This window comes from Bradyrhizobium sp. 199, assembly GCF_023073355.1.
GTDB lineage: Bacteria > Pseudomonadota > Alphaproteobacteria > Rhizobiales > Xanthobacteraceae > Bradyrhizobium.
The window spans coordinates 1-56,734 of record NZ_JADPJI010000009.1; the positions used below are offsets into that span (position 1 = coordinate 1).

Consider the following 56,734-nt stretch of genomic DNA (forward strand, 5'->3'; position numbering starts at 1 on the left):
CTGCCCGTCCCATCTCGTGCCGACGCTGCCGCGTCCACCGCAAGCCCGGCTCGCGATCAAGACGACCTCGAGATCGCCCCTCTTGGTGAGCCGGGATAGGCGACACATACGTCAAAACCGAATTTCGGTAAAGTGGAATATCTTTGCGCGGGTGGATTGACAGCGGGCGACACAGCCACGAGCGCGTAGCCCGGAGGGTGCGCCAGCGTCATCCGGGCGGAAGCTCCGTCCGGGCTACGGAAGCGGCCGCTTCGCTCCAAAACGCCCTAGTCGGCGGCAGCCTGTGCCGGGAGGATTTTCCCGATCATCGTCTCGATCTCCGCTTTCACGCGCTCCGGCACGGCGTTCTGCACCATGTGGCCGAGATCGGGCAGCACGATCAGCTTTGCATGCGGCACCATGGCCGCGAAGGGGCGGGCGTGGATGCCGGTCTTTACGGTCTTGTCGGGCTCGCCGGCGATGATCGTGACCGGAGCTTTGATCTCGCCGTAGCGTTCGACCTGCGCGGCGACCGCTTGCTTCAGCGTCACCAGATCATAGGCATTGGCGATGAATTCGCGCGGACGCAGCAGCAGCGGCGTCGCAGAGTCCTGCACGAAACCGTCCGGCATCGTCTGCGGCAGGAACACGTTCCGTGCGCCGGCTTCGGCGACGAAATAACCGAGCGGCAGCGTGATGGTGTAGGCGAGCAGCGGGCCGATCACCGGCGTTGCAATAATCTCGTTGTAGCGGCCAACCCCGCCAGGCCAGGGATGGGTGACGGGCGCGAGCATGACGAGGCCGGCGACGCGGTGGGGATGATCGATCGCAATCCGGGCGCCGAGCGCGCCGCTCCAGGAATGAACGACGAAGACCGCACGCTCGATCCCGAGCTTATGAAGCGCCTCGTCGATCATCCGAGCCTGGATCTGCGGTGTGGAATCCTGGCGCCGCGCGCGCGTGCTCCAGCCATGGCCGGGACGGTCGACCAGGATGACGCGATGGTCTTTGGCGAGGAGGTCGCCGAGCGGGCGCCGCATCGCTTCGAGATTGGAGCTCGCGCCGTGCAACATCACGATCGGCAACCCTGCATCGCGCGGGCCGATATCGACGACGTGAAGCGTCGCCCCATCAACTTTGACCATCCTGCCCTGCGGCGGAAAGGCGCGCTGCACGGCGACGATACCGGCCTGCGTGACCAGCGCCAGCAGAACCAGCGCCGTCACGACTGACATCACGATCATAAAGAGAATCCGGGAGATCCTGGGCACAGGGCAGTTACGGGTCTGATCGGCGGCGGTTTCGCTCCAACGGCTTGCCATGCTTCCACCGAGAACGCTGGGGCTGTGGATATGTGCATAATTCGGGAACGTAAAAACTCAATGGAATCAACAGTATTCGGAGAGGACACGCAAGCCTCGAAACAGCTTCATGCAGCCGTCATCGCGCTTCCATATTATCGCCATGGTCGGTTTGGCCATCTAGGCGCGGGTGGGCGCCGATCCTCCTCGCAGGCCTCAGGGGAGGTGGGAAAGACCGGCAGAATTGTCCTGGTTTGAACCGGAGGATTTTCAATGAGCTTCAGATCGAACGACACTGCGATCGACGAGATCGTCGCGAGCTGCAACGGCGACCTGCGCGGTGCCGTGCGGGCGCTGCTCCTGATCAACGAGCATCTCGAGACGGAGCTTGCAAAGGCGTACGCCGCAGCCGCCAATCACGGCCTGGTCGAGCGCGGCGGCAGCGTCCTGCACTAAAGCGCGATGCGATCAGGATGAGTCGCCATCGCGCTTCACGTTGTTGTTTAAGCATGTTCTTTTCGGAAAACCGCTGCGCACTCCGGATCATGCACTGGGTGCAAGCGAGTTAGTTCGACCCGTCCTCACCCTTTTCCTCGTCGGGCGTGGGCGCGGGACAGGCGCGGATCGTCGAACGGGCAAGCCTGGCATCGGCCATGGACTTGTAGGGACCGTCGCCGAACCAGATGTCGCCGATGATGACCGGATTGCTGGTCACGATATTGCATTTTCCGGTGGCGCGGTTGCCGACCACCCAGAACAGCCCGTCGGCGAAGCTCGACGTTCCCGACGCGAGCAGCAATACAGCTACAAAGATCAAACGCTTCATGGCTTTCGCTCCTGCCATGCAGGTAGGCCTGCGGCGGCATCGGCAACAGGACGCAAGACGCCGCGCTTCCGATCGTGGTTAATCCGCGTAGGTCCGCATCGCTCGGAAGATGATCAAACTATCCGCTAGATGTCGCGGCCTTCGACCTTCTCGGTCAGCGCCTTGACTTGATCGGGGATCTTGTCGAGGTGCGGATTGACGGCGAGCGCCTTGCGATAGGCCTCGAGCGCGCGCTTCTCGTCACCGACCTCCTGCATGATCATGCCGAGGCCCGCGAGCGCGCCGAAATGGCGCGGCTCCCGCATCAGCACCTGCTGGATATCGGCGAGGGAACGGCCGTAGTCGTTCTGCATGTAATAAAGCGTCGCGCGCCGGTTCCAGGCTTCGATGTAGTCAGGCCTGAGCTTGATGACCGAATCCAGCAGCTTGATCGCCACTTCGATCTTCTTCGCGTCGACCGCGGTCTTGGCGCGCGCCATCAGCAGCGCCGCGGTGTCGCTCGGGGTCTGGAGCCAGACCGCCCAGATCCGCGCCTCGACATGCTTGGCGCTCACCTCGTCGGGCGCGGCCTTCAACGCGCCGAACAGGAAGTCGAGATTCTTGGTGCGATCGACCTTCGGCAGCTTGGACGGCGCCTCGGGGAGCTTCTTCTGTTTGCCGGGTGGATCAACCTGCTGGGCCAGAGCTGGAGCGAGGCCAGCACTTCCCAGCACAACGGCCAGACACAGGGTGCGCGCAAAAGAGAATCTCAAAGCCATGGCCAAGTGTAAACGCGCAAAGCCGCCCTTGCAAAGCAGGGCGGCGTCAAACTCGTGTGAGACCGTGGTCTTTCGGGAACGCGCGAGGCGACCGCGAGGGCGAGATCAGCCCCTCAGATCAGCCCTGGCGAGCCTTGAAGCGGCGCTGCACCTTGTTGATCACATAGACCCGGCCCTTGCGGCGGACCAGGCGGTTGGCGCGATGGCGACCGCGCAGTGATTTCAGCGAGTTACGGACCTTCATGGCAGAATCCTGAACGTTCGAAAGGCCGTGTTCGGCACTACCGTTTCGGCACGCGCGAATGTGGCAAAATGATATTTTTCCCGCTGGCGGACGACCGCCCGGGACGGGGCGGTTCTTAAGGCATGGCGGGAGGGGCTGTCAATGTTAACTGCCGCCTTCCGAACCCGCAATTTGCGAAAACAACCCCATGCACAGTAGAACCGGCCGGATCGGCCTGATTTATTCGCGGGGGTTCAAGGCGGTCAACGACGCCTTGCCAAATTCGTTATATCATATAATCAATTCGGCAACCCGTCGGGAGGACACCCATGCCGAAGCTGAAGCTGCCCAATATCGACGATGTCGTCGCCATCGACATCCACACCCATGCCGAGGAGCCCTGCGGCACCCATCCCGACGACGGCTATGACGATTTTCAGGCGCAGATGGCCGACTATTTCAAGTCGCCGCACAAGCATCCGCCGACCGTGCCGGAGACTGCGGCCTACTATCGCTCCAAGAACATCGCGGCCGTAATCTTCCCGGTCGACGCCGAGCGCGAGACCGGCTTCCGCCGCTACAAGAATGAAGAGATGCTGGAGATCGCCTCCGACCATCTCGACGTCCTGATCCCCTTCGTCTCGATCGACCCGCACAAGGGCAAGCTCGGCGTGCGCGAGGCGCGCAAGCTGATCGAGGAATACGGGGTGCGCGGCTTCAAATTCCACCCGACCATGCAGGGCTTTTACGCCAACGACCGCATGGCCTATCCGCTCTATGAAGAGATCAACAATGGCGGCGCGATCGCGCTGTTTCACACCGGCCAGACCGGCGTCGGCTCCGGCATGCCCGGCGGCATGGGCATGCGGCTGAAATACTCCAACCCGATGTACATGGACGATGTCGCGGCCGACTTCCCCGACCTCAAGATCATCCTCGCCCACCCCTCCTTCCCCTGGCAGGAGGAAGCGCTGTCGGTCGCGACCCACAAGCCGAACGTCTATATCGACCTCTCGGGCTGGTCGCCAAAGTACTTCCCGCCGATCCTGGTGCGCTACATCAACTCGATTCTTCAGGACAAGATGCTGTTCGGATCGGACTGGCCGGTGATCACCCCCGACCGCTGGCTGTCGGACTTTGCCAAAATCGAGATCCGCGACGAGATCCGGCCGAAGGTGCTCAAGGCCAACGCACGCAAGCTGCTGGGAATCTAGTCGCGTATTTGTCAGCGCATCGAGGGCTTCGGATTGCCGAAGCCCTCATGCTCAAAGCCTCAGACTTGCGCGAGACCTCCATCGACGAAGACCTCGCCGCCGGTCATGAAGCTGCTGTCCGAGGACGCCAGGAACGCGGCCACCGCACCGGTCTCAGCGGGGTCGCCGACGCGCCCTATGGGCGTCATGCTCCCAAGCGCATCAAATGCCTTCTCGCCGACGATCTCCAGCGCCAGCTCGGTTTTGGTCGGTCCCGGCGACAGCACATTGACGCGGATGCCGGTGCCGCGCAGGTCCTGCGCCCAGCTGCGCGCCAGATTGCGGATCGCGGCCTTGGTCGCGCTGTAGATGCTGAATTGCGGCGTCCCCATTACCCCCGTGCTCGAACCCGTCAGGATGATCGACGAGCCTTCTCTCATCAGAGGCAGGGCCTTCTGCACTGAAAACACCAGTCCTTTCACATTGACGTCGAAGATATGATCGTAATGCTCGACCGTGATCTCGCCGAGCGGCGCGAACAATCCGGTGCCGGCATTGGCGAACAGAATGTCGAGTCCGCCACGTTCGGCTTTCACCGCGGCATACAGCCGATCGAGGTCGGACAATTCCGTCACCGAGCCCCTGACTGCGCGCGCCGAGGGACCCAGTTTCGCAACGGCGGCGTCGAGCGGCTCCTGCCGCCTCCCGAAGAGATAGACGAATGCGCCTTCGTCGACGAACCGTTTTGCGGCTCCAAATCCGATGCCGGTTCCGCCGCCGGTCACCACTGCCGTCTTGCCTTGTAGTCTGCTCATGATGTGCTCCTTCACTGAGGTTGCACACAGCTGGCGGCGTACCCACCTATCGACAAGTATGCACCTTTTGGTAAGTGCCTAAAAATGTCAGATCCAGCCTATCCGCCGACGCAGTCTCCACCGAATGTCCAGCGTTGCACGCCGACTTTGCCCGGCTTCACCTGCGGCTTAGATGCCACCTTGCGGGTCATCGCCGGCAAGTGGAAGCCGCTGATCCTGTACTTCCTCGCCCAGGACGGCCCGAGCCGCTACGGCGAACTCCGGCGCGCCATGCGCGACGTCAGCGACAAGATGCTGATCCAGCAACTCAAGGAATTGGAGGCCGACGGTCTCGTGAAGCGGACCGATTACAAGGAGGTGCCGCCGCGGGTGGATTATAGCCTCACGCCTTTGGGCCACAGCCTGGGCGAAGCGCTGGTGCCACTGTGCACGTGGGGCACGGAGCACATGGCTGAGGTCACTCGGGTGTTCGCCGAGCGGGCGACCTGGGCGCGGCGAGAACGTCGGCCGACTGTCTGACTTGCGCTGCTCTTCGTCTGGAATATCCGGCGGAGCACATCAATCATTTCGCTGCCTCACAAGCAGCGTCGCTCAGGGACGCTCGCTGTTCGCGCAGGCTCTTAGCGACGCGATCCATAGGAACGATCACGGCGATAAAGCGCTAGTCCTCGATCAGATAGGAGGCAGCCTTGGATCGTAAGGAACATTCCGCAGCTGGATCGCAATACGCTAACACCGCCGAGGTGCGGGGATCAGATGAAGTATTGCTTCCCGGGATCGCAGGTCGAGAAGATGATCTTGGCGCTGATCCGGCTTCGCCCTCCGCCGCAGACGTGGACAAACCTGTCGGCGCGCGGCCGAGGAGCGAGGTGACCGGGCGGCATCAGCCGGGCATGGGAGCAAACGAGACGACCGACGGACTGAGCGAGACGGAAGAAGACGTTCGCGCGGCGGCCGAGGACGAGACTGATGTCGACGACTCGGACGATCCAGTGTTCGACCGGGCCGAATCGATGCCCAAAATCATCTGAAGCGGACGCCGCATGACTGATCTGGAGCAGAGAATACGCGAGCGGGCCCATCGTATGTGGCTGGACGAGGGGCAACCGGAAGGAAAGGCCGAAGCGCATTGGGAACTGGCGCGGTTGGCAATCGCATTCGAGGACGCGAAGCCGCAGATGCAGAAACCGGTCACAAACGAAACCACCGAGCCGGTGGAGGCCTTGGTGAACCAAGGTGAGTTTCCAACTCTCACCGACCAGGGGGAGCAGCATATTCCCGGCGAAATCGCGCGCGAGTAGCGCCGGGTGACGGGCGCCCTGCGCCGGCAGGCCCTGCTTGCACTTCAGCGCATGCAGACTCGCCTCTCCTCAAATCTTTGGAATGAAGACCAAACGGCTCCAAGACAATGGCCCGCTTCGGATATCACGTTTCGCACGAGCAATTTGCGCCGGCTGATCTGCTCCGGTGGACCAAGCTGGCTGAGGAGGCAGGCTTCGAGTGTGCCATGTCATCCGACCATTTTCATCCGTGGAGCGAGCGACAGGGGCAATCGGGATTTGCATGGTCTTGGCTCGGTGCTGCAATGGAAGCAACCAGCCTGGACTTCGGGATCATTACGGCACCTGGTTATCGTTATCATCCTGCTGTGATCGCACAGGGTGCGGCGACACTCGGGCAGATGTATCCGGGGCGCCTTTGGTTAGCCCTCGGCAGCGGCGAGGCAATCAACGAATCCATCACCGGCATGCCGTGGCCCGAGAAGCAGGAGCGCAATGCACGCCTTCTCGAGTGTGTAGAGATCATCAGGGAGCTCCTCGCAGGCGAGACTGTCACACATCGCGGCCGGGTGAACGTCGTCGAGGCAAAGCTCTACACCCGCCCGGAGGAGCCGGTCATGCTGGTCGGCGCGGCCGTGACCGAGAAGACAGCAGAGTGGCTCGGCGGCTGGGCCGACGCTCTCATCACCGTTCAGGCGGAGCCAGAGCAACTTACCAGGATCATAGAGGCTTTCTGTCGAGGAGGCGGGGCCGGTAAGCCCATCATCCTGCAAATGGCACTGTCCTGGGCTCCGACCGAAGAGGAGGCTGAAGCCGAGGCCTTACACCAATGGGCTTCAAATGCCGTCGGCGGAGAGGTGAATTGGGACCTTCGTCGACCACAGGATTTCGACAAGGTAGCCCGCCTGCTCAAGGGCGAGGACATCCGTCAATCAGTCCTGGTGTCCGCAGACCTGGGACGCCACCGAGCTTGGCTTGCCCAGTACGCAGAAATGGGATTCGCCGAGATCCATCTCCACCAAGTGGGGCGACGGCAATTGAGCTTCATTGAGGCCTTCGCCGAGCAGGTTCTCCCAGCCGTCAGGGAGAAATGACGAAGTGCTGAAGAGGGTGGCCGCGGCCGCGAGGCGAACGTTCCAATCCGACAATAGGAGCTGCTCAGCAAAGCTCGGGGTCACTGTGCGAGTCTCAGAGCAGCGACTTAGGAAACGGCGGATCGATGCTCAGGTGGGGAAGGAAATCGGAGGCGCTTCCCTTGGTCGCAAATCTTTCCCGTAACCAAGAACGTTTTCGGGGAGACCAGTATCTGATCGCGGGCAAAGGTCTCGTCATCGTGGATCAGCACGCCCAGCGCGTGGCCGCCATCATCGCCAACGTGCGCTGAGAGCCCTTTTGTTGCATCCGGCAGACCATCCTCAGGCAGATAGCTTGCGGATCGACTTCTCTATCGCGGCACCTAGCGCCCATCCAGCAAGGACGTCCGTGGGCCAATGTGCCAGGACGGCTATTCTGGTCGCAGCGAGCGCTCCCCCGGCCGCATAGACGTACCGACTTTTGTTGGGGTAAGCCCAAGCCAAGGCTCCGACGACAGCTCCAAGATGCACGCTGTGGCCGGAGGGAAAGGAATCGTACGGCTGCCCAGAGATACCAACACCTCGCCGATCGGAACCCACCACGCAACGGTCAGGTCGTTGCCGGTCGACCAGGTTCTTGATGACTTTCGGAACAGCGATGGCTGCCGCCACCGTCACCGCCACATGGCTCGCGGTCGCGCGATGACGCCGCCCACCGGCCCATGAGGCAAGCCATATTGCTGCCGCGGCGGGACCAAGTACGTGGCCATCGGCCGCCCACGTTGCTGTCCGGAGGCATTTCTGAATGATTGGATTTGTCTTCGTTGCCGCTTGAGTTGCAATGAAACGATCCACCTCGGTCGGCGGAATGGATTTTTTTCTGATCATCTTCCTCGATCTTTGAATGGCTGTGAGGCATCGACTCTAGCGCCAAGCCAGTCGCTCGCCCTATCATTTGATGCCCCCGGCAAAAAAACTTCGTATGCACGATTAACTTATGTGCCTGCAGCTTGCATCTTGCTGAGGATATAACTCCCGAACGTTCAAAGGGAGTGTCACCGTTGATCAAGCGCAGGAGGAGATTCAAGCAAACAGCCTCTCTCGAAATGCGGCTGGCGCAGTTCGCGACGAATTTGCGAGAGCAGGCGGACCAACGACCTGCAGGCGAGGAACGCAACTCGTTGCTGAAGCGCGCCTACAATGCAGATCGAGCGATTGACCTCGAACGGCATCTACGCGAACCGCGTTAGCAACCAACCGCGCGCCAAGTGACTTGGCCGAGAGTCTCGATCTCGGAAGTGAAGGGCATTCGCGGGCTTTCCCGGCAGCGAGGACACGGCACGTTAGGGCGGATGTACCCCTAGTGCCAGTAAAGGCTCTCGGTCCAAGACCGGGAGCCTTTTTACTTCGGAGCATAGGAACGGCGGTACGCGCAAAGATGTTGGAGGCATAACGGAGATTCGAAAGATGCGGAAAGCTTATTCCCAGTTGAGTGACAACCAGAGGGACGTCGCCATGTACTTTGCGTTCCTAGGCTCTTCGCTGCCGGTCATGCTGGCGCTCAGTGCTTGGCACTTCTGACGAGTAATCGGCACAAGCGCTTTGATCCGTCGCAGCCGACGGCCGGACCCGCTACGGCGAACGCCGGCGCGCCGTGTGCGATGTCGGCGACCTGCAAGACACCACAGCAGGAAGCTGACGTGGGCGCTGCGTCGGTCTAGCCCACCAGAATGGTCCGGCTTTGGCTGAGCGTCTCGATGCGCTCACTGATCAGATCGACTTGCTCAGCAAGTATTCTACGTAGCTCGTTACACGGCGTGAACGCCGGATCGTTGTTCTGCACGCATGGCAGCAAGCGCTGGATGGTTTCGAGCGTCATGCCGGACATCATCGGAGTGACAGTCGGATCGGTCGAACATTTCACGGCGCTGAACCGGCTTTTGACCGAACATGCGATCCCCCCATCGTCGATCGGGTCTATGCATTCGACAAGGTCCCCGAAGCCTATGCGCATCTCCGGAGCGGCTCACATTTCGGCAAGATCGTCGTGAGGTTCTAGACGGCACTCAATTCGACTTTCCTGCTTGGATCGACATCGCGACGCCGGATATAATGCCGTCACCTGCAGCGATCCCGGAGGGCCTGTCCATTGAATCTCAAAGCCGTGGTCTTCGACGCCTATGGAACGCTCTACGACATCCAATCGGTCGCGGAGATCACCGAGGATGCGTTTCCGGGCTATGGCGAGATCATCACGCAGGTCTGGCGGATCAAGCAGCTCGAATACACCTGGCTGCGCTCGCTGATGCGGCGCTACCAGGATTTTGCAGCCGTCACCCGCGACTCGCTCGCCTATACGCTACGCGTTCTCGGCCTTGCCTATGAAAGCGAGGCGTTCGAGCGCGTGATCGAGAAATATCTGCAGCTCGACCTCTATCCGGACGCGACAAGCGCGCTTGCAGCCTTGAAGCCGCGAAAGCTTGCGATCCTTTCCAACGGCAGCCCGGACATGCTGAATGCGCTGGTGCGCAATTCCGGCCTCGATGCCCTGCTTGATGCCACCATCAGCGTCGATGAGAAGAAGATCTTCAAGCCGAGCCCGGAAGCTTATGCGCTGATCGGCGAGGTGCTCGGCACCGCACCGAACGAGGTTATGTTCGTCTCGTCCAATCCCTGGGACGTGGCCGGGGCGAAGTCGTTCGGGCTGAACGTCGCCTGGATCGAACGCGTGACGCCGGAGGCGATGGCGCTGGCTTGCGTCGAGAACGAACTCGTGGCACCGCTGACGATGTTCAAGGCGATCCGCACGCAGATGGACGAGCTTGGCCTTGCGCCGGACCACCGCGTCCGTTCGCTGTCCGAGCTGCCGGGGATCGCGTAAGTATCGCCACCCACCCATAAGCCCGCAATGAGCCGTTTGGAATGAGCCTTCAATCCGTTCGCGCCTTCTTCGCCGAGAAAGCCCCCGAAATCACAGTGATGGAATCGCCGATCAGCTCGGCGACGGTGCCGCTTGCCGCCGAAGCCTACGGGGTCGAGCGCGGCCGTATCGCCAAGACGCTGTCCTTGCGCATCGGCGAGCGCGTGATCCTGATCGTGGCCGCGGGCACATCACGGATGGACAACAAGAAGATCAGGGCGCAATTCGGCGGCAAGCCGAAGATGCTGGGGCTGGAAGAGGTCGCCGAGATCACCGGCCACGAGGTCGGCGGCGTCTGCCCGTTCGGCCTGAAGTCGCCGCTTCCGGTCTATTGCGACATCTCGCTGAGGGCATTCGACGTCGTGGTGCCGGCCGCCGGGTCGACCCACAGCGCGGTACGCATCACGCCAGAGCGGATGGCCGAGCTCACCGGAGCCGAATGGGTCGATGTCTGCGAGGTCAGGCCGTAAGGTGGCATCGGATACGATGCCTGATGCATTTTCCGGTCAGGGAGGCTAGCATAGCGACCATGACCGACGACAAGGTGAAACGACGACTGACCACCGTGCTGTGCGCTGACGTGTACGGCTATTCTCGTCTCATGGAAGCAGACGAGACCGGAACGTTGGAGACGCTCCGCCGCTACCGCACGGCAATTGCGCGCTTGGTCGAGCGTCATGACGGCCGCATCGTGAATACCTGGGGCGATGCCGTGATCGCCGAGTTCGCCAGCGTCGTCGAGGCCGTACAATGCGCGGTCGAGATTCAGCAGGAAATCTCCGACCAAGCTCCGGACGCGTCGCAGGCAAGCCCCATGCAGTTTCGCATCGGCATCAACCTCGGCGACGTGATGGTGGACGGCTCCGACATCTATGGCGACGGAGTCAATATCGCATCACGCCTGCAAGAGCTTGCTGAGCCCGGCGGCGTCGTGATCTCGAGCTCCGTCTACGATCAGGTGCACAACAAATTGTCCGTCGGCTTCGACTGCCTCGGCCAGCGCCCGATGAAGAACATCGCCCCCCTGACCAGTTATCGGTTGACCCTGGCTGGCCAAGCCGCGGGACCAAGGAGCTTCCCGATCGAGGAGAGCGCAGCTCCCTCAGGGAGAGCGCGTGCCCCGCGGCTGGACGACGGGCGCGCGCCAGCTTCCTCAATGAATGCCGTCTCTGATTGGCTGAGAAGGCTGCCCCGCCATGTTGCAGCGGCCCTCTCCGTCTCGGCCTTCCTGATTGTGATTAATCTGCTCACCAGCCACAGGATCTGGTTCCATTGGCCAGTCGCAGCCATTCTTTTCGGTGTGATTATGCGGATGGTGCTCGGAAACCGACCTGAATCGGACAGCAGAAGCGAGCGCTGAACGAGGCAGCACCACCGCGTCGCGCCTGCGCATCCTTCCGGATCACGCGCTCAACAGTGCCTAATCGTCGTTATCGTCATAGGGACGCGGCTGCGCCTGCGGAGGCGGCGGCGGCGCATTGTTGTAGCGCGGCGGCGGGGCGGCGCGATTGCGTGGGACCTGCTGCTGCGGCGGCATCTGGTTGTTGGACTGGAACACGGCGCGGCAGCCGCTCGATAGCTGCGGTGTGTTCTGCTGCAAACATGCCGTGATGCGGCTCACATCCGGGATCTGGTCGCTGCAGAGGCGCCACACATCCGGCGTGCAGGCCATCTGCTGTTGCATGGTTCCGCGATATTCTTCGGCGCGTGCTGCGCCCTGCGCGACGATGCCGCCGATTGCGAGCGCCACACCTAGCGCAATCCGCCCTGTTCGCATGTCCGGTCCTTCTCGCTTCCTGCGAATTCTCATCAATTAATGAGGCGGGAGCCGGTTCTGGACCAACAACAAAATGTGAATTCAGGACCGGAACCTACTCCACCTTGCCGATCTTCTTCACCGCCGTAATCAGCCGCGTGCTGTCCACCGCGACGAATTCGGCGAAGGCCGGCGCGTCCTGGTAGGCGACGAGACTGCCGGAGGTCTCAAAAGCCTTGAGCACGTCCGGGCTCGTCATCACCTGTGCCATCGCCTCGCGCAGGCGTGTCGCGATCGGCGCCGGAAGAGAGCTCTGTGCGAACAGCCCGGCCCAGATGTACATCTCGACATCCTTGTAGCCGAGCTCCTGGAAGGTCGGCACGTCAGGAAAGCTCGCGATACGCCGGGCCCCGCAATTGCCGAGCACGCGCAACTTGCCGTCGTCGACCTGCGGCTTCAACGTGCCGGGTGCGGCTGCGATCGCCTGCACGGTACCACTGAGGATCGCGGTGAGCGCGGGACCTGCGCCGCGGAACGGCACGTGCAGCAGCTTGATGCCGGCACTGCTTGCGAACATCTCCATCGCCACATGCAGCGTGCCGTAGGGCCCAGACGAGCCGTAGGTGATCTGACCCGGGCGCTTCTTCGCATCCTCGACGAAATCCTGCGCCGTTTTCCACGGCGCCGAGGCCGGGACCGCCAACAGGGTGGGATCGGCGAGCACGCGCGCGATCGGCATGAACTGCGACACCTCGTAGGCGGCCGGGCGTTCGAACAGGCGATCGGCCTCGGGGAGCACCGCGAGCGAGGACAGCGTCATCAGCAGCGTGTAGCCGTCGGGCTCGGCGCGTGCCGCCGCGGCATTGCCGACCGAGCCGCCGCCGCCTCCGGCCCTGTTGTCGACGATGACAGGCTTGCCGAGGATCCGCTCCAGCGCCATGGCGACGGGCCGTGCCGCGAGATCGGCCTGGCCTCCGGCCGGAAACGGCACGATGAGGGTGATGTTGCGTACCGGATAGGTTTGGGCGAAGGCCGGGCCCGGTGCTGCAATCCGGAACAACGGCAATGTCGCAGCGGCGCGCAGAAGATCGCGGCGATCCATGATGGTGCCCTCCCCTGATTTTTCTTGTTTCGCTGCCAGCCTAACGCGCCAGGCGGCAAGAACAAGACGTTTACGAAGCGTTAGCCATGTCCGGCTCCGCCAGGAACGCATGTCTGGACCCGCTGTTGCCCTCCCAGGGAGAGTGGATGATGCGGAATCTGGCGACCATCGACGTTGCGCTGGACGAGATGCTGGTGAATCTCGCGGCGATCGTGTTGCGGCTTTCAAAGCCCGAATTGACGCAGACGCCGGAAGCGCGGCGCGCCCTGGCGCAATCGGTCCATCAATATGCAGTCTGTGCGAAGCGGTCGAGCGACCCTCGCGTTCACGAATTGAAGACGCAGCTGGAGGGGACGCTGAAGCCAAGCCTGCGCATCGTCGCGATCGACGGCGTGAAAGTGGCTTAGTCCAACACCGTCATTGAGGCGCTCGCTCCGACGCCTTCGCTTTCCCGCGCGTCCGCCGCTTGCACGTGCCCGGCAGCTTGGCCGCGAGAAAATCGCCGAGCGCTTCGACGCGGGCGGGGCGCGGGCCGCCGGGCGGCGTCACCAGGTGCACGGCGCCTTCGGCCTGCTTCCAGTCCTTCAGGATGACTTCGACCTCGCCCGACGAGATCGCTTCGCCGACGATGAACTCGGGCAACTCGGCGATGCCGAGGCCTGCGATGAGCGCGGGCATCAACGCCTCGCCATTATTGACGCGAAGCGGACCGCCCGGGCGCACGCTGGCCTGCTCGCCGGCCGAATTGGTGTAGTGCCAGACGTTGGGCGTGGAGAGATAGGCGTAGCTGAAGCATTTATGCTCGGCCAAATGCATCGGATGCGTCGGCCGCCCGTATTGCTTCAGGTAGGACGGCGCGGCCACGGTGTAGCGCGGCATGGTGAAGAGCTGCCGCGCGATCAGCGAAGAATCCGGCAGCCGCGCGATCCGCACCGCCATGTCAAATCCCTCGCCAATCAAATCCACCGTCGCATCGCTCAAATGCAGATCGACCGAGACGTCCGGATAGGCCTCGAAGAACTCGGGCAACAGCGGCGCCACCGCCTTGATGCCGAACGTCATGGGCACCGCGAGCCGCACCAGGCCGCGCGGCGCCACCGACTGCGCCAGCGCCTCGTTCTCCGCGGCCTCGCCGTCGGCCAGAAGGCGCGTCGCGCGGTCGGCGAGCTTGTGGCCGGCATCGGTCAGCGCCAGGCGGCGCGAGGTACGGTTGAACAGGCGGGCGCCTAACCGCTCCTCCAATCGAGTCACCGCCTTCGAGACCGTCGCCTTGGACATCGCGAGCTCGCCCGCCGCCCCCGCAAATGAACGTAATTCCACGACTTTTGCGAAAATCGCGAGCGCCTCGAAATCAGGGAGTTTTGCCATGGGAGCAGGTCCGAACTTACTTTTTGGGAAACAATGCGTTTCGATAGTTTCTATTTATATACCACAGAAGGAGGCTTATCCAAGGGTCATCAGGAATTCAGGAATGGAGAAATCCCATGACCAAGAAGCTCTCAGGCAAGGTTGCCCTGGTCACCGGCGGCTCGCGCGGCATCGGCGCGGCCTCTGCCCGCGCACTCGCCGATGAAGGCGCAGATGTCGCCATCAGCTATGTCGCCTCGCCGGAAAAGGCGGAAGCGGTCGTCACTGAATTGCAAGCCAAGGGCGTCAGGGCCCGCGCTTTCAAGGCCGACCAGGCTTCCGCGAAGGACGTCACGCAATTGGTCAATGACGTCGCCACGGAATTCGGCCATCTCGACATCCTCGTCAACAATGCCGGCGTCGCCGCCGGAGGTGCGATCGACGATGCCAATGCCGACATCGAAGCGCTTGCACGACAGGACCAGGTCAATGTGCATGGCGTCATCGCGGCGATCCGCGCCGCTTCGCAATTGATGGGTGAAGGCGGCCGCATCGTCACCGTCGGCTCCATGCTCGCCGATCGCGCCTCGTTCCCGGGCCTCGCCGACTACGTCGCCACCAAGGCGGCCGTGGTTGGCTACACCAAGGGCGCGGCACGCGATCTTGGCCCGCGCGGCATCACGGTGAACGTGGTGCAGCCCGGCTCGATCGACACCGACATGAATCCGAAGGATGGCGGCGAGTTCGCCGAGACCCAGCGCAAGCAGCACGCGCTGCAACGCTTCGGCCGTCCCGAGGAAGTCGCCGCCGGCGTCGTTTTCCTCGCGAGCCCGGACGCCTCCTTCGTCACCGGCACCGTGCTCAATGTCGACGGCGGGTTTGGCGCGTAAGCCAAACCCTGCCCTCCAATCAGGAACCACTTCCATGATCGAACTCAGACCTTTCGCAAAGCTCGGCGGCGCCGACCACGGCTGGCTCAAGGCCAAGCATCATTTCTCCTTCGGCAGCCATTACGACGCCAACAACATGGGGCACGGCGCCCTGCGGGTGTGGAACGACGACGAGATCGCGCCGAACACCGGCTTTCCCGCCCATCCTCACGCCAACATGGAAATCATCACCTATGTGCGTGAGGGCGCGATCACCCACCAGGACAGCCTCGGCAACGAGGGTCGTACCGAGGCCGGCGACGTGCAGGTGATGAGCGCCGGCAGCGGCATCCGCCACGCCGAGTATAATCTCGAGCCGGCGCAGACGCGGATCTTCCAGATCTGGATCGAGCCGACGGCGCGCGGTGGACAGCCGACCTGGGGCTCGAAGCCGTTCCCGAAAGCGGACCGCTCCGGCAAGCTCGTGACCATCGCGAGCGGCTTCGAGCATGACACGGACGCGCTGCCGATCCGCGCCGATGCGCGGGTACTCGCCACGACGCTGAGAGCCGGCGAGAGCGCGGAGTACGAACCGCAGACGTCGCGGCATCTCTACCTCGTGCCCGCGGCAGGCACCGTCGAGATCAACGGCGTCCGCGTCAACGCCCGCGACGGCGCTGCGATCCGCGACGAGGCCAGGCTGAAGATCACCGCGCTGGAAGATTCGGAGATCGTGCTCGTCGACGCGGCGTAAGCGCGGCGCAACCAGATCATCTCCCGTCATTTACGGGATGGCGCGAAGCGCCAGACCGGAGTCTCGAGGTTCTCAGGTGCGCAATTGCGCACCGTAGTTCGATGCTTTGCATCGCCCCGGAAAGACGGCGACCCAAAATACCACTGATCAGACAATGGAGACCACCATGACCAAAGTTCTCGTCCTGTATTATTCCGCCTATGGCCACATCGAGGCCATGGCCAACGCCGTCGCCGAGGGCGCACGCGAGGCCGGCGCCACGGTCGACATCAAGCGCGTGCCGGAGCTGGTGCCGGCCGAGGTCGCCAAAGCCTCCTATTACAAGGTTGATCAGGCCGCTCCCGTCGCTGAGGTCGAGGAGCTCGCCAACTACGACGCGATCATCGTCGGCACCGGCACCCGCTTTGGCCGCATGGCCTCGCAGATGGCGAACTTTCTCGACCAGGCGGGCGGCCTCTGGGCCAGGGGCGCGCTGCACGGCAAGGTCGGCGGCGCCTTCACTTCGACTGCGACCCAGCATGGCGGCCAGGAGACGACGCTGTTCTCGATCATCACCAACCTGCTGCATTTCGGCATGGTCGTCGTCGGCATGAACTACGGCTTTGCCGGTCAGATGAAGCTCGACGAGGTCACCGGCGGCGCGCCCTACGGCGCCACCACGATCACGGGCGGCGACGGCAGCCGCCAGCCCAGCGCCAACGAGCTCGCCGGCGCGCGCTATCAGGGCCGCCAGATCGCGGAGACCGCAAGGAAACTACATGGCTGAGCTGCACGGCTGAGCCTCGCAGTTGAACTTACAACGGCCGCATGGCTGATGCGACGCGGGCGGCGTTCTTTTCGGGAATGCCGCCCATTTTTGTGGACTGGTTATTTCACCAAAGCGATACGAATGGCTTTCGAACTCTTGCTGATCGCACAGATGATCCGCAGGCCCGCCGGGTGCTGGCGCGGCACTGGTATTGCCGCAGCCTGTTCCGAGCGTCGCGCGGCCGTTTCAATGCGCCGGCTGCACGAAGGCGTGATGCGCTGGTCAGCCGCTAAGCCTGCGTGATGTCCGCGTGAGACTTAATGGGTGCAGTCACGACAGGCGCCGCTGCCGTCGAAAGCCACCAGCTTTCACCGGCGAACCAGCAGGTCTCGTCGGGAACACCCTCTCTCCGCAACGACTGCACGTTTTCCCACCCCTTTGCGAACGCCTCGGCCAGTCGCCTGGCGGCATCCGCATCCTGCAATCCGGCGCAGCCGATGAATTGGGCACGCCCCAGGAATTTGGCGGGCCAGACTGCACCCTCGTCCGGGCGCGTGACCATAAGCATGCCGCCGAGCATGCCTTCAGGGGCGAGCGGAAACACCAGCCGCCCACCGGGCCGCAGCGCATCGAGCCATTCGGTAGCCGGCTGGGCCGCACCCGCGCAGACATAGATCACGTCAGCCTTGGGCAGATCGGAAACGATGCCCGAACGGTCGCGCACATCCGCATGGGCAACACCCCTCAGATTTTCGCGCGCCAACCCTGCCAGACGTTCATCGATCTCATAGGCATGAACACGGCCGGCGGGTCCCGCGAGATGCGCGAGTATCGCGGTGTAATAGCCGCTACCCGCACCGATCTGGATCACGGTCTCGCCTTCCTTCACAGCGCAGCCACTCAGCCAATAGGCATGCGCACCCGGCATCCCCATATTGAGGCTCCGCGCGCTGTCGAGCGCGAGCAGCGTGTTCTGATATAGGAAGGCGGGATCATCATCGGGCGTCACGACATAGGGATGGCCGCCGAGGGAAATCGACCACGGTCCAGGCCCGACGAAAGGCTCGCGCCTGACTGTTCGAAAGGCTTCCTCGATGCGGGGGTCCGCAGCCCTCGCTGCGGCGCAGATCAACTGCATAGAATGCGCGATATTTTGCCGAACGATCTTCCATGTCGCCTCCGGTAAAACAGAGGCGACAATAATACAACGATTGCGATAATCGAGTGACGCTACAATCCTGGGCAGCGCCCGTGTCAGCGCGTTCCCTTGCCCATCGCCCGCGCCGCGAGAGCGGCGAGCCTGGGGTGGCGGCGCAGGCCCTGCGCGGCGTGGTCGCGCCACGCGTAGGGCAAGCCGCGCCAGGACAGCGCGACGCTCACATCGGTCAGCGGCACCCGCTCGGCGCCGAAGCGCCGCTTATAGTCCTGGTTGCCGATGCTGAGGTCGAAACGGCGCACGCCCTCTGCATGCAGCGCCGCCATGGTGCGCTCGGCGACGAGCAGCCCCGGCGAGCAGCTCGACCATGAATCGCCGCCATGGCTGATGCGGAGCAGGTAATAGGTCGCAGCGTGCCTGACGCCGAGCGCGGTGGCGACGGTGCCCTCGTCGCACACCAGCGCCGAGACCACGGCATAACCCTCCGCGGCGCCCTGGCGAACGACCTCGCGATAAAATCGCGCATGGGTCTTGTCGTTGAGGATGAACGGCGAGCCGAGCTTTCGCATGCGCGCCTGCTGCTGGACATCCATCACGTCCATCAGTTCATGCGCGCGCCCGACATCCGCGGTGATCTCGAACCGCGCGCCGGCATGACGGGTGAAGACGCGCCAGCAGCGCGGCATCTGTATGCGCTTGATCGAAGCCTGGTAGGCTCGATAGTCGTCGCCCGTCAGCACGAGATTGCCGTTGAGCGAGGAGGACCCGATCCGGCCGAGCGACACCAGCGGGTTCGGTTTGCCGCCGACCTGGGCCGGCATCTTCCTGAGGCGCAGCAGATCGAAGCCGTCCGGCAAGGCGCGCAACGCTTCGACCAGCGCCTTGCCCACGGCATTCGTCGCCACCACGTCCGACACGGCATCGTGCGCCAGGATCGGCGCGTTGTTGTCGGAGACGCCGAGATCGGCGAATTCGACGATGCGGATACCGCGCCTGACATGGCTGATCATCGGCACCATCGCGATGTCCTTGCCGGTGGCGGCATCGGAGATCAAGGCAATCAACGGCGCGACGTCGTCGAACGCCTGGTACCAGGCGCCAAGCCAGTGGCCATGTTGGAAAGCGGAGCGATGCCCGGCGTTCAGGCGCGAAGCGGCCGCGCGCCAGTCACGCACGAAATCGATCGCGATTCCCGACGTGCTGGACACAAGACCATCCAATTGCTCGACGCCAAGGAACGTCATCCGCGGGGCATACGATTACTGATTGTTTCTGGATAGATTGTGTTTTGTCGCAGGCCACAGTGATTGGCGCTTATCATTAAGCCATTGCACGGCAGAGAGCGTTGAATGCGATCAGCTGTCACGGCTTCGGTTCCATCTGCGCGACGCATTGGAACCTCGCCAGGAAGTGCAGGCCGGCCACTGCCAGGGCGAACATGAACCAGATCGGATTCTGCCGTTCGAGCAGGAAGGTCTCGGTCGCCCCGTAATACAGGCCAAACAGCCACACGGTCAGGAACAGCTTTGCCAGCGCGCCACTGCGGCTGTGAGCCTGGGCTGACTGGAAATTGCCGAGCGGTGCGAGCACGAAGACCAGGATCACGAGCAGCAGTCCCGGCAGGCCGATGGTGACCGCAAGGTCGAGATAGCTGTTGTGGCTGTGCGCCGCCGACGTCGCCCATTCAGCGCCCTGGGCGGTCTGCCGCGCAGTGACGTCGTCCCAGAAAGCCGCATAGCCGTGACCGGTGATCGGCTTCTCGGCGAGGGCCGCGAGCGCGAACTCCCAGATCGCGGAGCGGCCCGTGAAGGTCGGATCGAGCGGAAGCAGCCGCGTCATGACCACGAGCGAGGTGCTCAAGACGCTCCCGACCGTCAACAGGTTCATCACGATCAGCGGCACGAAGCAGATGATCCGCTTCAGCCACAAGCCGGGCGTGACATAGACCAGCGACGCGAGAACGTAGATCGCAAGGCACAGCACCGACGACGTCTTGCCGCCGGTGAAGATCAGGAAGATGCCGGCGAGCGCCGCGATCGCGGGTCCCATCACGAACGCGCCCACGGCGGACAGATAGATGCCGACATAGACCAGGATCGTCATCACGGGTGAGGCGACGTTCTTGTGGCCAAAACTGCCACGCCAGTCGCCGGCGAGCTGCGGCTCGGCGATATCAAGCGCGGTGTGGATCGAATATTGCGGCGCGAGGAAGACGCCGAGATAGCAGAGCGCGAGCAGGACCAGCGCAGCGGCACCCAGGCATAGATTGAAGCTGCGCTGCGTCGGCGGCAGCAATGGCAGCAGGACGGCGAGCGATGTCACGCTTGCGAGGAGCACAAACCGCTGGATCGAGACGCCGCGGCTCTCGGAGAGGACGATGTTGATGACCAGCCAGCCCACAAGGCAGAGGTGAAGCGGCGGCACCAGGCTCTTCAGGGCCGGCGCATCCGTGGTCGCAACGAACAGCACCGCGACGGCAGCCAACAGCCCCCAGGAAACATAGGCCAGCGCCATCCGTCCGCCGACGACATTGGCGACATCGGCATCGCGCAGGTCCGGGAAAGGATCGAGCGTCACCAGCACCAGCAGCAGCGACGCGACGGCGACGAGACAGCGCGCAGCCTGCACGGCATTCAGCTGCGCCAGGCAATCGCGCAGGACAAGGCCAAGCGATCGGGCCTCGAGCTCAGTCATTTCAGCGGCGCTGCGGTCCATGCTGCGGTTCATGCTGCGATTCATGGCTCAAGACACTTGGTGACGCCGGTGAGGCTCTAAGTCTTGACTCAACCCTGTTGAGCGCCCCTCATGAGGCGTGCCGGAGATCAGTGCCGGCGGCTGCCGCACGATGCTCCGCGCAATCTCGTAATATTGCAGCGCCCGCTGCTCCAGCGTGAGACTGTCCAGGATAAACCCGCGCGGATCGAACATGCCTGCGGCACACCCGGCCCAGAACTCATCCCAACCCGCTTCGAATCCAGCGACGTCGACGAACTTGGCGCCGCAGCGCTCGTCCCAGTACGGCACGGACGACACCGGCGCGAACTGCACGCGGTGCGGATAGTAATCGGGGTCTCGCCATGGGCCACCCGGATCCCAGGCGAACACCGGAACGCCGCAAGACAACGCCTGCTGATAGGCGATGCCCTGGCTTTCGTTCTGGCACAGGAAGATCATCGCGCGCGAGCGCGCCAGCGCTGACTGGTAGTCTTCCTCCTTGTAGCTGCCGTAGCGCAGCTCCGTGAACGAGCGTCCCTCTTTTTGCAGACGGGCGCGGACGGGTTCGATCAGCTCCGGCGCATAGCGCTCGCGGTCCCAATGGACCTTGTCGTAGATCAGCACGTCGACTGTCTTCTGCGTTCGCTCCGATGGTGCCCAGAGGTCGGTGTCGATGCCGACCGGCCATGCCTCGGTCTCAGGCCAGTACGGCCGGTACATGTCGACGTACCAAGGGCCGGGCACCACGACCTTCTTGACCGGCAGCCGCTTGAACAGATCAGGATCGTCGAGCGGATGATTGTGAGCGGCGACCCCGAGCAGGATCGGGTTCTTCCACGCGAACTTGTCCAGCAGGAAGGTGCGGCCGATGATGCAGGCGAGTTCGTCGGGGTGCCGCGCGATATAGCCGTAGTCGTTGACGCGGTAGCGGATACCGAGCCGATCGAGCCCCGCACAGAGATTGAGGAACACACGAAGCTGGCCGCTCATGCGCGGTTCACCGAACAGCAAGCGGCGAGCCATGCGACGCAGATGGCGGTCGCCGGGCAACCAGCGGTCGTCCTTGTCCTCATAAAAGAGATTGAGGATCATCGCATCGGGGTCGTGTTCGAATGTCTTTGCGGGCACTGGGTCCATCCGCGACGGCCGGATGCGCATTCTCGCATGGGACCGGCTGTCGCACTCTTCCAAATTTGCCACAGGCTTAATGCCAGCGGCTTAACGCTATTCTACGAAACCAGTGCTGCGCACGCGTTCCCGACGGCCATTCGAGTGCAATGCGGGTATCATCCGCAGGCAGCCGAGGTTGCGATCGCCAGCGTTGCCACCCGGCCGATGCGCCCTGGTTAACAGAGCATTAAAGACGAGCCCAAACTTGATCACAGCCGAAGACGTTCTCGAATTGCCGGGCGCCTCTCGCGCCGCGGCGGCTGCGCGCCTCCCGCTGCCGGTGAACTCCGGCGCGTTGGTGTCCGTCGTCATTCCCGCCAAGAACGCCGCGGCTTATGTCGGCGAAACCATCGCGAGCGCGCTGGCACAAGGTGATGTCGCCGAGGTGATCGTCGTGGACGACGGTTCGACCGACGACACCGTTGCGATCGTCCGCGCCGTCCACGACCCGCGGCTGCGCCTGATACACAATGAGTCCGCCGGCGTATCGGCGGCGCGCAATCTCGGCACGCGCTATGCCAGCGGCGAGTGGCTGCTCTTCCTCGATGCCGACGACCGCCTGCGTCCCGGCGCAGTGACGGCATTGCTGGCGGCAGCGCGCGGTGCTCCGCGCGCAGTTCTGGTCTATGGCGACTACAATACGATCGACAGCGAGGGACGGCAGATCGGCCGCCGCGATCTGTTGAAGGGACGCCGCAAGCCGTCTGGTGACGTGCTGACCCGGCTCGCGGCCGGCAACTTCATCGTCAATGGCGGTATCGCGCTCGCACGTGCCGAGGCCTTCCGCGCCATCGGTGGCTTCGACACCTCGCTCCGATATTGTGAGGATTGGCACTGCTGGTGCCGTCTTGCCGCGATCGGCGAATTCGAGTTCGCACCGAGGCTGCTACTCGACTATCGCCTCCACACCGCCAACACCATGAACGCGGCGGTGCGGACGCCAAAGGATTTCTTCCCGGCAATCGCGCGGGTCTTCGACGACGGTTTGATCCTGGCGAGATTGCCCGAGCGCATGACAGCGGGGCTGCGTCTCGCCGCCGAGATTCATCTCGTCACCTATTCGGCGATGCAGGCGGTCCGTTTCAGTCGATATCGCGATGCCTTCGGCTATCTCAAGATGATTGGCCGGCGGTCGCTCAAATCGCTGCCGCGAGCCACGGTCAGGGTCGCTCTCGCCCGCTTCGGCATCTGACCGGCGGCTTCGGCGTCAGGACACGATCTTCGAAGCCTCATAAGGCTTCGGCTCGATCCCGAGCGCCGCCAGCAGCGAGCCGAACGCAACCATCAGGGGGTGTATCGCAACGACGGCTTTCGACGACGTCAACAGTCTCGCGGCGCGGACCAGCGACAGCGGCAAGCGTCCGAGCATCTGCGCGAACACCCGCGCCCGCGCCGCCGGGCTTTGTGCGGCCTTGTATTGCACACGATAGTTGATCGCGCCGATGCGCAGGCCACGCTTTGCGATCCAGCCGAGGCTGGTCCGGCTTTGCGGCACGGTCTCGGTGATCACGGCCTCCGCCGTCCAGTGGAATATCATGCCGGCATCGCGGCACCGCACGAAGAAATCGCAATCGCCGCCGCCGAGAAAATTGAAACGCAGATCGAACGCGGGACGATCGAACCGCTCGAAGGTTGAACGGGTGATCAGGCAATTGCCGCAGCCATAGATCAGGGGCACCGCGCCGGAGTAGTCGTAGGCGGGACAGAAGGCGGGATGGCGCGAAAGCCAGGGCTTGCTGTCATCGTCGAACACCGGCAGCACCGGCCCGCCGACGACGTCGGCGCCCGTTGCTTCCGCGGTACGGACCATCAGTTCGAGCCAGTCAGGCGAGGCGATCTCGTCGTCATCGATCATCAGGAAGCGCGTTGCGGCGGGAAATAGCGCCTGCGCCGTCTCGAAGGCAGCGTTGATCGCCTGGCAATTGCCCTGACGCTTCTCGACGAGACAGACGCCCTGCAGCCTGCCGTCCGTCAGAAACTCCGCAGCAACCGGCGCGCTTTCGCGCTGCGCGGCGTCGTTCTCGACCATGACGACGGCAAAGGAACGCGGGGTACGCTGGTTCACCAGTGATTCCAGCGTCAGCCGCAGGTGCTGCGGTCGACGGAAGCAGGGGATGCAGACGACGATGCCGACCGACAGGTCGAGGATGCGGGAGCTCGCCGCGATCTCCCGGTTGGGATCGCGCACGGCATCGGAGATACGCATGGCGGACAGGTCTGCCGGGATCAATGTCATGACGTCCTAGATGTCCGAGATATATTGAGAAAGCCCTGCTTCAATCACCCGTCCCGCGACGGCACATCGCCGCGGAACAGATGCGCCCCAAAATGAACGGTTGATCGGAAGCGCGTGCCTGCGCCTCGCGCCGATCTCCAGGCTGTCCTGAAACAACATCATGCGTTTAACCGCTTTTGCGGGTTTCTGCCGCGAAATCATCCGTGCGTGATACTGCAATTCGCGGTCCATGCGCCGGCAACAGTTCAACATGAACAATGCCGTAGTTAATGGGGATGCGCATTAACGCGACCGTAAGCACTGCAAGCGGTGAGACCGCGCGGCATCGGATTTGCTCTTCGGGCGAGCGAGTTTTTTCCTGTAAATTTGATTAGAACAAGCGCGGACAAAAAACATGAACAAGCCAACCACGATCGATTTCGCGGCAGCCACGGCGATCCATATCCCCGCGGCCACGGCCTACACCCAGGCGCTCCACGATCTCGTCCCCGGTGAAGCCCGCGACAGCCTGCTCGCCGTTCACGATTTGCTGCGCCGCGAACTGCCGAAAGGCCAACTCGCCATCTACGAAGCCGGCGGCGGTTCGTGCAGCGTCCTGCCGCCGGAAATGCTTGACCGCAGCAAAGTCACCGTCGTCGATATCGACGAGGACCAGGTCCGCAACAACAGCTACGCGGACGAGGCCATCCTCGGCGACGTGCAGACCTACCGTTTCGGGCGCGAGACCTTCGATCTCGTGATCTGCTACAACGTGATCGAGCACCTGCCGAACGTCGACGCCGCGCTTCTGAATTTCCGCGATGCGCTCAAGCGCGGCGGCATGGTCCTGATCGGCGCGCCCAATCCGCGCTCGCTGTCCGGCGTCGTCACCAAATATTCGCCGCACTGGTTTCACGTCTGGTTCTACCGGCATATCCGCGGCATCAAGGACGCCGGTCTGCCCGGCGAGCCACCATTCCCGACCTTCTTTCACGCGCTGGTGACGCTGCCCCGGCTCGAAGCATTCGCGGCCGCCAACGGCCTCGAGATGATCTACCGCCGTGAGGTCGAGAGTCCGCGCTATCCCGAGATGCGTCGGCGCAAGCCGCTGTTCGCGACCCTCGTGGATGCCGGCGCCGCCATGCTGAACGCCGTGCTTCCGCACGGCATCGACGTCCGCCGCGGCGACTATCACGTCATCCTGCGGAAAATCTGACCACCATGGCGCGCGCGCGGCACATCACAGAACAAGCGGAGCCTCGCGGCCACGCCGTGCGCGGTAACGAACCGTTAATCTCCAGGGGCTTGACGCGGTTCGGGCACGCGGCGCGGAGTGGCACGGGCTTAAACGCTTTGTTTGCCATTTCGGTGAATAGTCCCCCAGTGAGTATGGTTAATTTTCCCTGTTGCGTTGATCGGGTACCTATATCCCGGGTGCATGGCGTAGAGCGAAGAGTAACCCCTCAGCCTGCGGCAGTTGGAATGAAAGCTGGGGATCATGCTTGACTATAACCAGCCGATAGATCGGACCAGACCCGAGCCCCCGCAACAGAGATCTCAGGCCGGCTTCAACGTGCTGGAGCTTGCCAATCTGCTCTGGCGGCGCAAGATCGCGATTGCAGCGGCTGCTCTGCTCGGCGCAACGCTTGCCGTCACCGTGGGCAAGAGCCTGACGCCTCGCTACACCGCCACCGCCCAGCTCTACGTCGATCCGCGCGAGCTTCAGCTCGTCGACCGCGAGCTCACGCCTCGGGCGCAGGACGTCTCCGGCATGTCCATGGTGGTGGAGAGCCAGGCGCGACTGATCACCTCCAACAGCGTCCTGCTCAAGGTGATCCAGCAGGCTGGCCTCGACAAGGACCCGGAATTCGGCGGCGGCGGGGACGGCGGGAGCCTGATGTCGTCGCTGCTCGGCTTGATCGGCCTGCAGCCCCGGGCGCCCTCCGGTGCTGGCAACAAGGAGGTGCAGCTTGCGGCGCTCGAGGCGCTGAACCGGCACATTACGATCCGTAAGACCGAGAAGAGCTTCATCGTCGACATCGAGGTCTGGTCGACGGATCCGGCGAAGGCGGCGATGCTCGCCAACACGCTGACCAGCGCCTATCTCGCTGAATCCCGCAACTCGCAGGCCTCCGCCGCACGGCGCGCCACCAACGATCTCTCCGGCCGCCTCAAGGAGTTGCGCGAGCGGCTGCGCAGCGCCGAGACCGCGCTCGCCACCTACAAGGCCCAGAACAATTTTGTCGGCACCCAGGACGCGCTGATCAGCGACCAGCAGCTCTCCGCCAGCAACCAGCGGCTTTCCGCTGCCCGCGCAGCGACGATGGACGCCCAGGCGCGGCTCGACCAGATCGAGGCCAGCCGCCGCACGGCGGCCGATGCCGGCGCGAATTCGGAAGCGCTGCAATCGCCGACCATCGCGAACCTGCGCGCGCAATATGCCGATGCGCGCAAGAGGTACGCTGAGCAAGCCGGCGAGCTCGGCCCACGCCATCCGGCGCTGCGCCAGACCGAAAAGCAGGTCGAGGATCTCAAGCGCACCATCAACGAAGAGATCGACCGCTTCGCCCAGTCCGCCAAGAACGATCTGACGCGCGCCCGCGACTTCGAAGCCTCGCTCAACCGGGCGCTGGAAGCGCAGAAGCGGCAGAGCGTGCAGCTGAGCCAGGCCGCCGTACGCCTGCGCGAGCTCGAGCGCGAGGCCGACGCCAGCCGCGACGTCTATCAATCCTTCCTCAAGCGCTCGCGCGAGACCGAGGAACAGGAGACGCTCAACACCTCGGCGGCTCGCGTCATCGGTGAAGCGACCGTGCCGCAGCGGCGCTCGTTCCCGCCGGCGATGAGCATGTTCGCCATGATCGGTTTCATCTTCGGTGCGCTCGCGGCGTCGGGCTGGTTCGCCGCCGTCGAACTCCTGCTGCTCGGCGCGGCGCCCGCGCCCGCCCGTCGTGCGCCCAAGCCGACGCCGGAGAAGACGCGCGCTCCTGGGGTTTCGCCGGCGCTGGAGGCGTCGCGGCCTGATCAGGTATCGCGGGCCCCGGAAGTCGCGCAGATCCCGCCCGAACTTGCCGCGCCACCGCTGCAACCCGCAATGGTCGAAAAGCCCCTGATCGAAAAGCCGCTGATCGCACGCCTTCAGGAGGCCGAAGTCATTCACACGCTCGGCGCCATTCTCGCCACCGGCGGCGGTGTCGATCTCACCCGGCTCGGCTGGCCGACATTACGGCCCGGCTTTCCCCTGACGAGGCTGCTCAACGCCTGGCGCAACATGCGCACGGCTGTGGCCCGGCGTGCCGGCGGCAAGGCGATGCCGGTCGTCGCGCTCGTCGGCGGCGACGAGACCACCGGGCGCAGCGTGAGCGCGCTGAATTTCGCACTGGCGGCTGCGCGCGATGGCGTTCGCGTGCTGATGATCGACGCCGACCATCAGCTCCACGCGCTCTCGAACAGGGTCAGCCTCCCCGGCACGAGCGAGCCGAGCAGGCTCGGCTGGCTCTCGATCGGCAGCAAGGCCGCACGCGAGATCAAGACGATCAACGGCATTTCGGTGCTGCCGGCCAGCGAGGGCGATGCCGGCAAGGCTGCCGAATCGATCCGCAAGGCGATCGCGCAGGCGCGCGCCGCCGGCGGCTATGACCTCGTGGTCCTGGACGGCCCGGCGATGCCGCTATCGGCCGCCAGCCGCAAGCTGCTCGACGACACCGACGCGCTGGTGGCGGTGCTGCCGACCAGCCTCGACGTCAACGACAGCCTGGAAGAGATCCTGACCGCACTCGGCCGCGCCGAGCGCAAGCTCGTCGGCGTCGTGCTCGACGAGCTCACCCCTGCAATTGAAACGCGCCAGCGAGGCAGACAATATGCTTGAGCGCCGGGTCAACCTCGACGGACGGGCAGCAACTGCTGACGTGCCGCGGATCACCGTCGGCGGGCTTCGCATGGCCGCGGTCGACCTGGAAGCCACCGCCGATTTCATGATCGAGGCGACCGATCCCGATCATCGCATCGGCCGTCCGCTGTTCCTGACCTCGGCCAATGGCGAGGTCCTGGCGCGCTGCTCGACCGAGCCGCAGACCGAACGCCTGTTCCGCGCTGCCGACCTGATCAACGCTGACGGTCAGCCGCTGGTGGCGGCCTCGAAGCTGCAATCCTGGTTTCCGCTGCCCGAGCGCGTCGCGACCACGGATTTGTTCCACGTCGTCGCGCGCAAGGCGGAGGCGGTCGGCCGTACCTTCTACATGCTCGGCGCCAGCGAGGCCGAGAACATCGTGGCCGTCGAGAACGTCCAGAAGATGTATCCGAATCTCAGGATCGTCGGGCGCAGCCACGGCTATCTGAGGGGCGACGCGCTGCGCGCGAAGGTCGAGGAGATCAACGCGCTTGCGCCGGACTATCTTTGGGTCGCGCTCGGCGTGCCCAACGAGCAGGCATTCGTGAAGGAGTTCACGCCGCATCTCACCAATGTTGGCGTTATCAAGACATCCGGCGGCTTGTTTAACTTCTTGTCCGGTAGCCGCGCGCGCGCGCCGCAATGGATGCAGAAGATCGGGCTCGAATGGGTCTGGCGCACGTGGCTCGAGCCGCGCCGCCTGTTCTGGCGCTATTTGACCACCAACCCCCGCGCGCTCTATCTTCTCTTCAGCCGCAACCGACCCCTCCGATAAGAGAAGAGCAGAAGACGACATGACTGACCGACCGACCGTCCTCGTCACAGGGGGCGCGGGCTATATTGGCTCGCATGCCTGCCGCGCATTGACCGCCGCCGGCTACCAGCCCGTCGTTTATGACAATCTCTCGACAGGCCATCGCAGCTTCGTTACCGGCCCCCTGGTGACCGGCGATCTGCTCGACGGCACGGCCCTGGCCCGCACCTTCGCCGACCACAAGATCACGGCGGTGATGCATTTCGCGGCGGCGAGCCTCGTCGGCGAATCCATGGCCGATCCGCAGAAATATTACGTCAACAATGTGCAGGGAACGCTGTCGCTGTTGCAGGCGATGCGCAACGCCGGCTGCCATCGCATCGTGTTCTCCTCGACCGGCGCCGTCTACGGCAATGCCGATTCCAAGGAGCTGCCGGAAGATTTTCCATGCGCCCCGATCAACCCCTACGGCGCATCGAAATGGATGATCGAGCGGATGCTCGTCGATTACCGCTCAGCCTATGGATTTGGCGCATTCTGCCTGCGTTATTTCAACGCCAGCGGCGCCGATCCGGCCGGCGGCATCGGCGAGCTGCGCGACAACGAAACTCACCTCATTCCCCGCGCCATGATGGCGCTGCAGGGCCATGCCGAGTTTGCGGTGTTCGGCGACGACTACGACACGCCGGATGGAACCGCGATCCGCGACTACATCCACGTCACCGACCTAGCAGCGGCGCATGTCGCGGCGCTGAAGCTTCTGCAAGAGGGACATGCCGGCGGCAGCTTCAATCTCGGCACCGGTTCCGGCTTTTCCGTGCGCGAGATCCTCAACGCCATCAGGCAGGAGACCGGGCGCGAGGTGCCCCACACCGTCAAGCCGCGCCGCGCCGGCGATCCCACTTATCTTGTGGCCGATCCCTCCGCAGCCCGGAAGGTGCTGAACTTCGTGCCGCGTCACTCCGATCTGCCTACGGTCATCCGCACCGCCTGGGCCTGGCATCAGAAGGCGCATCCGTTGCCGCCGCGTTAGGCGGCCGTATTGCAGCTTGCCGGCAGGCACCTTGAGCCGCTAAAGAGAAAGAGACTGTGACGACCGGCGGCGGCCGCTTCTCTGGGCGCCGCATGTTTGTGGTATGGCCGCCGATGGGTGCGGCACACCGGGCTCCGCGCCGTTTTTCAAAACTTGAAGACCACGAACCGAGTGCGCGCACCGCTTGCTTCCAGGCGCGACAAGGAGCACGGAGACAATGCATCCGGCCGCGAGCCTGCAATTCGAGCGCGTTATGAACGAGTTCGCCCGCTGGCTCGCCGTGCCCGAGGACGAACGGTCGCCGGCGCCGGCCTGGTGGTGGGGACCCGCGATGGCGGTGCGCGACGTGCACCAGCCGATGCCAAGTGCGTGGGCGTGCGCGCTCGGCCTCAGCGAGGGATCGACCTTTGCCGACGGAGTGCGCCTGCTTCTCGCGCTGTTCGAGGATCAGACCTCACTGCCGTGGCCGGACGATTTTCCACGCAAGGCGGAAAGCAAGGATGACGAGACTCGCGAGCTGCACCCGCAGCCGTCAAACAACAGCGCGTTTCAGCCGTAACGCTGTGGCTCCGGTCACGGCAAGATCCTGCTCCGGTTGAAGCGGCGGCGCCGCGGGCAGCACCATCGGCCGCAGCAGCTCGGCCATCTGCCGCGCCGGCAAGGGCCTGGAGATGAGGAAGCCTTGCATCTCATCGCAACCATGGCTGCGCAGGAACGCCTCCTGCTCGACGTTCTCGACACCTTCGGCGACGACGGTCATGCCGAGCGCCTTGCCCATGCTGATGATCGCTTGCGCGATCGCCTGGTCTTCCGAATCCTGCGGCAGGTCCCGCACGAAGGAACGGTCGATCTTGATGGTGTCGATCGGGAAATGCTTCATCAGCGACATCGACGAATAGCCGGTGCCGAAATCGTCGATGGCAAGGCGAATGCCGCGGCTCTGGATAGCGTCGAGTACCTTGAGCGCGCGACCGACGTTGCGCATCATCATGCTCTCGGTGACCTCGAGCTGGAGCAGCACCGGCGACATGCCGCTGGCGGCCAGCGCTTCGTCGATGTCCTGCAACAGATGCTCGTCGGCGAACTGCCGCGGCGACAGGTTGACCGCCATCGACAGCGGCAACAGACCGCCGCGCTGCCAGGCCATGGCCTGCGCGCAGGCCTCGTTGAGCACCCAGCGGCCGATCGGCACGATCAGCCCGGTTTCCTCCGCAAGCGGGATGAACTGCGCCGGTGAGACGTTGCCGAGGTCAGGGTGCGTCCAGCGCAACAACGCTTCCACGCCGGTGATCTGGCCGGTCTCCATCTCCACCTTGGGCTGGTAGTTCAAGGAAAACTGCTCGCGCTCCAGCGCCCGGCGCAGCGCGCTCTCCAGCGAGAGTCGTTCGATCGACTGCGTCTTCACTTCCTTCGAGAAGAAGCGGTAGCCGTTCTTGCCGTCCTCCTTCGCAAGATACATCGCCATGTCGGCGTTCTTGGTCAGCGTCTGCGCGTCGGAACCGTTGGCCGGATACATCGCGATGCCGATCGAAGCCGTGGTGTGGCACTCGTGCCCGGCCAGCTCCATGGGCTCGGCGAGTGCCGTCAGGAGCCCGGTCGCGATGCGCTGGACCTCATCGATCTCGCCGCATTGATCCAGGATTACCACGAACTCGTCGCCGCCGAGCCGCGCCACCACGTCGCTTGCCCGCAGTGCGCTACGCAGCCGGTTCGCCACTTCCAGCAGAAGGAGGTCGCCGGCCTCATGCCCCAGCGAATCGTTGATGACCTTGAAACGGTCGAGATCGATGAACAGCACCGCAAAACGATGATCGTGACGCTCTGCCGCGTCGATCGCCTCGCGCAAAAGCCCGTTGAAGGTCTCGCGATTCGGAAGGTCCGTCAGGCTGTCATGCGAGGCGAGGTACTCGATGCGCTCGTCCGCCTCGTTCTTGGCGTCGGCGCGATCGAAATTCTCCATCGCAAAGGACACGTTCTCGGCAAGACGCTGCAACAGCTCGACGAATTCGGCCGTGAAGGTGCCGGGCTCGGTCGACATGTAGATCATGACACCAACGGCCTGGTCGTGGACGACGAGCGGAAATGCCGCGCCCGAGCGCGCGCCGTCACTGCGCACGACGGCATGAAAGGCACGGACGCGATCGTCGTTGAGGTAGTCATTGCTGATGCAGGGCTGGCGCGTGCGGAACGCCGTGCCGCTCATCCCGCGCCCTTCGGGCCGCTCGGGATCGATGGAGAGACGGACATTGCGGGTGGTGTCGGACGACGGTCCGGCGCTGGATACGATCTTGAGCTGGTCGCTGTCGGCGCTGGCGAGCGCGATGGTCGTCGAGGTGAACTTGGCGCCGTTCGACGCCGCAAGGCACACAAGGTCGAACAACTCGGCGCGCGATTTCGCCCGCATGATCGCCTCGTTGGTCGCGCTCAGGGCGGCGAACATGCGCGTCAGCCGCTCCTTCTGCGCCTCGGTGCGGGCCTTTTCCTCGGCGCGATCGAAATTGTCGAGCGCGAACGAGACATTTTCCGCGAGGCGAGCCAGCAGCTCGACCAGATCGGGCGTGAATGTATCTTCCTCCGGGGCAAGAAACAGCAGGATGCCGATCGGCTCCTGGCCGGCGCGGAGAAGCGGGAAGCTTGCAGCGGCGCGGGTCCCGTCCTCGGTTGCCTTGGTATGCCAATGCGCCGCTCGGGGATCGTGGAGATAATCGTTGATCACACTGGGCCCTCGCGTGCGCAACGACATGCCGATGATTCCCTGCCCCTCGGGATGATCGGGAGAGACGTTGCAGGTGCGTCCAACCATTCGCTCTTGGAGGCGTCCCTTTACGGCAACCACTTGGACGAGTTCACGCTTGTCGTCCATAATGCCGATTGTCGCCGAGGCGAACACGCCGCCGAGCACCGCTGCCTGGCACGCTCCTTCGAACAGCTCATCGCGCGTCTTGGCGCGCATGATCGCCTCGTTCGTGGCGCTCAGCGCCTCGAACATGCCGCTCAACCTGTTACGCTGCTTGTCGGCCCGCGCCTTCTCGTCGGCACGATCGAGGTTCTCCAGCGCGAAGGCGACATTGGCCTGGAGCTTGCTCAACAACTCGACGAATTCGTCCGTGAAAGTGCCGCACTCGGGCGAATTGAACAGGAATACACCTTCGACCCTGTCGCCATTGAACAGCGGCAGCGCGGTTGACGACGCAATGCCATTGCGGCGCGCGCTGGCGTGCCACGGCTCGAGACGGGTGTCTGCCAGCACGTCGTTGCTGATGCAGGGTTGCCGCGTCCGGAACGCAGTGCCGGTCAGCCCCCGTCCCTCCGCAACCTCGTCGCTGACCGACAGTGTGAAGGATCGGACCTCGTCCGCGTTCGGTCCAAACGAGGCGACAACGCGGAGCAGTCCCGCGTCGCGGTCAAGCAACGCAATGGAGGTCGAGGCGAACTTGGCGCCCTGCACTGTGGCTTCGCAAACCAGATCCAACAATTCGCTGCGCGACTTTGCCCGCAGAATGGCTTCGTTCGTCGCGCTTAGCGCCGCGTACATGCGCGCCAGCCGGTCCTCCTCCAGGGCGATCTGGGCCTTCTCCTTGTCGCGGTCAAAGTTCTCAAGCGCAAAGCATACGTTCTCGGTCATTCGCAGCAACAGTGCGACGATGCCTTCGTCTTTCGCCCAGGATTTGCTTACGAAGAAGAACAGCACGCCGACGCTGGTGTCACGCTTGATCAACGGAGCGGCGACGCAGGCGACCGTGCCGGCATTGACGTTGGTCTGCTCCCAGGTCGTGCCCTTGGTGCGACTGACGAGGTCGTCCTCGACAATGGCTTTCTGCGTCCGGAATACCTCGCCGGTGATGCCCTTGCCGTAGGGACTCTCTGGATCGATCGAGTAGCGCGACTGTCTGATCAAATCCAGATTTTGTCCGGTCGCGGCCACCGGCGTCAGCCATTGCGAATTCGCCTCCCGCAGCAGAACGAAAGTAGCAAGCGATTTGCCGCTATACACAGCGGCATCGCAGACTCGCTGATACAAGTCCAGTTCAGTGCTGGCGTGCAGGATTGCTTCGTTCGTCGCACTAAGCGCGCCGAACATGCGGTTAAGCCGCCGCACTGCCCGCTCGCCATCCAGGCGGGCTCTCTCGGTCGCGAAGCTGTCCAGCGCATGAGAGATATTGGCCGACATCCGCTCGAACAACGAGACCATCGCCTCGTCGAGCGAGCCGGCCCCCGACCGCGTAACATATAGCACCCCGATACTGCGCCCGAGGCAGATCAGGGGTAGCGCCGCGGCTGCGCCGACACCCGCGGCCACCGCGCCGTCGCGCCACGCCAGCGAACGCGGATCGTTCAGGAAATCGTTGCTGATGCAGAGCTTCTGGTTCCGGAACGCCTCGCCCCCGACGCCCAAGCCTTCCGGCGTGCCGGCTTCCGCGGTAATCTCGATCGCGCTCAGCCGCGCCACGTCATCGCCGGTACCAGCCGCAAAGCGGAGCCGCCGGCCGTCCGGCTCCACGAGGAACACGGCGACCGCCAAGAAGTCCCCACTCGAAAATCCGGCGTCGCAGACCTTCTGGTACAGCTCGTCCGGCGATTTCGCGTAGAGAATCGCTTCGTTGATGGCGCTCAACGCCGCAAAGGTGCGCGCGAGTGTCGTCGGCACGATCTCAACTCCCGGGCATTTCTGCCGCTTTTTCCCGCTGACGTTATGACTGGCGATCGCCTAAGTGGTCGTTATTGCGCGCTGCAAACCGTCTATCAAAGTGAACGAGCTGCGAACGAGGGGCGCGAAACTGCCGAAAATACCGCCGCACGAGACGAAGCTTCGACCAAAGGCGCGCTCTCTTGCCGAATTTGCAGCCCTGTATTGGTTTACGGGAGATTGATATCGCGGCGGCGCTTTGAGACGATGGCGGCCAACAAGCAGCCCGTTAAGGGTACCAAGCCGAGGGAACGCCATGCCGATCGTCAGAGCCGATCGCCTCACGCGCATCAGCGCCGCTCTGCTCCGTGCCGCCGGGGCGTCCGAGGAAGAGGCCGACGCGGTGGCGGCCGGCTGCGTCAACGCCAATCTCGCCGGTCATGACTCGCACGGGGTGATCGCCATTCCCACCTATATCGACCGGATCAAAGCCGGCCACATCGCTCCCGGCGCCGAATGGACCATCGTCCAGGAGTCGCCGACCACGACCGTGATCGACGGCCATTGGGGGTTCGGCTTCCACGTCAACGCCAAGGCAATGGCGCTGACGATCGAAAAGGCGAAGACGGCGAACGTCGCCGCCTGCACGGTGTTTCGGCAGAGCCATGTCGGCCGCCTCGCCGCCTATCCGCTGATGGCAATGCGCGCAGGCATGATCGGGATCGCGACGGCGGATTCGGGCCGCTCGCCGAAGCACGTGGCGCCGTTCGGCGGCAAGGAGGCGCGGCTCGGCACCAACCCGATCTCGATCGCCGTACCGTCCGACCTGGATGCGCCGTTCTATCTCGACATGGCGACCTCGGCGGTCGCAGCCGGCAAGATCCAGCTCGCGGTCGCCCGCGGCGAGCAGATTCCGACGGGCTGGATCATCGATGCTGAGGGCCGTCACACCACAGATCCGGCCCAATACCGCAAGGGCGGCGCGCTACTGCCGCTCGGCGGCACCGAGGGCTACAAAGGCAGCGGCCTTGCCGCCATGGTCGAGGTGCTGTGCGGCCTGCTCACCGGCCTCGGCTTCGGTGTCGAGCCCACAGGCCGTCACAACGACGGCTGCTTCATGGCGGTGTTCAATGTCGCGGCATTCCGCCCGCTGAAGGACTTTAAACGCGAGGTCGCCGAATTCGCGCGCTATCTGAAATCGACGCCGCCGTCCGAAGGCAGCAACGGCGTCTACTATCCCGGCGAGATCGAAGGCGTGCGCGAGCAGCAGCGCCAGCGCGACGGCATCGAGGTCGAGGATGCGACCTGGGAAAAGCTGCGCACCCTGGCGCGGGAATACCGGCTCGAAACAGTGCTCGATCTGGCCTGACGGATTTGGAGAACAGCAGCATGACGCGACAGATGGTCCTGGTCGGCTTCCTTCAGGCGCAGAACTGCACCAACTTGCCGAGTTCGTGGCGGCATCCGGACTCGCGCGAGGATTCCATGTCGGCGGACTATTATCAGGAGATCGCCAGGATTCTCGAAGCCGGCAAATTCCACATGGCCTTCTTCGACGACCGCCTGGCAATGCCGGACCGCTACGGCAACGACCACGCCCACACCGTCGAATACGGCATCCGCTGCGTGAAGATGGATCCCCTGATCGTGCTGACCACGATGGGCATGGTCACCGAGAAGCTCGGCCTTGGGGCGACCGGCTCGACGACTTATTTCGAACCTTTCGACATCGCCCGGCGCTTCGCAACCCTCGATTTGATGTCCGGCGGTCGTGCCGGCTGGAACGTCGTGACCTCACTCAATGACGGCGAGGCCTTCAACATGGGCCGGGATTCTCATCCCGAGCACGATGCCCGCTACGACCGCGCCGACGAATTCATGGAAGTCGTGCTCGGCCATTGGGACACTTGGGAAGACGGCGCGCTCATCATGGACAAGCAAAGCGGCCGGTTTGCCGATCCGAGCAAGGTGAAGCGGCTCGATCACAGAGGACCGGCATTCAAGTCACGCGGTCCCTTCACCGTACCGCGCTCGGATCAGGGCCATCCCGTGATCATCCAGGCCGGCGCATCCGGCCGCGGCCAGCGCTTCGCGGGGCGATGGGGCGAGGTGATCTTCACCGCCGCGCGTAATCTCACTGCTGCCAAGGACGGCTATGCGTCCGTGCGTGACGAAGCGGCCAAGGCCGGCCGTGATCCCGACCAGATGTTGCTCTGCAATTTGACGACGCCCGTCTGCGCTGCCACCAAAGCCGAGGCTGAGGACAGGATGGCGCTGATCAACAAGCTGCCGCTCCAGATCGATGCGCTGTCGCTGCTGGCCGAAGCACTCAACTATGATTTCGCCTCCAAAGACCTCGATGAGCCGCTGACGAGCGAAGAATTGAAGAGCATGCAGGGCATTCTGGGCATTCGCGATGGCGTGCTGAAGAATTCCGGCAAGAGCAACCCGAGCGCGCGCGACTTCGTCACCTTTTCCGGCCGCGGCCAGGTTCAGGACGCGATAGTCGGCGGCCCCAAGGAGATCGCGGACAGACTGGAGGAGATGTTCGTGGAGCGTGGCTGCGACGGTTTCGTCATCGCTGCGACCTACGTACCCGGCTCCTACGCCGATTTCGTGCAACATATCGTACCGGAGTTGCAGCGCCGCGGCCTGTTCCAGAGAGACTATCGCGGCAAGACGCTCCGCGAAAATCTCGGACTGAACCGCCCCGCGGCGGGCGCCTGGAAGGTGCAGCCGCGCGATGCCGCAGAATAAGTGCGAGGGTACGACATGCGCTGGCTGAAATTCACCGCCTCGGACAAGACGTGTTGGGGAATCGCCGAGGGCGACCGGGTGATCGCGGTCGACGGCGATCCCTTCGGCGAATGGCAACGCACCTCGCGCGCGCATCCCCTGTCGCAGGTCAAGATCGAACTGCCGCTGATTCCGCGTACCTTCTATTGCGTCGGCCTGAACTATCTAAAGCACCTGAAGGAAGCCGCGGACAAGCGCGGCGAGGTGCCGGCGGTCCCCGACCGGCCCGAGATCGGCTACCGCGCCCAGAACGCCCTGATCGCGCATGACGAGGACGTCGTGATCCCGTCCTTCGCGACCGACAAGATCCACTATGAAGGCGAGCTCGTCGTCGTCATCGGCAAGAAGGTCAAGCATCTCACCAAGGCGAACGCGATGGATTGCGTGTTCGGCTACACCATCGGCAACGATGTCAGCGAGCGCAGCTGGCAGAAGGCCGATCGCGGCCTGTGGCGCTCGAAGAACGCCGACACGTTCAAGCCGATGGGCCCGTGGATCGAAACCGAGGCCGATCTCGACAAAATGAAAACGATCGTGCGGGTCAACGGCCAGGAAACCAACCGCTTCGCTACCGCCGACATGATCTTCGGCGTGGTGCCGTTCCTGGTCGAGCTGACCAAATATTTCACGCTATGGCCCGGCGATGTGATCTGGATGGGCACGGACGGTGCATCGCCGGATATCAAGCACGGTGACGTCGTGGAGATCGAGATCACGGGTGTCGGGACGTTGCGGAACAGGTTTGTGCGGGAGGGGCGGTGATCCTGCCGTAGGATGGATAGAGCGCAGCGAAACCCATCACCTCGGTTCGTCGCGAAAAGAGCGCGATGGGTTTCGCTATTGCTCTACCCATCCTACAATCTTCCTCAAAACGGCAGCGCCACGCCGGTCTTGATCTCCTTCAGCACCACGTTGCTGCGGACGTAACGGATGCCGGGGATACGGAACATGAACTCGTCGAGGAAGCGGTTGTAGGCCGCCATGTCCTGCACGACGACGCGCAGATGATAATCGGCATCGCCCGTGGTCGCAAAGCACTCCAGCACCTCGCGGCGCTTGGTGACCCGAGACACGAATTCGTCGACGAATTTGGCATCGTGCCGCTCCAGCGAGACATGGAGGATGGCCGACATCGCAAAGCCCGCCTGCTCGCGCGCGACCATCGCCGCGTAGCCCTGAATGACCCCGGCCTCCTCCAGAGCCCGCACCCGGCGCCAGCAGGCAGAGGTCGACATTCCGACCTCGTCCGCAAGCTGCTGGTTGGTGGCGCGGCCGTCCTTCTGGAGGTGCGCAAGAATCCGCGCGTCCTGCTCTTCGATCATGAACTCCACCACATCGGATGCTTTTACCTAACTGTAGGCCAAATCGGACAATTCTACCAGAACGGACTGCTTACCAGGAAAGATAGGTAAGACCTACCAGCCGCCCGAGCCTAACCTTCTTCCGAACCGGCAGGGAATGCCGTGGGAGGTCCGCATGGACGCCATTCCGTCGCTCGACAGCTACGAACTCTCCGACCGCTATGACCGTGAAGAAGGACGCGTCTTCCTCACGGGTACGCAGGCGATCGTTCGCATCGCGCTCGACCAGGCGAGGCGCGACCGCGCGCGGGGGCTGAACACCGCCGGCTTCATTTCCGGCTACCGCGGCTCGCCGCTCGGCGGCATCGATCTCGAATTGTGGCGGGTTCAGGAACGGTTGAAGCGGGACCGCATCGAATTCCTCCCCGCAGTGAACGAGGACCTCGCCGCGACCGCGGTGCTCGGCTCGCAGCAGGTCGAAACGCAAGGAGACCGCGAGGTCGATGGCGTGTTCGGCCTCTGGTACGGCAAGGGCCCGGGCGTCGATCGCTCCGGCGATGCGCTCAAGCACGGCAACGCCTACGGCTCCTCGCCGCATGGCGGCGTGCTGGTCGTGGCCGGCGACGACCATGGCTGCGTGTCCTCGTCGATGCCGCACCAGTCCGACGTCGCCTTCATGAGCTGGTTCATGCCGACGCTGCATCCGGCAAGCGTCGGCGAATATCTCGCGTTCGGCGAATATGGCTACGCACTGAGCCGCTTCTCCGGCATGTGGGTCGGCTTCAAGGCGATCTCGGAGATCGTCGAGTCGGCCGCCTCCGTCGCGCTGGGCTCGCCCCGAAGCTTCCGTACGCCCGACTTCACGCCGCCGCCTGATGGACTGCACTATCGCTGGCCCGACCTGCCGGGACCACAAATCGAGGAACGGCTGGAGGCGAAGAAGCACGCCGTCTACGCCTTCGCCAAAGCCAATCCGATCGACCGCCACATCTACGACATTCCGGGCGCGACCTACGGCATCGTCACCACAGGCAAGGCGCATCTCGATTTGATGGAGGCGCTACGACTGATGGGCCTCGATGAAGCCGCCTGCCGCAGCATCGGAATCGACGTCTACAAGGTCGGTATGGTCTGGCCGCTGGCGTTGCATGACGCCATGGATTTCGTCAAGGGCAAGCGTGAGATCCTCGTGGTCGAGGAGAAACGCGGCATCATCGAGAGCCAGTTCAAGGAATATTTCTATGACTATCCCGGCACAAAGCCCGAACGCATGGTCGGCAAGCACGACGAGCAAGGGGCGCGACTGATTTCCTGGATCGGCGAATTGTCGCCGCGCGCGCTGGCTGGCGTGCTCGCGCGGCGGCTCGATCCGATGTTCCCGGGCCTCAGTCTCGCCGCACGGGCGGCTGCACTCCTGCCCGAGGCTGCACGCACCATCAATGTCGCAGGCGCGACCCGCACGCCCTATTTCTGCTCGGGTTGCCCGCACAACACATCGACGAAGGTACCTGAGGGATCGAAGGCACTGGCCGGCATCGGTTGCCATTTCATGGCGAGTTGGATGGACCGCGAGACCTCGTCGCTGATCCAGATGGGCGGTGAAGGCGTGAATTGGGCGGCTTCGTCAAGATTCACCGGTCATAAGCACATTTTCCAGAACCTCGGCGAAGGCACCTACTATCACTCCGGCTCGATGGCGATCCGGCAGGCGATCGCGGCCAGGGCCAATATCACCTACAAGATCCTGTTCAACGATGCCGTTGCCATGACCGGCGGCCAGCCGGTCGATGGTCCCGTCAGCGTCCATGCGATCGCGCACAATGTCCGTGCCGAAGGCGTGACGCGCATCGCGCTGGTGTCGGATGATCCGGCGCAGTTCTCGCCTGCCGACCTGCCTGTCGGCGTCACCATTCATCCGCGCGAGGAGATGGATGCCGTGCAGCGCGAGCTGCGTGAGGTGTCCGGCGTCTCGGTCCTGATCTATCAGCAGACCTGCGCCACGGAGAAGCGACGCCGGCGCAAGCGCGGGCAGATGGCCGACCCCAAGCGCTTCGCCACCATCAACGATCTCGTCTGCGAAGGCTGCGGTGACTGCTCGGTGGAATCCAACTGCCTCAGCGTCGAGCCGAAGGAAACGCCGTTCGGCCGCAAGCGCCAGATCAATCTCTCATCCTGCAACAAGGATTTTTCCTGCCTCAACGGCTTCTGTCCGAGTTTCGTGACCGTCGAGGGCGCGACGCGCCGGAAGAAGAGCGCGAGCCAGATCGACGCGGTCGGCCATGCCGCCACGCTTCCCCTGCCCGCGACAGCCACGCTCGAGCGTCCCTACGATTTGCTCGTGACCGGCGTCGGTGGCACCGGCGTGATCACCGTCGGCGCGCTGATCGGCATGGCCGCACACCTCGAACGTCGCGGCGTCTCGGTGCTGGACTTCACCGGCTTTGCGCAGAAATTCGGGCCTGTGCTGAGCTTTATCCGGCTTGCTCCAAGCCCCGAGGCCCTGCACCAGGTGCGTATCGACCAGGGCGCGGCCGATGCGCTGATCGGCTGCGATCTCGTGGTCAGCTCTTCGCCAAAAGCATCCGGCACCTATCGCCGCGGCACGCGGGCCGCGGTCAATACTGCGGAAATGCCGACCGGCGACGTCGTCCGCTTCCGCGACGCCGATCTCGCCTCCCCCGCCCGCCTGCGCGCGATCGGCCGGGTCGTCGGTGAGGACAATCTCGGCACGATCAATGCCAACGCGCTGGCCGAACGGCTGCTCGGCGATGCCGTCTATGCCAATATCATCATGCTCGGCTTTGCCTGGCAGCGCGGGCTGGTCCCGATTTCCCTCGAGGCGCTGCTGCGCGCGATCGAGCTCAACGGCGTTGCCGTCGAGCACAACAAGCTGGCCTTTGCGTGGGGCCGGATTGCGGCTTCCAATCCGGACTTCTTGCCGAAGGCGAACGAAGCGCTCACAGCCGAGACGCTCGACCAGATCATCGACCGTCGCGCCGACTTTCTCATCGCCTATCAGGACCGCGCCTATGCGGCACGCTACCGGGCGACCATCGCGAAGGTGCGCCGTGCCGAAGCTGTTCCGAACAGCGAGGCTCTGACCGAGGCGGTCGCCCGCGCCCTGTTCAAGCTGATGGCCTACAAGGACGAGTACGAGGTGGCGCGGCTGCACATCCAAAGCGGATTCCTTGATGAGCTGAAACGCGAATTCGAGGATGGCTTCAAAATCCAGTACCACCTCGCCCCGCCATTCCTGCCGTCGCGGCGCGATGCCCGTGGACGCCCGCGCAAACGCGCTTTCGGCCAGTGGATCCAAATGCCGCTCGCCATGCTCGCGCGCTTGAAGGGGCTGCGCGGAACACCGCTCGATCCGTTCGGCTACACCGCGGAAAGGCGCACCGAGCGCGAACTGATCGCGTGGTATGAAGGTCTGATCGAACAGATACTCGGCGAACTCGATGCGGCGCGTCTTCCGGATCTCATTGCAATTGCAAAGGCGCCGATGGAGATCCGCGGCTACGGCCCGGTCAAGGACACCGCGATCGAGAAGGTGAAGGCAGAGGTCGAGCGGCTGCTTGGTGAACTCCACACGTCATCGCCGGCAAAGATGCTCGCCTCCGGTTGACGCGGAGCCGCCGAGGCGCCGACCCTCCAAGCCTAAAGCGCAATGCAATTCGGATGAATCGCCATCGCACTTTAGGTTATTGTTTAAGCATGATCTTTTCGGAAAAGCGCTGCGGACTTTTCCCGGATCATGCCTTTAACCTGTGGAACAGGATGAAGATCGCGGGCCCGATCCCGATATTTGGATCGGCGTGGGTGCACCTTCCTTGTCGCCGTCGAACACGATCAGGACACGTAGTCCAGTTGACGTCTTGTCCAACGGCAGGAGCCCCTCCGGCTTTCGCTTCGGATCAAACGGCAAGTCCTTCAACAGTTCGACGGACTCTGACGCGCCGTCCCACGCGTAAACGGCGTAGGACCCGGGTCCGTCTGCAGCCGGACCTGCCAGGACGAGAATGCGATCCCCAAATGACGCGAGATCGCGCACGCCGCGGCCCTCGCCGAGCGGCAGCCGGTACAGGCGATGATCCGAGCTCTTTCCATCACCAAACAAGGAAGCCACCTCCACCGACAGAACGACGGCGCATTTGCCGTTCAGCACGGGGCCCCGGAATCCTGCGAGCAGCGTCCGATCGTCCTTGATCACTACGCCTTCAATCGTCAGCCCGTTGGTCTCCAGCCGCATATCCACGAAGGGGCTGAGAGCCGATTCGCTCGCGATGACGTCTCTCAGTCTCGCCGTCCGCTCGAGACCTGACACATTGCCATCTGCGCCCGTGGTGCGGAACCGGACGATCTGGCTGCTCGCGGCGATCTTCGCTCGAATCTTGTCGGCATGTTTCTTGGGATCGAGCTTGTGGTCCTTGTCTCGGGGATGACCGTGCGAGCCGATGACGTAAAAGTACCCTTTGGAGAAGGCGACGCCCTCTCCGTCAAGTTCGAGCGCTTTGTCATTGAAGGTGTTGTCGATCAACTTGACCGGGCTGCCGGCGACAAGCTTGCCGTCCGTCAATTCGACTAATTGAGCGTCTTGGAGATTGTCGTCGATGACCAGGCACGAACGGGGAAACCCATCCGCGGTCGTGCAGGCGATGCCGCTGACATCCTCGGATCTGCCGCCGTCCTCGCCGATCAGCCTGTTCTTGACCTGCCACGCATCGTCAGCCGCGGCAACACAAGGCTGCACGCCGCCCGCCATGAGGCCGAGCAGCAAAGTCGCAATCCATCCCGTTCTGGCGAGGGTCATCGAAGCTCCTTCAGCGGTCGTCGGTTCAAATATCGCCAAGCCGTCCAGCTTCACCGCAATATGATGCCCCCAATTCCCTGCGAGGCTCCCAGGCAATGAACGTTGATCGGCTTGCCGCCTGTCGATGCGTCAAAGCCGGAAGAGCAAAAGCTGGAGAAGCAGAAGCCGGAAAGCCCGGCCCGAACGGAACGTAACATCGAAGAACCAGGAACGGCCGAACCACTGCGGTCCAAAATAGATCACTCGTATCTTAGGTTGTATTGTTCCAGATGCCGCGCCGATGTCAACTCAGTTCCGGCCGACGCGTCGGTGGCGTGAGGCGATCCAACACAGCGGACGCCTTCGCGGCACACCGCTCACCCACCGTCTCGCCGTAAGAACGGAGCGAGGGAGTGAGAGAGCCAAGCGTCCCTCACCGCCAAGCGTCCCTCACCGCACTTGGCCAAACTGAGAGGACTATCGAGGGGCGCCTAACCTCTTTCCGCTCTTCTGCGGCGAGAGGTCGGGATCGCGCAGAGATCGGGGTTGGGGGCGAGGCAATACGCGGCGAGACGAAAAGTCCATCCGGCGTTGCTGAGCGTCTTAAACCGCCGTCGCCTTGGCAAACTCCACGTAGATCTCGCGCAGGCGCGTTGCCAGCGGGCCGGGCTTGCCGTCGCCGATCTTATTGCCGTCGATCGCAACAACCGGCTGGACGAACAATGACGCCGAAGTCGCAAAGGCTTCCTTGGCGGCCAGCGCCTCGGCGACCGTGAACGAACGCTCTTCGACGCGAAGCTGGCGCTCTTCGGCGAGCGCCACCACGGCCTTGCGGGTACAGCCGGGCAGGATCGCGTTGGAGTTCTTGCGGGTCACGATGACGTCGTCCTTGGTCAGGATGAATGCCGAGGACGACCCGCCCTCGGTGACGTAGCCGTCTTCCAGCATCCAGGCCTCGCCCGCGCCCGCTTCGGCCGCCGCCTGCTTTGCCAAGACCTGCGCCAGCAATGCCACGCTCTTGATGTCACGCCGCTCCCAGCGGATGTCCGGCACGGTGATGACGTTGATGCCGGTCTTCGCCGACGCGGCATTGATGATGTCCTTTTCGGAGGTGAACATCACCAGGCTCGATTTGACGTCGCCCTTCGGGAAGGCAAAGTCGCGGCCCTTGTCGGCGCCGCGCGTCACCTGGAGATAGACCAGGCCGTTATCGACCTTGTTGCGCGCGATCAGCTCCTTCTGGAGCTCGGTGATGCGTTCGACCGTCTCCGGCAACTTCAGCTTGATCTCGCCGACCGAGCGCTCAAGCCGCGCCAGATGCGAGGCGTTGTCGACCAGCTTGCCGTCCAGCACGGCCGAGACCTCATAGATGCCGTCGGCGAACAGGAAGCCGCGATCCAGGACCGAGATTTTGGCATCCGAGAGCGGGACGAATGAGCCGTTGACGTACGCGATCGGGTCCAAGGCAGGTCTCCTGGAGAGAAGGGGATTTGGCTCTCGGTATAGGAGATTTGGCGCGCCCGATAAACCCTCGATCCGTCATTCCGGGGCATTCGCGAAGCGAATGATCCCGGAAGCCATCTCGCCTCTCATCCTGCCGCCCGATGATCCTCAGATGCGCAATTGCGCATCATAGCTCGCGCTGCGCGCGCCCCGGGATGACGGCGCAGTTAATGCGACAGGATCTTCGACAAGAACTTCTGCGCGCGGTCGCTGCGCGGCTTGCCGAAGAAATCCTCCTTCGCCGCGTCCTCGACGATTTCGCCGCGGTCCATGAAGATCACGCGGTTGGCGACCTTGCGGGCAAAGCCCATCTCGTGGGTAACCACCATCATCGTCATGCCCTCGTGGGCGAGGTCGACCATGACGTCGAGCACCTCGCTCACCATTTCCGGATCGAGCGCCGAGGTCGGCTCGTCGAACAGCATGACGATGGGATCCATGGCGAGCGCACGGGCGATCGCCACGCGCTGCTGCTGGCCGCCGGACAGGTTCGCGGGATACTTTTGCGCCTGTTCCTTGAGGCCGACGCGCTCCAGCAGCTGCATGCCTTTCGCCATCGCCTTGTCGCGCGACCGGTCGAGCACCTTCTGCTGCGCGAGGCAGAGATTGTCGATAATCTTCAAATGCGGAAACAGCTCGAAGTGCTGGAACACCATGCCGACGCGCGAACGCAGCTTGGGCAGGTTGGTCTTGGGATCGTTGACCTTGGTGCCGTCGACGCTGATGTCGCCGCTCTGGAACGGCTCCAGCGCATTGACGCATTTGATCAGCGTCGACTTGCCCGAGCCCGAGGGGCCGCAGACCACGACGACCTCGCCCTTGGTGACGCTGGTGGTGCAATCGGTCAGCACCTGGAAACTCGGCGTGTACCATTTGTTGACGTGGCTGATTTCGATCATGAGCGGCTAGCCCTAGCGAATGATGGCGATGCGCGCCTGCAGGCGGCGGACGCCGAAGGACGCGATACAGGAAATGGTGAAGTAGACGACTGCTGCGAACAGGTACATTTCGACCAGGCGGCCGTCGCGCTGCGCAACCTTGCTCGCCGCTCCCAGAAAGTCCGTGATCGACAAGACGTAGACCAGCGAAGTGTCCTGGAACAGCACGATGGTCTGCGTGATCAGGACCGGCAGCATGTTACGGAAGGCCTGCGGCAGCACGACGTAGCGCATGGTCTGGGCGTAGGTCAGGCCGAGCGCGTTGGCTGCGGCCGGCTGGCCGCGCGAGATCGACTGGATGCCGGCACGCATGATCTCGGAAAAGTACGCGGCCTCGAACATGATGAAGGTGATGAGCGAGGACGCGAACGCGCCGACGCTGATCGGGCGTGACGCGCCGGTCACCCACTGCCCGATGTAGGGCACCAGGAAGTAGAACCAGAAGATGACCAGCACCAGCGGCAGCGAGCGCATGAAGTCGACATAGACGCCGGCGATGCGGCCAAGGATCTTGAAGCCGGAGAGCCGCATCAGCGCGAGCGCCGTGCCGAAGACCAGGCCGCCGAGTGCTGCGAGGCCCGTCAGCGTCAGTGTGAACGTCATGCCCTCGTAGAACAGGTAGGGCAGTGCGCGGCGGATGACATCGAAATCGAGATTGCCGAACATCGTGCTATTTCCCCGTGATGTAGCCGGGGATCGCGACCCAGCGCTCAAGGAAGCGCATCGCGGTCACGACGACGGCGTTGACGAGGAGATAGAGAATGGTCGCGGCGGTAAAGGCCTCGAACACCTGGAACGAGAATTCCTGCATCGAGCGCGCCTGTCCGGTCAATTCGAGCAGGCCGATGGTGATGGCTACCGCCGTGTTCTTGATGGTGTTCAGGAATTCGGACGTCAGCGGCGGCAGGATGATGCGGAACGCCATCGGCATCAACACGTAGCGATAGCCTTGGAAAGTCGTCAGGCCGAGCGCAGTAGCGGCCATCTTCTGTCCGCGCGGCAGCGAGCCGATACCGGCCTGCAACTGCACGGCGACACGCGCCGACATGAAGAAGCCGACGCCGATCGCCGCCGTCCAGAACGGCGCGTTCGGCAGCTGCTTCAGCCAGGTGCCCGCGCTTTTTGGCAGTAGTTCCGGCAGCACGAAGAACCACAAGAAGAGCTGAACCAGCAACGGCATGTTGCGGAAGAATTCGACATAGGCAAAACCGAACCAGTTCGCCCCCTTGGACGGCAGCGTACGCATCACGCCGACGATCGATCCGGTGATCAGCGCGATGACCCAGGCCAACGCCCCAGTCTTGAGGGTCAGCACCAGTCCTGACAGCAGCATGTCGAGATAGGTGCCGGTCCCCATCGGGTTCGGCTGGAAGAAGATTCCCCAGTTCCAGTTATAGTTCACGTGTCCCCCGCGCGAACGCGCCTTTTGTCCCGGCGCCTATGCAAATGTCCGGCCACCCTGGTGTCAAGAGTGGCCGGACACAATCCCGATCGAAAGATCGAGGTTATATCTTACTTATAGTCGTCCGGGTTCGGCGAGTCCGTCGGCTTGGCGAACTCGTTCTTCAGCTCGGCCGAGATCGGCGTGTTGAGGTTGAGGCCCTTCGGCGGGATCTTCTGGGTGAACCATTTGTCGTAGATCTTCTGGGCCTCGCCGGAGGTGTAGAGTGCGGCCGTCGCCGCATCGACCACCTTCTTGAAAGGCGCGTCGTCCCTGCGCAGCATGATGCCATAGGGCTCGGGCTTGGAGAACGCATCCTTGGAGATGACGTAATCGTCCGGCGACTTCGAGCCGGCGACAAGGCTCGCGAGCAGGATATCATCCATCACGAAGGCAACCGCACGATCGGTCTCGACCATCAGGAATGCCTCGGCATGATCCTTCGCCGGAATGATGTTGGCGCCGAGACCCTTCGCGACGTTCGCCTCGGTGAGCTGCTTGATATTGGTGGTGCCGGCGGTCGAGACCACCGATTTTCCCTTGAGGTCGTCGATCGCCTTGAGGCCGCTGGACTTCTTGAAGACGTAGCGGCTGGCGGTCAAATAGTGGGTGTTGGTGAAGGCGACCTGCTTCTGGCGCTCGGCATTGTTGGTGGTCGAGCCGCATTCGAGGTCGATGGTGCCGTTGGCCATCAGTGGGATCCGGGTCGCCGAGGTCACCGGATTGAGCTTGACCTCGAGCTTGTCGAGCTTGAGCTCTTTCTTCACGGCATCGACGATCTTGTAGCAAATGTCCATCGCGTAGCCGACGGGCTTCTGGTTGTCGTCCAGATACGAGAACGGGATCGAGGAGTCGCGGAAGCCCAGAGTGATGGCGCCGGTGTCCTTGATGTTCTTCAACGTGCCGGTCAGCTCCTGGGCCCCGGCCTGGCTGACGGCGAAGGTCGCGGCGAGCGCGAGCCCAATGCTACGGAGGTGTTTCACTTTTTGGTCCCCTTTCAGGATGATGCGGCCCGGATGCAAGCACAGATTGGGCCGGATTAGAATGTGACTTTTGGCTGGATCGCGGCTCAGGTTAACGGCTCAGGACGGGGGTTTTGGCAATTGGCCGAGATCCCAGAACAGCCCGGCCATCACCGTCAAGGCTTCTTCGGTCAAAGGCAGCAGGATGTGCTCATTGGGCGCATGCTGGGAGCAGCCGGGATAGGAGTGCGGGACCCAGATCGTCGGCAGACCCAGGATCTCGGAAAACACGTCGTTTGGCAGCGAGCCGCCGAAGTTCGGCAGCACCGCCGGCGGCTTGCCGGTGGTCTCCTGTACCGAATCCGCCGCCCATTTGATCCAGGGACTGTCGAAATCTGTGCGCGATGCAGCAAAACTCTGGGCCGCCCGAACTTCGACCATCGGAAAACCGCGTCCGACCAGATGCGCGCGGACGGCCTCGATCAGCCCATCAATCCTGGTGCCGACCACAAAACGCAGTTGCAGCACGGCATTGGCATGGCCCGGAATGGCGTTGGCCGGCTTGTCGATATTACCCGACGACATCGCCAGCACTTCCAGCGTATTCCAGGCGTAGAGCCGCTCAGCGGCCGACAGCCCCTCCTCGCCCCAGTTCTCGGCCAGCGCAGGCTCGTCCGCGCCCGGCACCACCTGCACGTCGGCGAGATAGCTGCGGATCTGGTTGCTGAGCCGCGGCGGCTTCAGCGCGTCGAGCTGAAGCCGGCCGTGCCCATCGACCAGCGTTGAGATCGCATTGACCAGAATGGTCGCCGGATTGGCCAGCACGCCGCCCCAATTGCCGGAATGGTGGCCGCCGTCGCGCAGATCGACATCCAGATGAATGCGGATGCCGCCGCGGCAGCCGAGGAACAGCGTCGGGCGATCGGCGGACAGGCGAGGCCCATCGGAGGCCATGAACAGATCTGCCTTGAGCGCCTCGCGATTCAGGTCGCAGACTTTGCCCAGATCGGGCGAGCCGATCTCCTCGCCCATTTCGACGATGAACTTGGCGTTGAACCCGAGCTTGCCGCCGCGGGCGTCGCGCACCGCGCGGAGTGCCGCCATGTTGATGCTGTGCTGGCCCTTGTTGTCGGCGGTGCCGCGACCGTAAAGCCGCGTGCCAGCGACGGTCGTACGCCAGGGATCGCGCCCCTCACGCCACTCGCCTTCCATGCCGTCGACGACGTCGCCATGGCCATAAATCAGCACGGTGGGCGCTGAGGCGCTTTCGTGATGCTCGGCGAACAGGAACGGCGCCTTGCCGCTGGGGGACTCGACGATACGGCTGGTAAAATCCAGTGCAGCAAATGCCGGCTGAATTTCCTGCTCCAGATAGGCGCGCAGCTCGGCGCCGCGGGACGGATTCTGGCTTTCGGTCTTGAAGGCGACGCGGCGCTCGAGCTCGGTCAGAAACGCGCCGGACTTGAAATCCTCACGGGCGCGGGCGATGGCGTCGGCTCTGGTCATGACTTGCTTTTCGAGACTTGAACGAAGGACTTTACCCCACCCGGGTTGGCCTTCGAAAGTGGCGGGGACTTGGACAGTTCTTGCAATTGGCTTGCAGTTCTCTTGCAGTTCTCTTCGAGTTCTCTTGGGAGTTCGTTCTCGCTCGCTTGAGATTGGCTTGCCAGGGCGGGCGTACCGCCGATTTTGGCCTTGCCAAGCGCAAACGATATGCAAGAACGTCGCCAAGTTGGGGCGCACGTCTATCATTCGAAGAGCGCTCAGTACAGAGCGCCGGGGAACCACATGGCCAAGCAGATCAGGCTCAACGCCTTCGCGATGAATTGCGTCGCGCACCAATCACCCGGCCTGTGGACGCATCCGCGCGACCGCACCGCCGACTATAACCGCCTGCCCTACTGGATCGATCTCGCCAAGACGCTGGAGCGGGGCCGCTTCGACGGACTGTTCCTGGCCGACGTGCTCGGCGTCTACGACGTCTTTGGCAACAGCCCTGACGCGGCCTTGCGCAACGCAGCACAGACGCCGTCGAACGAGCCGCTGCTGCTGCTCTCGGCGATGGCCGCGGTGACGCAAAATCTTGGCTTCGGCGTCACCAGCAATCTGTCGTTCGAGCCGCCCTACCCGTTCGCACGGCGAATGTCGACGCTCGATCATCTCACCGAGGGCCGGATCGGCTGGAACGTCGTCACCGGCTATCTCGACAGCGCCGCCCGCGGTGCCGGCAAGGACAAGCAGACCGGACACGACGACCGCTACGACATCGCCGACGAATATATGGAGGTGGTCTACAAGCTCTGGGAAGGAAGCTGGGAGGACGACGCCGTGCTGCGCGACCGCAAGCGCGGCATCTTCACCGATCCCACCAAAGTTCATCGCGTCAACCATGAGGGCGCGAACTACCGCATCAACAACACCATCCATCTCAGCGAGCCCTCGCCCCAGCGCACGCCGGTGCTGTACCAGGCCGGCACCTCGCCGCGCGGCCGGCAGTTTGCGGCCAAGCATGCCGAATGCGTCTTCATGTCGGGACCGTCGGCCAAGGTGATCGCGCCGCGCGTCTCGGCGATCCGCCAGGAGGCCGCCGCGTTCGGCCGCAACCCTGCCGAGATCCTGATGTTTTCGATGATGACGATCATCCTCGGCAGGACCAAAGCCGAAGCGAACGAGAAATACGCCGACTACCGCCGCCACATCAGCCCCGAAGGCGCGCTGGCGCTGATGTCGGGATGGACCGGCGTCGACTTCGCCGGCTACGACCTCGATCAGCAGGTGCGTCACGTCCAGAACGATGCCGGCCGCAGCGCCATGGACAACGTCACCCGCGCCGATCCAGATCGGATCTGGACTGTGCGCGATGTCATCGAGCATGTCGGCGTCGGCGGCGCCGGGCCAGTCGTGGTCGGTACGCCCGAAAGCGTAGCCGACAAGATCGAAGATTGGTTCGAGAAGACGGACGTCGACGGGCTCAATGTCGCATTCGCGATCTCGCCCGGCGATTTCGAGGACATCGCCGACATGCTGGTGCCGGAGCTGACGCGGCGCGGGCGATACAAGTCGGAGTATACGCAGGGCACGCTGCGGGAGAAGCTGTTCGGCGGCGGCCGCGCGAGGTTAGGCGCGCCGCACCCGGCGGCGGGGTATCGGGTGGGGAAGAGGTAGGCCGATTGTCTCCTCCTCGTCATTGCGAGCGCAGCGAAGCAATCCAGACTCTCCGCGGTAAAAGACTGGATTGCTTCGTCGCTTCGCTCCTCGCTACGACAGCGGTGGGGGGCGCGCCTCAGACCTTCCCGTCCACCATCACCTCGATCAGCTTCGTTCCCGGTCGGCCAAACGCAGACGCCAGCGTCGCCTTTAGCTCCCTGGCATCGCTGACCTTGATCGCCTCGCAGCCCAGCGCTCTCGCGACGCCGGCGAAATCCACCGGCGGATCGACGAAGTCCATGCCGACGTAATTGTCGTCGCCGTGGAAGGCGAGCAGGCGCTGCTTGATGATGCGGTAGCCGCCATTGTTGGCGATGACGACGTTGAGCGGCAGCTTGTGATGCGCCGCGGTCCACAGCGACTGGATCGAATACATCGCGCTGCCATCGCCCGAGAAACACACGACCGGACGATCGGGATTGGCGATGCTGGCGCCGACCGAGGCCGGCAGGCCCCAGCCGATTCCGCCCGAGGCAAGGCCGTGATAGCCGTAGCGGTCGCGGTGCGGCCGCAGCGCCGTGATCTGGCGGCTCGAGGTGAGGCCTTCGTCGACCAGGATGGCATTCTCCGGCATGGCCTCGACCATCTGCAGCACCAGGAAGTCCGGATCGATCGGGCTGCGGCCCGCGCTCTTGCCGATCTGCTCGACCAGCGCGGCACGGCGTGCGGTCCAGTTCTTAGGCGCGAGCTCGGCGAGGCGCTGCTTCGCCCGGCTCGCAAGTGCGGCACCGCCCATCTCCCTCAGCACCGGAATCAACGCGCGCAGCGTTTCCTTCAAATCCGACTTCAGCGCGATCTCGGCCCCGTAGTTCTTGGCGATCTCCCAATCGACGAGGCCGATCTGCACGATACGGAGACCGTCCGGCAGCGCATCGACCTCGCTATAAACCGACATGCGCAAGGGATCGCCGCCGAGCGCGATCAGGAGGTCGTAAGGCGCAAGCGTGTCGCGCGCGACCTTCTGCACGCGCGCCAGCGTGCCGACGAAGCTCGGGCTCTCCGAGAGGAAGTGCGATCCATAAGGCGTCGAGGACTGGTAGGCGGCTGCGCCGAGCAGCTCGGCGAGTTCGGCGGCCTCCTTCAGCGCGTCGCTCTTGACCACCTCGTCCATGGTGACCATGACGGGACGCTCGGCTTTCAGCAGCCGCGCGGCAAAGGCCTTCAGCGCCTCATCCGACGGCTTTGTACGCGCGTCGATCCGGGTGGAGCGGCCGAGGTCGATGCCGGCCTCGCTGTTGAGGATGTCGCCAGGCAGCGAGATGAACACTGGCCCGGTCGGCGGCGTCATCGCGACCTTGGCGGCGCGGCGGACGATACGAGGCAAATCCTCCAGCCGCGTCACCTCCACCGCCCATTTCGCCAGCGGCTCGGCCATGCGGACCAGCGGGCCGTACAATACCGGCTCCATCAGGCCGTGGCCCTGCTCCTGCTGGCCCGCGGTCAGGATCATCGGCGTGCCCGTGAACTGGGCGTTGTAGAGCGAGCCCATGGCGTTGCCGAGGCCGGGCGCGACATGGACGTTGCAGGCGACGAGTTTTCCCGAGGCGCGGCTATAGCCATCGGCGATCGCGACCACCAGGCTCTCCTGCATCGCCATCACATAGGTAAGGTCCGGATGATCCTTCAGCGCGTGCATGATCGGCAGCTCGGTGGTGCCGGGGTTGCCGAACAGATGCGTGATGCCCTCGTCCTTGAGCAGCGCGAGAAAGGCGGAGCGGCCGGTGATCTTGTTCTTCATGTTTCCTCCAGGAGCGGACGTCGCCGCAAGGACGGAGGCATGATGACCGAAGTCTTGGGAGGCGTACAAGGAAACGCAGTCATGGCTGCGTTGCGTACGAGAGGCACATTCCACTCTCGTGTCCCGGACGCGGCGCTGCGCGTTAGCGATGCGACGCAGAGCCGGGACCCAGATTCGCACGGGACGATGCTGCGCATCGCCCGGGAGGTGCTGCGCTGCGTCCGGGGCACGAGAGCAGAGCGTGCGGCGGGCGCTACATCTCCTCCCGCCCCAGCTCGAACGGATCCTCACCGCCGGCGCGTTTCTTCCTTTTCGAGCGCTGCCAGACCACGCCCGGAAAGCCCTTCAGCGGCACCAGCGTCTCGCCGGTATAGGCCCATTCCTGCAGCTCTTCGATCGCGATGTGATAGAGCGGCTGGCGGCCGGTGCGCTCGCTAAACAGCGCGCGCGGGATGTTGACCATGTGCGGTCCGCGCGGGCGCTCATAGGCGATGGGCGTGCCGCAATGGGAGCAGAAGCTGCGGGTGGTCTTCGTGGCCTTGTCCTCGAAGCGGGTGAGCGCCGTCTTGCCCGAAATGATGCGAAACCGCTTCTTCCAGCTTCCGACATAGGTCGCGTAGGCCGCGCCGTGAGCGCGGCGGCTGGCGGCGGAGTGATCGTGCCAGGCCCAGCGCGCAGGAACATCGATCTCGAAGGTGACCTTGCCGCAGAGGCATCGGCCGGTGGCGGTACCTGCGGCGGCTGCGGCTTTGGCCATGGAAGTCTCTCCTCGTCATTGCGCGCGTAGCGAAGCAATCCAGAATCTTACCGCGGACGGTCTGGATTGCTTCGCTGCGCTCGCAATGACGGCATTTGTGGTGTCCGGCGGAGCCACACAAGAGCTCCATCCGGGCTACGACGTCAACTAAGCCGCCGTCAGCTCGTCATACGCCGGATAATCAGTATACCCCTTCTCCTCACCGCCGTAGAACGTCGCACGGTTGTACGGCGTGATCGGGTAGTCATGCTGCAGGCGGCGCGGCAGATCGGGGTTGGAGATGAAGATGCGGCCGAAGGCGATGATGTCGGCGTGGCCGTCGGCGATCGCCGCGTTCGCACTCTCGCCCGTGAAGCCACCAGCGGTCATCAGCACGCCGCTATAGAGCGGCCGGAACAGCACCATTGCGGAAGGCACGTTCTCCCAATGGACGTCGGCACGGCCGGCGCCACTGGAGCGCGGCTCGATGAAATGCAGGTAGGCGAGAGCGAGCTTGTCGAGCGACTTCACGACATGGGTATAGAGCGGCATCGGATCGGGCTCGCCGGAATCATTGGCGATGCCGTGGGGCGACAGCCGAACAGCGACGCGGTTGGCGCCCCAGACGTCGATGGCGGCCTGCGTGACCTCCAGCAGAAGCCGCGCGCGATTCTCGATCGAGCCGCCATATTGATCGGTGCGCCTGTTGCTGCGCGATTGCAGGAACTGCTCGAGCAGATAGCCGTTGGCGCCGTGGATCTCAACGCCGTCGAAACCGGCCGCCAGCGCGTTCTTCGCGCCTTGCCGGAACGCCTCGACGATACCCTTGACCTCCTCGGTCTCCAGCGCGCGCGGCGTCTCATAGTCGGAGATCTTGCCGTCTGCCGTCATCGCCTTCATGCCTTCGGCTTTGATCGGGATCGCCGAGGCCGAGACTGGCAGCTCACCACCGTGGAAGGAGGAGTGCGAGACGCGGCCAACATGCCAGAGCTGGAGAAAGATGATGCCGCCCTTTGCGTGCACCGCGTCGACCACCTTGCGCCAGCCGGCGATCTGCGCCTCCGAATAGATGCCGGGCGTTGCCGGGTTGCCGCGACCGTGCGAGAGCACCGGCGAGGCTTCGGCAATGATCAGGCCGCCCTTTGTGGCGCGCTGGCCGTAATATTCGGCGTTGAGCGGTCGCGGCGAAAAGCTCTCGCGCTCGGCCCGCATGCGCGTCAGCGGCGCCATGGCGACGCGATGCGCAAGCTTGTACGGACCGACCTGCAACGGTTGAAACAACGCCGGAAATTTCATGGGGGCACCGAGTGACTATGGAAGGATCGGATCATATAGCAAGGGGCGGCCACCGGAAAAGCGCCGCCCCTTGCAAAGTAGATATTCCCTGCCGCGGAACGCGTTGGAGAGCAGCCCTTACGCCGTCTTGATCCAGACGGCCTTTACGTTGAGATATTCCTCGACATGCTGCTTGCCGGACTCGCGGCCGTAGCCGCTCATCTTGTAGCCGCCGAACGGCACGGCCGGATCCATCGCCTGGTAGCAGTTCACCCACACCGAGCCGGCGCGCAGCGATTTTGCAACGGCATGCGCCTTGCTGACGTCGCGCGTCCACAGACCCGAACCGAGGCCGAAGGTGGTATTGTTGGCGCGCTTGACGAGTTCGTCCATGTCCTTGAACGCGATCGCGGAGATGACGGGACCAAAAATCTCCTCCTGCGCGATGCGCATGTTGTCCTGGACGCCCGCGAACACCGTCGGCGAGACGAAAAAGCCCTTCGCCAGCGCGCCCTCAGTAACGCGGCCGCCGCCGGCGAGCGCCTTCGCGCCTTCCTTTTGGCCGATGTCGAGATAACCGGTGACGCGCTCGAGCTGCTGCTCGGACACCAGCGGCCCGATCTGCACATTGGGATCGAGACCGTTGCCGACCTGCAGCTTCTTGCCGAACTCGGCGACACGGCCGACGAACTCCTCGTAGATCGACTGCTCGACGAACAGCCGCGTGCCGGCACTGCAGATCTGGCCGGAATTGGCGAACACCGCCATCGCGGCGCCGGGAACGGCTGCATCGAGATCAGCGTCCGCGAACACGATGTCCGGCGACTTGCCGCCAAGCTCGAGCGAAACGCGTTTGAGGTTACCGGCGGAAGCACGGATGATCGATTGACCCGTGACGTGCGAGCCGGTGAAGGCGACCTTGTCGACGTCGTGATGCGAGGCGAGCGCGGCGCCCGCGGTCTCGCCATAGCCGGGCACGACGTTGATGACGCCGGGCGGAATTCCCGCCTCCATCGCCAGCTCGGCGATGCGCAGCGAGGTCAGCGGCGCCTCTTCGGCGGGCTTGAGCACCACGGTGCAGCCGGTCGCGATCGCCGGGCCGATCTTCCAGATCGTCGCGGTGAGCGGACCATTCCAGGGGATGATGGCGCCGACGACGCCGATCGGCTCTTTGAGAGTGTAGGAGAAGATTTCGCCCGGCAGCGAGTTCTCGATGGTCTCGCCGTGGATCGCGGTGGTCTGGCCGGCGTAGTAACGCAGCATGCCGACGGCGCGCAGGCGATAGGCGCGGGTGCGGCTGAGCGGCGCGCCCATGTCGAGCGTGTCGAGCTGCGACAACTCGTCGAAGTTCTTCTCGACGAGGTCGGCAAGCTTCAGAAGCAGGTTCTGCCGTTCGAACGGCTTGACCTTGCTCCAGGGTCCTTCGAAGGCGCGACGGGCGGCGGCAACCGCACGGTCGATGTCTTCCTTGTCGCCCTCGGCCACGGTTGCGAGGAGCTCGCCAGTGGCAGGATTGTGAGTCTCGAAGCGCTTGCCTGAGGCAGCATC

At 63.6% G+C, this 56,734-nt stretch carries 52 protein-coding genes and 3 pseudogenes (1 of these 55 cut by a window edge); 27 read left to right on the plus strand and 28 right to left on the minus strand.

Features of this window, described 5'->3' with window-relative positions; all coding sequences use genetic code 11:
* Positions 1-266: 266 nt before the first annotated feature.
* On the minus strand, positions 267-1,223 hold the full coding sequence (locus IVB28_RS26705; RefSeq protein ID WP_247530175.1) for an alpha/beta hydrolase: 957 nt from the start codon (positions 1,221-1,223) through the stop codon (positions 267-269).
* Positions 1,224-1,553: 330 nt separating this feature from the next.
* Here IVB28_RS26705 and IVB28_RS26710 point away from each other — a divergent pair, with 330 nt between their 5' ends.
* Positions 1,554-1,736, plus strand: a complete 183-nt coding sequence (locus tag IVB28_RS26710) for a hypothetical protein (protein ID WP_247530177.1) — start codon at positions 1,554-1,556, stop codon at positions 1,734-1,736.
* 109 nt (positions 1,737-1,845) lie between these two features.
* Here IVB28_RS26710 and IVB28_RS26715 read toward each other — a convergent pair whose 3' ends face one another.
* From IVB28_RS26715 to ykgO, 3 genes are all read right to left on the minus strand, one after another.
* Positions 1,846-2,106, minus strand: a complete 261-nt coding sequence (locus tag IVB28_RS26715; RefSeq protein ID WP_247530178.1) for a hypothetical protein — start codon at positions 2,104-2,106, stop codon at positions 1,846-1,848.
* 125 nt (positions 2,107-2,231) lie between these two features.
* A complete protein-coding gene (locus tag IVB28_RS26720; RefSeq protein WP_247530180.1) occupies positions 2,232-2,864 on the minus strand; it encodes a tetratricopeptide repeat protein in 633 nt (210 codons plus the stop codon).
* 118 nt (positions 2,865-2,982) lie between these two features.
* Positions 2,983-3,108, minus strand: a complete 126-nt coding sequence (ykgO, locus tag IVB28_RS26725; protein ID WP_006611362.1) for a type B 50S ribosomal protein L36 — start codon at positions 3,106-3,108, stop codon at positions 2,983-2,985.
* A gap of 308 nt (positions 3,109-3,416) precedes the next feature.
* Here ykgO and IVB28_RS26730 point away from each other — a divergent pair, with 308 nt between their 5' ends.
* Positions 3,417-4,301, plus strand: coding sequence for an amidohydrolase family protein (locus IVB28_RS26730; protein WP_027565452.1), 885 nt, complete (start codon positions 3,417-3,419; stop codon positions 4,299-4,301).
* A 59-nt stretch (positions 4,302-4,360) separates the two neighbouring features.
* On the opposite strand, the gene IVB28_RS26735 is transcribed toward IVB28_RS26730, so the two are convergent.
* Positions 4,361-5,095 (minus strand): SDR family oxidoreductase, encoded by a 735-nt coding sequence (locus IVB28_RS26735; protein ID WP_247530182.1) that lies wholly within the window; start codon positions 5,093-5,095, stop codon positions 4,361-4,363.
* A gap of 147 nt (positions 5,096-5,242) precedes the next feature.
* Between IVB28_RS26735 and IVB28_RS26740 the strand changes: the two genes are divergently transcribed.
* The 5 genes from IVB28_RS26740 to IVB28_RS29450 all read left to right on the plus strand — a co-directional run bounded on the left by IVB28_RS26740 (position 5,243) and on the right by IVB28_RS29450 (position 7,759).
* Positions 5,243-5,614 (plus strand): helix-turn-helix domain-containing protein, encoded by a 372-nt coding sequence (locus tag IVB28_RS26740; RefSeq protein WP_247530391.1) that lies wholly within the window; start codon positions 5,243-5,245, stop codon positions 5,612-5,614.
* Positions 5,615-5,784: 170 nt separating this feature from the next.
* A complete protein-coding gene (locus IVB28_RS26745) occupies positions 5,785-6,126 on the plus strand; it encodes a hypothetical protein (RefSeq protein WP_247530183.1) in 342 nt (113 codons plus the stop codon).
* 12 nt (positions 6,127-6,138) lie between these two features.
* On the plus strand, positions 6,139-6,396 hold the full coding sequence (locus IVB28_RS26750; protein WP_247530184.1) for a DUF2934 domain-containing protein: 258 nt from the start codon (positions 6,139-6,141) through the stop codon (positions 6,394-6,396).
* A gap of 107 nt (positions 6,397-6,503) precedes the next feature.
* The gene (locus IVB28_RS26755) at positions 6,504-7,469 is read left to right on the plus strand and encodes a TIGR03885 family FMN-dependent LLM class oxidoreductase (RefSeq protein ID WP_247530185.1); all 966 of its coding nucleotides are present in this window, start codon (positions 6,504-6,506) and stop codon (positions 7,467-7,469) included.
* A 161-nt stretch (positions 7,470-7,630) separates the two neighbouring features.
* Positions 7,631-7,759, plus strand: a complete 129-nt coding sequence (locus tag IVB28_RS29450; RefSeq protein ID WP_256467018.1) for a hypothetical protein — start codon at positions 7,631-7,633, stop codon at positions 7,757-7,759.
* A gap of 1,406 nt (positions 7,760-9,165) precedes the next feature.
* Here the strand turns inward: IVB28_RS29450 and IVB28_RS26760 are convergent.
* Positions 9,166-9,333, minus strand: a pseudogene (locus IVB28_RS26760) (MerR family DNA-binding protein); the annotation flags it as partial.
* Here IVB28_RS26760 and IVB28_RS26765 point away from each other — a divergent pair.
* The 4 genes and pseudogenes from IVB28_RS26765 to IVB28_RS26780 form a co-directional block, all read left to right on the plus strand.
* Positions 9,332-9,507, plus strand: a pseudogene (locus IVB28_RS26765) (zinc-binding dehydrogenase); the annotation flags it as partial. The pseudogenes IVB28_RS26760 and IVB28_RS26765 overlap by 2 nt on opposite strands.
* Before the next feature lie 90 nt (positions 9,508-9,597).
* A complete protein-coding gene (locus IVB28_RS26770; RefSeq protein WP_247530187.1) occupies positions 9,598-10,329 on the plus strand; it encodes a haloacid dehalogenase type II in 732 nt (243 codons plus the stop codon).
* Positions 10,330-10,370: 41 nt separating this feature from the next.
* Positions 10,371-10,838 carry a YbaK/EbsC family protein gene (locus IVB28_RS26775; RefSeq protein WP_247530188.1) on the plus strand — a complete coding sequence of 156 codons (468 nt, stop codon included), beginning with the start codon at positions 10,371-10,373 and terminating at the stop codon, positions 10,836-10,838.
* Positions 10,839-10,897: 59 nt separating this feature from the next.
* The gene (locus IVB28_RS26780; protein WP_247530189.1) at positions 10,898-11,728 is read left to right on the plus strand and encodes an adenylate/guanylate cyclase domain-containing protein; all 831 of its coding nucleotides are present in this window, start codon (positions 10,898-10,900) and stop codon (positions 11,726-11,728) included.
* Positions 11,729-11,788: 60 nt separating this feature from the next.
* On the opposite strand, the gene IVB28_RS26785 is transcribed toward IVB28_RS26780, so the two are convergent.
* Together IVB28_RS26785 and IVB28_RS26790 are read right to left on the minus strand one after the other, a co-directional pair.
* Positions 11,789-12,145 (minus strand): hypothetical protein, encoded by a 357-nt coding sequence (locus tag IVB28_RS26785; RefSeq protein WP_247530190.1) that lies wholly within the window; start codon positions 12,143-12,145, stop codon positions 11,789-11,791.
* 94 nt (positions 12,146-12,239) lie between these two features.
* On the minus strand, positions 12,240-13,226 hold the full coding sequence (locus IVB28_RS26790) for a tripartite tricarboxylate transporter substrate binding protein (RefSeq protein WP_247530192.1): 987 nt from the start codon (positions 13,224-13,226) through the stop codon (positions 12,240-12,242).
* Positions 13,227-13,375: 149 nt separating this feature from the next.
* Here IVB28_RS26790 and IVB28_RS26795 point away from each other — a divergent pair, with 149 nt between their 5' ends.
* Positions 13,376-13,633 (plus strand): hypothetical protein, encoded by a 258-nt coding sequence (locus IVB28_RS26795; protein ID WP_247530392.1) that lies wholly within the window; start codon positions 13,376-13,378, stop codon positions 13,631-13,633.
* 10 nt (positions 13,634-13,643) lie between these two features.
* On the opposite strand, the gene IVB28_RS26800 is transcribed toward IVB28_RS26795, so the two are convergent.
* On the minus strand, positions 13,644-14,594 hold the full coding sequence (locus IVB28_RS26800) for a LysR family transcriptional regulator (protein ID WP_247530194.1): 951 nt from the start codon (positions 14,592-14,594) through the stop codon (positions 13,644-13,646).
* 116 nt (positions 14,595-14,710) lie between these two features.
* Here IVB28_RS26800 and IVB28_RS26805 point away from each other — a divergent pair, with 116 nt between their 5' ends.
* From IVB28_RS26805 to IVB28_RS26820, 4 genes are all read left to right on the plus strand, one after another.
* Positions 14,711-15,463, plus strand: a complete 753-nt coding sequence (locus IVB28_RS26805; protein WP_247530196.1) for an SDR family oxidoreductase — start codon at positions 14,711-14,713, stop codon at positions 15,461-15,463.
* 34 nt (positions 15,464-15,497) lie between these two features.
* Complete coding sequence (locus tag IVB28_RS26810; protein ID WP_247530197.1) at positions 15,498-16,196, plus strand: pirin family protein; 699 nt, start codon at positions 15,498-15,500, stop codon at positions 16,194-16,196.
* 166 nt (positions 16,197-16,362) lie between these two features.
* Complete coding sequence (wrbA, locus tag IVB28_RS26815; RefSeq protein ID WP_247530199.1) at positions 16,363-16,962, plus strand: NAD(P)H:quinone oxidoreductase; 600 nt, start codon at positions 16,363-16,365, stop codon at positions 16,960-16,962.
* Between the two features lie 41 nt (positions 16,963-17,003).
* A complete protein-coding gene (locus IVB28_RS26820; RefSeq protein ID WP_247530200.1) occupies positions 17,004-17,237 on the plus strand; it encodes a hypothetical protein in 234 nt (77 codons plus the stop codon).
* Here IVB28_RS26820 and IVB28_RS26825 read toward each other — a convergent pair.
* The 4 genes and pseudogenes from IVB28_RS26825 to IVB28_RS26840 form a co-directional block, all read right to left on the minus strand.
* A pseudogene (locus IVB28_RS26825) lies at positions 17,234-18,116 on the minus strand (methyltransferase). The gene IVB28_RS26820 and the pseudogene IVB28_RS26825 overlap by 4 nt on opposite strands.
* 82 nt (positions 18,117-18,198) lie before the next feature.
* Positions 18,199-19,344 carry a GNAT family N-acetyltransferase gene (locus IVB28_RS26830; protein WP_247530201.1) on the minus strand — a complete coding sequence of 382 codons (1,146 nt, stop codon included), beginning with the start codon at positions 19,342-19,344 and terminating at the stop codon, positions 18,199-18,201.
* Between the two features lie 118 nt (positions 19,345-19,462).
* On the minus strand, positions 19,463-20,815 hold the full coding sequence (locus IVB28_RS26835; protein WP_247530394.1) for an O-antigen ligase: 1,353 nt from the start codon (positions 20,813-20,815) through the stop codon (positions 19,463-19,465).
* A 27-nt stretch (positions 20,816-20,842) separates the two neighbouring features.
* Positions 20,843-21,943 carry a glycosyltransferase family 1 protein gene (locus IVB28_RS26840; protein WP_247530202.1) on the minus strand — a complete coding sequence of 367 codons (1,101 nt, stop codon included), beginning with the start codon at positions 21,941-21,943 and terminating at the stop codon, positions 20,843-20,845.
* A 247-nt stretch (positions 21,944-22,190) separates the two neighbouring features.
* Here IVB28_RS26840 and IVB28_RS26845 point away from each other — a divergent pair, with 247 nt between their 5' ends.
* Positions 22,191-23,177 carry a glycosyltransferase gene (locus IVB28_RS26845; RefSeq protein ID WP_247530203.1) on the plus strand — a complete coding sequence of 329 codons (987 nt, stop codon included), beginning with the start codon at positions 22,191-22,193 and terminating at the stop codon, positions 23,175-23,177.
* A 15-nt stretch (positions 23,178-23,192) separates the two neighbouring features.
* Here the strand turns inward: IVB28_RS26845 and IVB28_RS26850 are convergent, their stop codons facing one another.
* Together IVB28_RS26850 and IVB28_RS26855 are read right to left on the minus strand one after the other, a co-directional pair.
* On the minus strand, positions 23,193-24,221 hold the full coding sequence (locus IVB28_RS26850) for a glycosyltransferase family 2 protein (protein ID WP_247530204.1): 1,029 nt from the start codon (positions 24,219-24,221) through the stop codon (positions 23,193-23,195).
* A gap of 6 nt (positions 24,222-24,227) precedes the next feature.
* A complete protein-coding gene (locus IVB28_RS26855) occupies positions 24,228-24,452 on the minus strand; it encodes a hypothetical protein (protein WP_247530205.1) in 225 nt (74 codons plus the stop codon).
* Positions 24,453-24,615: 163 nt separating this feature from the next.
* Here IVB28_RS26855 and IVB28_RS26860 point away from each other — a divergent pair, with 163 nt between their 5' ends.
* The 5 genes from IVB28_RS26860 (at position 24,616) to IVB28_RS26880 (ending at position 30,432) form a co-directional block, all read left to right on the plus strand.
* On the plus strand, positions 24,616-25,416 hold the full coding sequence (locus tag IVB28_RS26860; RefSeq protein WP_247530206.1) for a class I SAM-dependent methyltransferase: 801 nt from the start codon (positions 24,616-24,618) through the stop codon (positions 25,414-25,416).
* 282 nt (positions 25,417-25,698) lie between these two features.
* The gene (locus tag IVB28_RS26865) at positions 25,699-28,065 is read left to right on the plus strand and encodes an exopolysaccharide transport family protein (protein WP_247530207.1); all 2,367 of its coding nucleotides are present in this window, start codon (positions 25,699-25,701) and stop codon (positions 28,063-28,065) included.
* Entirely contained in the window at positions 28,058-28,861 is an 804-nt protein-coding gene (locus tag IVB28_RS26870; protein ID WP_247530209.1) for a WecB/TagA/CpsF family glycosyltransferase, read from the plus strand. The genes IVB28_RS26865 and IVB28_RS26870 overlap by 8 nt, the downstream gene beginning before the upstream one ends.
* Positions 28,862-28,880: 19 nt before the next feature.
* Complete coding sequence (gene galE / locus IVB28_RS26875; RefSeq protein ID WP_247530211.1) at positions 28,881-29,873, plus strand: UDP-glucose 4-epimerase GalE; 993 nt, start codon at positions 28,881-28,883, stop codon at positions 29,871-29,873.
* A gap of 217 nt (positions 29,874-30,090) precedes the next feature.
* The gene (locus IVB28_RS26880) at positions 30,091-30,432 is read left to right on the plus strand and encodes a hypothetical protein (RefSeq protein WP_247530212.1); all 342 of its coding nucleotides are present in this window, start codon (positions 30,091-30,093) and stop codon (positions 30,430-30,432) included.
* On the opposite strand, the gene IVB28_RS26885 is transcribed toward IVB28_RS26880, so the two are convergent.
* Positions 30,406-34,521 (minus strand): GAF domain-containing protein, encoded by a 4,116-nt coding sequence (locus tag IVB28_RS26885; protein WP_247530213.1) that lies wholly within the window; start codon positions 34,519-34,521, stop codon positions 30,406-30,408. The two genes, IVB28_RS26880 and IVB28_RS26885, sit on opposite strands and share 27 nt — an antisense overlap.
* Positions 34,522-34,816: 295 nt before the next feature.
* Between IVB28_RS26885 and IVB28_RS26890 the strand changes: the two genes are divergently transcribed.
* The 3 genes from IVB28_RS26890 to IVB28_RS26900 are packed head-to-tail and all read left to right on the plus strand — an operon-like array spanning position 34,817 to position 38,058.
* Complete coding sequence (locus IVB28_RS26890; RefSeq protein ID WP_247530214.1) at positions 34,817-35,869, plus strand: Ldh family oxidoreductase; 1,053 nt, start codon at positions 34,817-34,819, stop codon at positions 35,867-35,869.
* Positions 35,870-35,889: 20 nt separating this feature from the next.
* Entirely contained in the window at positions 35,890-37,257 is a 1,368-nt protein-coding gene (locus IVB28_RS26895; protein ID WP_247530215.1) for an LLM class flavin-dependent oxidoreductase, read from the plus strand.
* Positions 37,258-37,272: 15 nt separating this feature from the next.
* Positions 37,273-38,058, plus strand: a complete 786-nt coding sequence (locus tag IVB28_RS26900) for a fumarylacetoacetate hydrolase family protein (protein ID WP_247530216.1) — start codon at positions 37,273-37,275, stop codon at positions 38,056-38,058.
* Between the two features lie 104 nt (positions 38,059-38,162).
* On the opposite strand, the gene IVB28_RS26905 is transcribed toward IVB28_RS26900, so the two are convergent.
* A complete protein-coding gene (locus tag IVB28_RS26905) occupies positions 38,163-38,618 on the minus strand; it encodes an Lrp/AsnC family transcriptional regulator (protein WP_247530217.1) in 456 nt (151 codons plus the stop codon).
* 154 nt (positions 38,619-38,772) lie between these two features.
* Between IVB28_RS26905 and IVB28_RS26910 the strand changes: the two genes are divergently transcribed.
* Complete coding sequence (locus IVB28_RS26910; RefSeq protein ID WP_247530218.1) at positions 38,773-42,222, plus strand: indolepyruvate ferredoxin oxidoreductase family protein; 3,450 nt, start codon at positions 38,773-38,775, stop codon at positions 42,220-42,222.
* Between the two features lie 135 nt (positions 42,223-42,357).
* Here the strand turns inward: IVB28_RS26910 and IVB28_RS26915 are convergent, their stop codons facing one another.
* The 7 genes from IVB28_RS26915 to IVB28_RS26945 all read right to left on the minus strand — a co-directional run bounded on the left by IVB28_RS26915 (position 42,358) and on the right by IVB28_RS26945 (position 49,736).
* Positions 42,358-43,407, minus strand: a complete 1,050-nt coding sequence (locus IVB28_RS26915; RefSeq protein ID WP_247530219.1) for a DUF3616 domain-containing protein — start codon at positions 43,405-43,407, stop codon at positions 42,358-42,360.
* 582 nt (positions 43,408-43,989) lie between these two features.
* Positions 43,990-44,850 (minus strand): D-amino-acid transaminase, encoded by an 861-nt coding sequence (locus IVB28_RS26920; protein ID WP_247530220.1) that lies wholly within the window; start codon positions 44,848-44,850, stop codon positions 43,990-43,992.
* A gap of 206 nt (positions 44,851-45,056) precedes the next feature.
* Complete coding sequence (locus IVB28_RS26925) at positions 45,057-45,788, minus strand: amino acid ABC transporter ATP-binding protein (RefSeq protein WP_247530222.1); 732 nt, start codon at positions 45,786-45,788, stop codon at positions 45,057-45,059.
* 12 nt (positions 45,789-45,800) lie between these two features.
* Positions 45,801-46,493 carry an ABC transporter permease subunit gene (locus IVB28_RS26930; protein WP_247530224.1) on the minus strand — a complete coding sequence of 231 codons (693 nt, stop codon included), beginning with the start codon at positions 46,491-46,493 and terminating at the stop codon, positions 45,801-45,803.
* Between the two features lie 4 nt (positions 46,494-46,497).
* Positions 46,498-47,229, minus strand: coding sequence for an amino acid ABC transporter permease (locus IVB28_RS26935; RefSeq protein ID WP_247530226.1), 732 nt, complete (start codon positions 47,227-47,229; stop codon positions 46,498-46,500).
* Positions 47,230-47,339: 110 nt separating this feature from the next.
* Positions 47,340-48,251, minus strand: coding sequence for an amino acid ABC transporter substrate-binding protein (locus IVB28_RS26940; protein WP_247530228.1), 912 nt, complete (start codon positions 48,249-48,251; stop codon positions 47,340-47,342).
* Between the two features lie 99 nt (positions 48,252-48,350).
* Positions 48,351-49,736 (minus strand): M20 family metallopeptidase, encoded by a 1,386-nt coding sequence (locus IVB28_RS26945; protein ID WP_247530230.1) that lies wholly within the window; start codon positions 49,734-49,736, stop codon positions 48,351-48,353.
* Positions 49,737-50,018: 282 nt separating this feature from the next.
* Here IVB28_RS26945 and IVB28_RS26950 point away from each other — a divergent pair, with 282 nt between their 5' ends.
* Complete coding sequence (locus IVB28_RS26950; RefSeq protein ID WP_247530233.1) at positions 50,019-51,395, plus strand: LLM class flavin-dependent oxidoreductase; 1,377 nt, start codon at positions 50,019-50,021, stop codon at positions 51,393-51,395.
* A gap of 118 nt (positions 51,396-51,513) precedes the next feature.
* Here the strand turns inward: IVB28_RS26950 and IVB28_RS26955 are convergent, their stop codons facing one another.
* The 4 genes from IVB28_RS26955 to IVB28_RS26970 all read right to left on the minus strand — a co-directional run.
* Entirely contained in the window at positions 51,514-53,175 is a 1,662-nt protein-coding gene (locus IVB28_RS26955; protein ID WP_247530235.1) for a thiamine pyrophosphate-binding protein, read from the minus strand.
* Positions 53,176-53,428: 253 nt separating this feature from the next.
* A complete protein-coding gene (locus IVB28_RS26960; RefSeq protein ID WP_247530237.1) occupies positions 53,429-53,932 on the minus strand; it encodes a GFA family protein in 504 nt (167 codons plus the stop codon).
* Positions 53,933-54,079: 147 nt separating this feature from the next.
* On the minus strand, positions 54,080-55,207 hold the full coding sequence (locus IVB28_RS26965; protein ID WP_247530239.1) for an alkene reductase: 1,128 nt from the start codon (positions 55,205-55,207) through the stop codon (positions 54,080-54,082).
* Positions 55,208-55,324: 117 nt separating this feature from the next.
* On the minus strand, positions 55,325-56,734 hold the 3' portion of the coding sequence (locus IVB28_RS26970; protein WP_247530241.1) for an aldehyde dehydrogenase family protein. Its footprint extends 87 nt past the window's final position; 1,410 of the gene's 1,497 nt are visible here — the last part of the coding sequence; its start codon lies off the right edge, out of view; it ends in the stop codon at positions 55,325-55,327.

What these genes read in the sequence shown, in the direction of transcription:
- IVB28_RS26705 (WP_247530175.1), bottom strand. Translation starts at nt 1,223, where the DNA reads ATGATCGTGATGTCAGTCGTGACGGCGCTGGTTCTGCTGGCGCTGGTC.
- IVB28_RS26710 (WP_247530177.1), top strand. Translation starts at nt 1,554, where the DNA reads ATGAGCTTCAGATCGAACGACACTGCGATCGACGAGATCGTCGCGAGC.
- IVB28_RS26715 (WP_247530178.1), bottom strand. Translation starts at nt 2,106, where the DNA reads ATGAAGCGTTTGATCTTTGTAGCTGTATTGCTGCTCGCGTCGGGAACG.
- IVB28_RS26720 (WP_247530180.1), bottom strand. Translation starts at nt 2,864, where the DNA reads ATGGCTTTGAGATTCTCTTTTGCGCGCACCCTGTGTCTGGCCGTTGTG.
- ykgO (WP_006611362.1), bottom strand. Translation starts at nt 3,108, where the DNA reads ATGAAGGTCCGTAACTCGCTGAAATCACTGCGCGGTCGCCATCGCGCC.
- IVB28_RS26730 (WP_027565452.1), top strand. Translation starts at nt 3,417, where the DNA reads ATGCCGAAGCTGAAGCTGCCCAATATCGACGATGTCGTCGCCATCGAC.
- IVB28_RS26735 (WP_247530182.1), bottom strand. Translation starts at nt 5,095, where the DNA reads ATGAGCAGACTACAAGGCAAGACGGCAGTGGTGACCGGCGGCGGAACC.
- IVB28_RS26750 (WP_247530184.1), top strand. Translation starts at nt 6,139, where the DNA reads ATGACTGATCTGGAGCAGAGAATACGCGAGCGGGCCCATCGTATGTGG.
- IVB28_RS26755 (WP_247530185.1), top strand. Translation starts at nt 6,504, where the DNA reads ATGGCCCGCTTCGGATATCACGTTTCGCACGAGCAATTTGCGCCGGCT.
- IVB28_RS26775 (WP_247530188.1), top strand. Translation starts at nt 10,371, where the DNA reads ATGAGCCTTCAATCCGTTCGCGCCTTCTTCGCCGAGAAAGCCCCCGAA.
- IVB28_RS26780 (WP_247530189.1), top strand. Translation starts at nt 10,898, where the DNA reads ATGACCGACGACAAGGTGAAACGACGACTGACCACCGTGCTGTGCGCT.
- IVB28_RS26785 (WP_247530190.1), bottom strand. Translation starts at nt 12,145, where the DNA reads ATGCGAACAGGGCGGATTGCGCTAGGTGTGGCGCTCGCAATCGGCGGC.
- IVB28_RS26790 (WP_247530192.1), bottom strand. Translation starts at nt 13,226, where the DNA reads ATGGATCGCCGCGATCTTCTGCGCGCCGCTGCGACATTGCCGTTGTTC.
- IVB28_RS26795 (WP_247530392.1), top strand. Translation starts at nt 13,376, where the DNA reads ATGCGGAATCTGGCGACCATCGACGTTGCGCTGGACGAGATGCTGGTG.
- IVB28_RS26800 (WP_247530194.1), bottom strand. Translation starts at nt 14,594, where the DNA reads ATGGCAAAACTCCCTGATTTCGAGGCGCTCGCGATTTTCGCAAAAGTC.
- IVB28_RS26805 (WP_247530196.1), top strand. Translation starts at nt 14,711, where the DNA reads ATGACCAAGAAGCTCTCAGGCAAGGTTGCCCTGGTCACCGGCGGCTCG.
- IVB28_RS26810 (WP_247530197.1), top strand. Translation starts at nt 15,498, where the DNA reads ATGATCGAACTCAGACCTTTCGCAAAGCTCGGCGGCGCCGACCACGGC.
- wrbA (WP_247530199.1), top strand. Translation starts at nt 16,363, where the DNA reads ATGACCAAAGTTCTCGTCCTGTATTATTCCGCCTATGGCCACATCGAG.
- IVB28_RS26820 (WP_247530200.1), top strand. Translation starts at nt 17,004, where the DNA reads ATGGCTGATGCGACGCGGGCGGCGTTCTTTTCGGGAATGCCGCCCATT.
- IVB28_RS26830 (WP_247530201.1), bottom strand. Translation starts at nt 19,344, where the DNA reads ATGACGTTCCTTGGCGTCGAGCAATTGGATGGTCTTGTGTCCAGCACG.
- IVB28_RS26835 (WP_247530394.1), bottom strand. Translation starts at nt 20,815, where the DNA reads ATGGACCGCAGCGCCGCTGAAATGACTGAGCTCGAGGCCCGATCGCTT.
- IVB28_RS26850 (WP_247530204.1), bottom strand. Translation starts at nt 24,221, where the DNA reads ATGACATTGATCCCGGCAGACCTGTCCGCCATGCGTATCTCCGATGCC.
- IVB28_RS26855 (WP_247530205.1), bottom strand. Translation starts at nt 24,452, where the DNA reads ATGGACCGCGAATTGCAGTATCACGCACGGATGATTTCGCGGCAGAAA.
- IVB28_RS26860 (WP_247530206.1), top strand. Translation starts at nt 24,616, where the DNA reads ATGAACAAGCCAACCACGATCGATTTCGCGGCAGCCACGGCGATCCAT.
- IVB28_RS26865 (WP_247530207.1), top strand. Translation starts at nt 25,699, where the DNA reads ATGCTTGACTATAACCAGCCGATAGATCGGACCAGACCCGAGCCCCCG.
- IVB28_RS26870 (WP_247530209.1), top strand. Translation starts at nt 28,058, where the DNA reads ATGCTTGAGCGCCGGGTCAACCTCGACGGACGGGCAGCAACTGCTGAC.
- galE (WP_247530211.1), top strand. Translation starts at nt 28,881, where the DNA reads ATGACTGACCGACCGACCGTCCTCGTCACAGGGGGCGCGGGCTATATT.
- IVB28_RS26880 (WP_247530212.1), top strand. Translation starts at nt 30,091, where the DNA reads ATGCATCCGGCCGCGAGCCTGCAATTCGAGCGCGTTATGAACGAGTTC.
- IVB28_RS26890 (WP_247530214.1), top strand. Translation starts at nt 34,817, where the DNA reads ATGCCGATCGTCAGAGCCGATCGCCTCACGCGCATCAGCGCCGCTCTG.
- IVB28_RS26895 (WP_247530215.1), top strand. Translation starts at nt 35,890, where the DNA reads ATGACGCGACAGATGGTCCTGGTCGGCTTCCTTCAGGCGCAGAACTGC.
- IVB28_RS26900 (WP_247530216.1), top strand. Translation starts at nt 37,273, where the DNA reads ATGCGCTGGCTGAAATTCACCGCCTCGGACAAGACGTGTTGGGGAATC.
- IVB28_RS26905 (WP_247530217.1), bottom strand. Translation starts at nt 38,618, where the DNA reads ATGATCGAAGAGCAGGACGCGCGGATTCTTGCGCACCTCCAGAAGGAC.
- IVB28_RS26910 (WP_247530218.1), top strand. Translation starts at nt 38,773, where the DNA reads ATGGACGCCATTCCGTCGCTCGACAGCTACGAACTCTCCGACCGCTAT.
- IVB28_RS26915 (WP_247530219.1), bottom strand. Translation starts at nt 43,407, where the DNA reads ATGACCCTCGCCAGAACGGGATGGATTGCGACTTTGCTGCTCGGCCTC.
- IVB28_RS26925 (WP_247530222.1), bottom strand. Translation starts at nt 45,788, where the DNA reads ATGATCGAAATCAGCCACGTCAACAAATGGTACACGCCGAGTTTCCAG.
- IVB28_RS26930 (WP_247530224.1), bottom strand. Translation starts at nt 46,493, where the DNA reads ATGTTCGGCAATCTCGATTTCGATGTCATCCGCCGCGCACTGCCCTAC.
- IVB28_RS26945 (WP_247530230.1), bottom strand. Translation starts at nt 49,736, where the DNA reads ATGACCAGAGCCGACGCCATCGCCCGCGCCCGTGAGGATTTCAAGTCC.
- IVB28_RS26950 (WP_247530233.1), top strand. Translation starts at nt 50,019, where the DNA reads ATGGCCAAGCAGATCAGGCTCAACGCCTTCGCGATGAATTGCGTCGCG.
- IVB28_RS26955 (WP_247530235.1), bottom strand. Translation starts at nt 53,175, where the DNA reads ATGAAGAACAAGATCACCGGCCGCTCCGCCTTTCTCGCGCTGCTCAAG.
- IVB28_RS26960 (WP_247530237.1), bottom strand. Translation starts at nt 53,932, where the DNA reads ATGGCCAAAGCCGCAGCCGCCGCAGGTACCGCCACCGGCCGATGCCTC.
- IVB28_RS26965 (WP_247530239.1), bottom strand. Translation starts at nt 55,207, where the DNA reads ATGAAATTTCCGGCGTTGTTTCAACCGTTGCAGGTCGGTCCGTACAAG.